Source organism: Shewanella sp. 0m-6, from assembly GCF_052977325.1.
The window spans coordinates 57,672-112,673 of the sequence record NZ_JBRIMD010000016.1; the positions used below are offsets into that span (position 1 = coordinate 57,672).

Annotated in this window: 48 protein-coding genes and 1 pseudogene (1 of these 49 cut by a window edge); 16 read left to right on the forward strand and 33 right to left on the reverse strand. The window is 43.6% G+C overall.

Annotation, left to right across the window (positions count from 1 at the left end; genetic code table 11):
* On the reverse strand, positions 1-2,762 hold the 5' portion of the coding sequence (locus ACVBJC_RS13315; RefSeq protein WP_447161253.1) for an SslE/AcfD family lipoprotein zinc metalloprotease. The gene continues 1,519 nt to the left of window position 1, outside the view; 2,762 of the gene's 4,281 nt are visible here — the first part of the coding sequence; the start codon lies at positions 2,760-2,762; its stop codon lies beyond the left edge, outside the window.
* Positions 2,763-3,343: 581 nt separating this feature from the next.
* Between ACVBJC_RS13315 and ACVBJC_RS13320 the strand changes: the two genes are divergently transcribed.
* Complete coding sequence (locus tag ACVBJC_RS13320) at positions 3,344-3,898, forward strand: cytochrome b/b6 domain-containing protein (protein WP_447161254.1); 555 nt, start codon at positions 3,344-3,346, stop codon at positions 3,896-3,898.
* Between the two features lie 91 nt (positions 3,899-3,989).
* Here the strand turns inward: ACVBJC_RS13320 and ACVBJC_RS13325 are convergent, their stop codons facing one another.
* Positions 3,990-5,249, reverse strand: a complete 1,260-nt coding sequence (locus ACVBJC_RS13325) for a valine--pyruvate transaminase (protein ID WP_447161255.1) — start codon at positions 5,247-5,249, stop codon at positions 3,990-3,992.
* A gap of 404 nt (positions 5,250-5,653) precedes the next feature.
* On the opposite strand from ACVBJC_RS13325, the gene ACVBJC_RS13330 reads away from it, so the two are divergent.
* The 3 genes from ACVBJC_RS13330 (at position 5,654) to ACVBJC_RS13340 (ending at position 11,380) form a co-directional block, all read left to right on the forward strand.
* Positions 5,654-6,799 carry an exonuclease SbcCD subunit D gene (locus tag ACVBJC_RS13330; protein WP_447161256.1) on the forward strand — a complete coding sequence of 382 codons (1,146 nt, stop codon included), beginning with the start codon at positions 5,654-5,656 and terminating at the stop codon, positions 6,797-6,799.
* Entirely contained in the window at positions 6,796-9,852 is a 3,057-nt protein-coding gene (locus tag ACVBJC_RS13335) for an AAA family ATPase (protein WP_447161257.1), read from the forward strand. Before ACVBJC_RS13330 ends, ACVBJC_RS13335 begins: the two co-directional genes overlap by 4 nt.
* A 241-nt stretch (positions 9,853-10,093) precedes the next feature.
* Entirely contained in the window at positions 10,094-11,380 is a 1,287-nt protein-coding gene (locus ACVBJC_RS13340; RefSeq protein ID WP_447161258.1) for a peptidoglycan DD-metalloendopeptidase family protein, read from the forward strand.
* Between the two features lie 342 nt (positions 11,381-11,722).
* Here ACVBJC_RS13340 and ACVBJC_RS13345 read toward each other — a convergent pair whose 3' ends face one another.
* The 8 genes from ACVBJC_RS13345 to ACVBJC_RS13380 all read right to left on the reverse strand — a co-directional run bounded on the left by ACVBJC_RS13345 (position 11,723) and on the right by ACVBJC_RS13380 (position 17,866).
* Positions 11,723-12,382 carry a YidC/Oxa1 family membrane protein insertase gene (locus ACVBJC_RS13345; RefSeq protein ID WP_447161259.1) on the reverse strand — a complete coding sequence of 220 codons (660 nt, stop codon included), beginning with the start codon at positions 12,380-12,382 and terminating at the stop codon, positions 11,723-11,725.
* Between the two features lie 30 nt (positions 12,383-12,412).
* Positions 12,413-12,850, reverse strand: coding sequence for a hypothetical protein (locus ACVBJC_RS13350; RefSeq protein WP_447161260.1), 438 nt, complete (start codon positions 12,848-12,850; stop codon positions 12,413-12,415).
* 479 nt (positions 12,851-13,329) lie between these two features.
* The gene (locus ACVBJC_RS13355) at positions 13,330-14,025 is read right to left on the reverse strand and encodes a hypothetical protein (protein ID WP_447161261.1); all 696 of its coding nucleotides are present in this window, start codon (positions 14,023-14,025) and stop codon (positions 13,330-13,332) included.
* 42 nt (positions 14,026-14,067) lie between these two features.
* Positions 14,068-14,448: a hypothetical protein gene (locus ACVBJC_RS13360; protein ID WP_447161262.1), complete on the reverse strand. Its 381-nt coding sequence runs from the start codon at positions 14,446-14,448 to the stop codon at positions 14,068-14,070.
* 1 nt (position 14,449) lies between these two features.
* Entirely contained in the window at positions 14,450-14,899 is a 450-nt protein-coding gene (locus ACVBJC_RS13365) for a hypothetical protein (protein ID WP_447161263.1), read from the reverse strand.
* A gap of 410 nt (positions 14,900-15,309) precedes the next feature.
* Complete coding sequence (locus ACVBJC_RS13370) at positions 15,310-16,617, reverse strand: hypothetical protein (protein WP_447161264.1); 1,308 nt, start codon at positions 16,615-16,617, stop codon at positions 15,310-15,312.
* Between the two features lie 172 nt (positions 16,618-16,789).
* Entirely contained in the window at positions 16,790-17,065 is a 276-nt protein-coding gene (locus ACVBJC_RS13375) for a hypothetical protein (protein ID WP_447161265.1), read from the reverse strand.
* 138 nt (positions 17,066-17,203) lie between these two features.
* Positions 17,204-17,866, reverse strand: coding sequence for a hypothetical protein (locus ACVBJC_RS13380; protein ID WP_447161266.1), 663 nt, complete (start codon positions 17,864-17,866; stop codon positions 17,204-17,206).
* Positions 17,867-18,161: 295 nt separating this feature from the next.
* On the opposite strand from ACVBJC_RS13380, the gene ACVBJC_RS13385 reads away from it, so the two are divergent.
* The gene (locus ACVBJC_RS13385) at positions 18,162-18,500 is read left to right on the forward strand and encodes a cytosolic protein (RefSeq protein ID WP_447161267.1); all 339 of its coding nucleotides are present in this window, start codon (positions 18,162-18,164) and stop codon (positions 18,498-18,500) included.
* 582 nt (positions 18,501-19,082) lie between these two features.
* On the opposite strand, the gene ACVBJC_RS13390 is transcribed toward ACVBJC_RS13385, so the two are convergent.
* The 4 genes from ACVBJC_RS13390 to ACVBJC_RS13405 all read right to left on the reverse strand — a co-directional run bounded on the left by ACVBJC_RS13390 (position 19,083) and on the right by ACVBJC_RS13405 (position 22,304).
* A complete protein-coding gene (locus tag ACVBJC_RS13390; RefSeq protein ID WP_447161268.1) occupies positions 19,083-19,484 on the reverse strand; it encodes a hypothetical protein in 402 nt (133 codons plus the stop codon).
* Positions 19,485-19,625: 141 nt separating this feature from the next.
* Positions 19,626-20,132 (reverse strand): M48 metallopeptidase family protein, encoded by a 507-nt coding sequence (locus tag ACVBJC_RS13395; RefSeq protein WP_447161269.1) that lies wholly within the window; start codon positions 20,130-20,132, stop codon positions 19,626-19,628.
* Positions 20,133-20,217: 85 nt separating this feature from the next.
* Positions 20,218-20,661, reverse strand: a complete 444-nt coding sequence (locus ACVBJC_RS13400) for a DUF3010 family protein (RefSeq protein WP_447161301.1) — start codon at positions 20,659-20,661, stop codon at positions 20,218-20,220.
* A gap of 296 nt (positions 20,662-20,957) precedes the next feature.
* Positions 20,958-22,304, reverse strand: coding sequence for a DEAD/DEAH box helicase (locus tag ACVBJC_RS13405; protein WP_447161270.1), 1,347 nt, complete (start codon positions 22,302-22,304; stop codon positions 20,958-20,960).
* A 326-nt stretch (positions 22,305-22,630) separates the two neighbouring features.
* Between ACVBJC_RS13405 and rssA the strand changes: the two genes are divergently transcribed.
* Positions 22,631-23,608: a patatin-like phospholipase RssA gene (gene rssA / locus ACVBJC_RS13410; RefSeq protein WP_447161271.1), complete on the forward strand. Its 978-nt coding sequence runs from the start codon at positions 22,631-22,633 to the stop codon at positions 23,606-23,608.
* 112 nt (positions 23,609-23,720) lie between these two features.
* Here rssA and ACVBJC_RS13415 read toward each other — a convergent pair whose 3' ends face one another.
* Positions 23,721-24,719, reverse strand: a complete 999-nt coding sequence (locus tag ACVBJC_RS13415) for an NADP-dependent oxidoreductase (protein ID WP_447161272.1) — start codon at positions 24,717-24,719, stop codon at positions 23,721-23,723.
* A 180-nt stretch (positions 24,720-24,899) separates the two neighbouring features.
* On the opposite strand from ACVBJC_RS13415, the gene ACVBJC_RS13420 reads away from it, so the two are divergent.
* The 7 genes from ACVBJC_RS13420 (at position 24,900) to ACVBJC_RS13450 (ending at position 31,515) form a co-directional block, all read left to right on the forward strand.
* Positions 24,900-25,352, forward strand: coding sequence for a MarR family winged helix-turn-helix transcriptional regulator (locus tag ACVBJC_RS13420; RefSeq protein WP_447161273.1), 453 nt, complete (start codon positions 24,900-24,902; stop codon positions 25,350-25,352).
* A gap of 81 nt (positions 25,353-25,433) precedes the next feature.
* Positions 25,434-26,120: a hypothetical protein gene (locus ACVBJC_RS13425; protein WP_447161274.1), complete on the forward strand. Its 687-nt coding sequence runs from the start codon at positions 25,434-25,436 to the stop codon at positions 26,118-26,120.
* A gap of 411 nt (positions 26,121-26,531) precedes the next feature.
* A complete protein-coding gene (nrdD, locus tag ACVBJC_RS13430; protein WP_447161275.1) occupies positions 26,532-28,649 on the forward strand; it encodes an anaerobic ribonucleoside-triphosphate reductase in 2,118 nt (705 codons plus the stop codon).
* A gap of 131 nt (positions 28,650-28,780) precedes the next feature.
* Positions 28,781-29,245, forward strand: coding sequence for an anaerobic ribonucleoside-triphosphate reductase-activating protein (gene nrdG, locus ACVBJC_RS13435; protein WP_447161276.1), 465 nt, complete (start codon positions 28,781-28,783; stop codon positions 29,243-29,245).
* A gap of 165 nt (positions 29,246-29,410) precedes the next feature.
* On the forward strand, positions 29,411-29,767 hold the full coding sequence (locus tag ACVBJC_RS13440) for a YibL family ribosome-associated protein (protein ID WP_447161277.1): 357 nt from the start codon (positions 29,411-29,413) through the stop codon (positions 29,765-29,767).
* Between the two features lie 215 nt (positions 29,768-29,982).
* Positions 29,983-30,612, forward strand: a complete 630-nt coding sequence (gene ribA, locus ACVBJC_RS13445; RefSeq protein WP_447161278.1) for a GTP cyclohydrolase II — start codon at positions 29,983-29,985, stop codon at positions 30,610-30,612.
* Positions 30,613-30,708: 96 nt separating this feature from the next.
* Complete coding sequence (locus ACVBJC_RS13450) at positions 30,709-31,515, forward strand: hypothetical protein (RefSeq protein WP_447161279.1); 807 nt, start codon at positions 30,709-30,711, stop codon at positions 31,513-31,515.
* A 167-nt stretch (positions 31,516-31,682) separates the two neighbouring features.
* Here ACVBJC_RS13450 and ACVBJC_RS13455 read toward each other — a convergent pair whose 3' ends face one another.
* The 16 genes from ACVBJC_RS13455 to ACVBJC_RS13530 form a co-directional block, all read right to left on the reverse strand.
* Positions 31,683-32,000 carry a VF530 family protein gene (locus ACVBJC_RS13455; protein ID WP_447161280.1) on the reverse strand — a complete coding sequence of 106 codons (318 nt, stop codon included), beginning with the start codon at positions 31,998-32,000 and terminating at the stop codon, positions 31,683-31,685.
* A gap of 157 nt (positions 32,001-32,157) precedes the next feature.
* Positions 32,158-32,553 (reverse strand): rhodanese-like domain-containing protein, encoded by a 396-nt coding sequence (locus ACVBJC_RS13460; protein WP_447161281.1) that lies wholly within the window; start codon positions 32,551-32,553, stop codon positions 32,158-32,160.
* 24 nt (positions 32,554-32,577) lie between these two features.
* A complete protein-coding gene (locus ACVBJC_RS13465; RefSeq protein WP_447161282.1) occupies positions 32,578-32,796 on the reverse strand; it encodes a YgaP family membrane protein in 219 nt (72 codons plus the stop codon).
* A 99-nt stretch (positions 32,797-32,895) separates the two neighbouring features.
* A complete protein-coding gene (locus ACVBJC_RS13470; protein ID WP_447161283.1) occupies positions 32,896-36,099 on the reverse strand; it encodes an efflux RND transporter permease subunit in 3,204 nt (1,067 codons plus the stop codon).
* 43 nt (positions 36,100-36,142) lie between these two features.
* Positions 36,143-37,180, reverse strand: coding sequence for an efflux RND transporter periplasmic adaptor subunit (locus ACVBJC_RS13475; RefSeq protein ID WP_447161284.1), 1,038 nt, complete (start codon positions 37,178-37,180; stop codon positions 36,143-36,145).
* A 109-nt stretch (positions 37,181-37,289) separates the two neighbouring features.
* The gene (locus ACVBJC_RS13480; protein ID WP_447161285.1) at positions 37,290-38,006 is read right to left on the reverse strand and encodes an SIMPL domain-containing protein; all 717 of its coding nucleotides are present in this window, start codon (positions 38,004-38,006) and stop codon (positions 37,290-37,292) included.
* A gap of 184 nt (positions 38,007-38,190) precedes the next feature.
* Positions 38,191-39,483, reverse strand: coding sequence for an OmpP1/FadL family transporter (locus ACVBJC_RS13485; RefSeq protein ID WP_447161286.1), 1,293 nt, complete (start codon positions 39,481-39,483; stop codon positions 38,191-38,193).
* 346 nt (positions 39,484-39,829) lie between these two features.
* The gene (gene putP, locus ACVBJC_RS13490) at positions 39,830-41,290 is read right to left on the reverse strand and encodes a sodium/proline symporter PutP (RefSeq protein WP_447161287.1); all 1,461 of its coding nucleotides are present in this window, start codon (positions 41,288-41,290) and stop codon (positions 39,830-39,832) included.
* A 140-nt stretch (positions 41,291-41,430) separates the two neighbouring features.
* Positions 41,431-42,135 (reverse strand): DUF3379 domain-containing protein, encoded by a 705-nt coding sequence (locus ACVBJC_RS13495; RefSeq protein ID WP_447161288.1) that lies wholly within the window; start codon positions 42,133-42,135, stop codon positions 41,431-41,433.
* A complete protein-coding gene (locus tag ACVBJC_RS13500; RefSeq protein WP_447161289.1) occupies positions 42,128-42,691 on the reverse strand; it encodes a sigma-70 family RNA polymerase sigma factor in 564 nt (187 codons plus the stop codon). Before ACVBJC_RS13500 ends, ACVBJC_RS13495 begins: the two co-directional genes overlap by 8 nt.
* A gap of 195 nt (positions 42,692-42,886) precedes the next feature.
* Positions 42,887-44,521 (reverse strand): BatD family protein, encoded by a 1,635-nt coding sequence (locus ACVBJC_RS13505; protein ID WP_447161290.1) that lies wholly within the window; start codon positions 44,519-44,521, stop codon positions 42,887-42,889.
* Positions 44,515-46,512, reverse strand: coding sequence for a VWA domain-containing protein (locus tag ACVBJC_RS13510; RefSeq protein WP_447161291.1), 1,998 nt, complete (start codon positions 46,510-46,512; stop codon positions 44,515-44,517). Before ACVBJC_RS13510 ends, ACVBJC_RS13505 begins: the two co-directional genes overlap by 7 nt.
* A gap of 2 nt (positions 46,513-46,514) precedes the next feature.
* Positions 46,515-47,528 carry a vWA domain-containing protein gene (locus ACVBJC_RS13515; protein WP_447161292.1) on the reverse strand — a complete coding sequence of 338 codons (1,014 nt, stop codon included), beginning with the start codon at positions 47,526-47,528 and terminating at the stop codon, positions 46,515-46,517.
* Positions 47,522-48,040 (reverse strand): DUF4381 domain-containing protein, encoded by a 519-nt coding sequence (locus ACVBJC_RS13520; RefSeq protein ID WP_447161293.1) that lies wholly within the window; start codon positions 48,038-48,040, stop codon positions 47,522-47,524. The genes ACVBJC_RS13515 and ACVBJC_RS13520 overlap by 7 nt, the downstream gene beginning before the upstream one ends.
* Positions 48,041-48,970, reverse strand: coding sequence for a DUF58 domain-containing protein (locus ACVBJC_RS13525; protein WP_447161294.1), 930 nt, complete (start codon positions 48,968-48,970; stop codon positions 48,041-48,043).
* On the reverse strand, positions 48,970-49,926 hold the full coding sequence (locus ACVBJC_RS13530) for an AAA family ATPase (protein WP_447161295.1): 957 nt from the start codon (positions 49,924-49,926) through the stop codon (positions 48,970-48,972). The genes ACVBJC_RS13525 and ACVBJC_RS13530 overlap by 1 nt, the downstream gene beginning before the upstream one ends.
* Positions 49,927-50,331: 405 nt before the next feature.
* Between ACVBJC_RS13530 and fadI the strand changes: the two genes are divergently transcribed.
* The 3 genes from fadI (at position 50,332) to ACVBJC_RS13545 (ending at position 54,341) form a co-directional block, all read left to right on the forward strand.
* Entirely contained in the window at positions 50,332-51,642 is a 1,311-nt protein-coding gene (gene fadI, locus ACVBJC_RS13535; RefSeq protein ID WP_447161296.1) for an acetyl-CoA C-acyltransferase FadI, read from the forward strand.
* A 4-nt stretch (positions 51,643-51,646) separates the two neighbouring features.
* A complete protein-coding gene (fadJ, locus tag ACVBJC_RS13540) occupies positions 51,647-53,767 on the forward strand; it encodes a fatty acid oxidation complex subunit alpha FadJ (RefSeq protein ID WP_447161297.1) in 2,121 nt (706 codons plus the stop codon).
* A 385-nt stretch (positions 53,768-54,152) separates the two neighbouring features.
* Positions 54,153-54,341, forward strand: coding sequence for a hypothetical protein (locus ACVBJC_RS13545; RefSeq protein WP_447161298.1), 189 nt, complete (start codon positions 54,153-54,155; stop codon positions 54,339-54,341).
* A 129-nt stretch (positions 54,342-54,470) separates the two neighbouring features.
* Here the strand turns inward: ACVBJC_RS13545 and ACVBJC_RS13550 are convergent, their stop codons facing one another.
* Together ACVBJC_RS13550 and ACVBJC_RS13555 are read right to left on the reverse strand one after the other, a co-directional pair.
* Complete coding sequence (locus tag ACVBJC_RS13550) at positions 54,471-54,596, reverse strand: hypothetical protein (RefSeq protein ID WP_447161299.1); 126 nt, start codon at positions 54,594-54,596, stop codon at positions 54,471-54,473.
* Between the two features lie 163 nt (positions 54,597-54,759).
* Positions 54,760-55,002 (reverse strand): annotated as a pseudogene (locus tag ACVBJC_RS13555) (hypothetical protein); the annotation flags it as partial.

Consider the following 55,002-nt stretch of genomic DNA (forward strand, 5'->3'; position numbering starts at 1 on the left):
TCAGGCTGATGCTGGTTTGAGGTGTAACAGTTTAAGAATTCAGTCGCCTTCTTAAAACCTAGCTCATCTTGCACTTCAGCGTTATAGGAGTATTGCTCGTCATTCCACAGCCAGACGGATAAGTTGTCATATGTTTGATTCAACTCATTTAATGATAGACGGGTACCTTGACTGCCTTTACTGCGGTAGTAAATTTCGTGTTGATAGAGTTTTTCAACGTTAGCCCCAAGGTTAGCGGCTTTAACCATAGTATTTACCACATCAGGGCTAATCTCATAACGGGTAAATCGTGGTCTGAAATACGTGCCTCCTGTGGTATAGCCATGCCCTTGACGGGTTTCGATACAGCCTATTTCATAGTCATAACTCGCATCAGTGCACTCTTTGACTTTTGGGAAAGCGGTTTGGATTGTCGCCACGGCAGCCAAACGTTGCTCTTCAGTTTTAACGCTGAAAAATGCGAAGTTATTGCGCTCTTCTCCATTAACATCCTGGGTTTTGTATTGAGCAATGCCGAACTGAGGTTTATCGATAGGCGATGGAAAAGTCACCGTACCGTCAGCGTTAACAACAAACTTTGACATGTCATCAAACTTTTCATAAGTGACTAGTGTGTCTTGTAAGCTCGCACGTGGGTTAGGGCTTGGGGCTTGACAGTAATAGCTTTCACCGCAGTAACCTTGCCTTGTGCGCGCAAGGTTTGCGCCACCTAAAGAGATCCCTGCAGTATCAGCTAGGCGCGCAATGGGCTCAGGATTTAATTGCTCAATCCCGTCCATGAACAATACATTTCCGCCTGCGTTGATGTACTTAATCAACGCCGTAATATCTGTCGCAGAAAGTAATGGCTTAGTGATGTCGGCAAGTACTTTTACGCTCATGCCATCACCAAATAGGCCGGTTTCATAGGCTTGTAAAATTAAGATTGGCGTAGTCTGTGGCTCAAGTCCGTCATAACTGCCTGAAGCGAGTGACTCAACATTTAATTTGTATGAATCGTCGATAAAGAAATCATACGTTTGGTTAGAGTTAATGTTCGATTTCCAAACCTTATTAATGTTTGAACCGACATTAACTGAAGTATTGCCATGTTGATATTGAGGGGCAAACCAAGTGAACATGTTTTTAAAAAATAGCGGCATGCTGCCGTTGTCTTTACCCGCCTCTTCACCACCGGCCCAATAGTTTGACGGATGACTTAAAATGTTTGGGTACATGCTGTTGCCCATAAACACGACATTACCTTGGCCAATTTCACCAGCGGTGACAACGGGCAAGTTATAGGTTGCGGTGTCTTCACCTACGATTTCAGGTCGCTTGAGGAGCACATCAGAGCTCGCATCAATAATTTTAGCGTCAGTCACATAAGGGAAGCCATCGTTACGTTGATAAGCTTGCTCTGACCCAAATGGCAGCCAGTAGTTAACATCGTTGCGAGGCATCAGTACCGGAAACGCAGTATTTGATGTGTTCATTGAACGCATAAAGCGTGCATAACCCACCTCACCATAAAAAGACGAGTTGTCATGAAAAACATGGAACTGGTCAACGTCAGTATAGAGTTGCTGCAAGGTCTTAGTCACATACTGGCTATTGCGTAAAACTGGCGTAGCAAGATGGTTTAACGCTCGCGCCTGATTTAGCTCTGCATCAATGATTTGTGCTAATCCAGTTTCAAACTGCGCGTTAAATTCGTTAGGCACGCGATACTGAGTATCCTCGATTTGCGCGCCGTTAGGTAGATTGAGTTTAATGATTTCATTAATGGCGTTAGGGTATTGTGCAAACACTTGGTGCACATGCTCACCAAAAGAAACGCTGTCACCGTTATCGGTGGCATAACGGGCTATTAATGTATCAATATTTTGTTTAACGATTTCACTATTAGACACATCAGTCAGCTGATATTCAATTTGATTACCTTTTACGGAACCGAAAGTGAAGGTATCTAAACCTAGGGTAATTGTCTCGCCCCAAAGGTAAGACATGACTCCGCTTGAGTCGGTGATCCCGCGCGATGATTTGCTGTAGTAATTGACTCCAGCAAGAGGCGTTCCCTGTTTATCAGACAGCACACTTTCTGTGAGAATGCGCCCTTCTTCACTTGGCTTGTAGCTGTAGGCATCTTCAGCGGCCGCTGACACAAAACCCGCATTGATATCTGGTTTGGCGCCTGCAGTGACTTCTGGGGTTAACGTGTTGTCGACATGTGAACTAGGCGCTTTATCAATTTCATCGGTTTCTTCTGCCGCAGGCGGGTTTAAAAACGCTTCAATTTCTGTACTATTGCCACCTGAAAAAAGGGGAGCGATATCAAAGCTGTCTAGTTCATCTAAACAGATCTCATTAGTGATAGCGGGGCAGGTACTGACTTTTGTCATGACCTTTGCGCCATCGGCAATGCTTATTGCATGAGTCCAGTCATTTTGCATGTCTAATGCCATAGCGTTATGACTGTCACGGCTCCACCCCTCTGGCAAAGGAATGTCTTTATTGAGCAGCTCTATCGAGCCATAAGCGCAACTGACATTATCACCATCTGTAAATGTGAAAATACCAGTGTCACCTAAGGGTTGACCATTACAGCTTACCTGTCCTGATAACCGTTTGCCACTGAGTAATAAGCTACCCTGATATGTCTTTTTAGCCGGGATCAGATCGCTTGGTGGAATACTCGGTACGCTTGGGTCTTTTGAGCTATCGCTGCCGAAACAGCCTGCCAATAGATTGCTGACAACAACAGCAAGTATCAGTTTTTTCATTTTATTTTCCCATAACCAAAAGCAAAGTTGCTTTCTGTAAAATCTATCCATGAATAGGTTTTACAGAAGAGGCCTTACGATGAGTATGAGTGTTACCCGAAGGTTGTTAAGCTTTAAAAGTTGAGTCATTGATTACAGGTTAAGGCGACAGGAAAATATCAAAATTAACTATTTGATTAGTTATTTGATTAGTTATTTGATTCGCTATTTAGTTAGCTCGTTGGTGGGGGAGTTGATGGATTCGTTGATTCGCCTGTTGATGAGGTATTGAAAAGTAAGGGAATATTTATTATCTCAAAAAAATAGACTGAGCTATAGTTTTTTGTGGCAATTAACTGATTTTATAGGTTAAATTAAATGGCGTATTTGTTACTGTTTGTGAGGCTAACCCATTGCTTTGGGCAGATGTTTTAAGAAATTAAGCATAAAACAATACGATATATTACTTGTATGTGAGCATCGATGGGGGAGTGGACTGACATTCAGTTAAACAAATGAGCTAAATGTCGAATTTTACGAACAGCTTGAGAATTTCATGACTAATCTATTAATAAGTATTGCTAGAGGGAGGGCTTATAGAAATGAATGTGAAATTAAGACAAGGGATTAAAGTGCTTTTTAAGTCGCTACCTTTTCTAGAGAAGTACCTGCACTTTGCTGTCATGATTGGAGTGTTATTTCAGCTGATTTCTAGTTCACTAATGCATGTACATGGTGACACCCAACTGGATAATATTGCAGATCTTGCATTTATTCATATTTATGCCGGATTGGTGTTGTTTCCCTTAAGCATTATTTTTGCCATAAAAGTTATTATGCGGCGTAAATTACTCGATCTGTATCCGTGGTTTTTTGGACGTTACGAAGGGATTAAAGAAGATATTGAGTGCTTGTTAAAGGGAAGGCTTCCAGAGCCTAAGCCTGCAGGATTAGCTGCAACCGTAGAAGGATTAGGGCTGCTCGCTTTGCTGCTTGCTTTAACAACGGGTGGAATGTGGTTTTTAGTCGTTAATATTAGTGGTCCAAGCGAATTACTTCTGTCAGTTCATAAGCTCTGTGTGACATTTATTCAGATTTATTTCTTTGCCCATGGCGCCTTTGCGTTACTGCATCTATTTAAATGGTGGCGTGAATAGTCAAATATTTAAGTTGTCATATGAAAGCCTTATATAAAGCTGTGATATGAACAGCTTTATATAAGTAGATACCATCGACTCGTTTTTTCGATCAGTTTTGAGAGGTTTCAGCGTAAGCTTTTGTTACTTCTTCGCTAATAATGGCGATGCCAGCCCGCATTTTAGCTTCATCTTGCACATAGTTCATGCGTAAGCACTGATGAGCATGCTCCCAATCTTCCTCTAATCCAAAGAAAAAATACTCGCCGGGGACAATGAGTACACCGCGCGCTTTTAGTCGGCTATACAGCTCCATGGTGGTGATAGGTAACTTATCAAACCAGAGCCAGAGGAACATAGCACCTTCAGGTTTATGAATTTTAAATCGGCTATCGGTAATCGATTGTTGCAATAAGGCGACCGCAAACTCAGACTTTTGTTGATAGAAAGGCTTGATGACGTTTTCGCTCAACTGCAGCAAATCACCAGACTCAATCATATGCTTGGCGATAGCGGGGCCAAATCCACCTGGAGCTAGGCTAATGATGGCATTAAGGTTAGACAGTGCTTGGGTTATCTCTTCATTCGCTATCACAATGCCACAGCGAACGCCCGGTAGACCAAGCTTAGATAGGCTCATACACAATATGGTGTTGCTGTTCCAAAACGGGGTCACGTCTTCGAAAATAATATTAGGGAAAGGCGTACCATAGGCGTTATCAATGATAAGCGGCACCCCGTTAGCACGCGCTAGTTCATCGAGCTTTGCTACTTCAGCATCAGTGAGTACGTTACCCGTTGGATTCGTTGGGCGAGACACGCATATCGCAGCGACAGAGTCGTCGATGGCTAGCTGCTCAAAGTCCACATGGTACTTAAACATGCGGTTTTCTAGCATCTCAATCTCGGGGCGGTAAGAAACAAAAATATCATCATCTAAGCCGGTATCGTTGTAGCCGATGTATTCAGGTGCCAGTGGTAATAAAATTTTCTTATGGCTGCCATCTGTTTGCTTACCTGCAAGCAAATTGAACAGATAGAAGAAGGCGCTTTGGCTGCCATTGGTCAGGCTGATATTCTTTGGGCTGATGTCCCAGCCGTAGGTGTCGTGCAATAACGATGCTAAGGCATTTAAGAAGGTATCTTTTCCTTGAGGGCCATCGTAGTTACCTAATGCCGCGACGAGCTCGCCATTGGCCAGCATATCGGCCGTCGCTTGGTGAAAATAATCTTGCATGGCAGGAATAGAAGCCGGATTACCACCGCCGAGCATAATTGCGCCGGGTGTGCGTAATCCCTCATTAAGATCATCCATTAACTGAGTTATGCCAGAGTATCGATTAAATTTTTCACCAAACGTTGAAAACTGCATGCTATCTAGTACCACTATTGCTTATGTATGCCTGTAGTAACAATACTCAGAATAAAACGCACTCATTTTTTTAATTTTTAGTGACTAATTTGGCATAGGTCATATTTTGCTGAGGAAATCGTAAATTATTTGTGCAATTGCTCGATTAAATTTAAACAAGAGCCCTGTGGGTTGGTGTGTTATTGATACACCGAACTTCACTATTCGCTGCGATCTAGGCCTTATCTGTTAGGTATAGGCTATTGTGCAAATGGTTCAGTTTTCTTACTATTATCAAAACGTACAGCCAAACTGAAACTGTTTAGAAAACTAAGCTGAAAACTAAGTAGAAAGCTAAACAGAAAATTAACGGAAAGTCTGCACAGACACTCTCCTATATCCTCCTCATTTTTAAACGAGAACGCATGAAATTTATCCATACTTCTGACTGGCATATCGGCAGACAACTTCATAACCAGAGTTTGCTCGATGATCAGCGCTTTGTTTTAAACCAGATTGTCGAACTCGCTAAAACCCATGATGTTGATGCTGTAGTTGTCGCGGGTGATATCTATGACAGATCTATTCCGCCAGCTGCAGCGGTTGCTTTATTGGATGAGGTCGTGAATCGTCTGGTGAATGAGCTTGAGATCCCACTGATTATGATAGCGGGTAACCATGATGGTCACGAACGCTTGGGTTTTGCTTCAAGGCAGATGAACGATAGCGGCCTGCATATTGTCGGCCCGCTAACTCAAGAAATTAGGCCCATCGAGCTTAAAGGTAAGCAGGGAAATGCCATGTTTTATGGTCTGCCTTATGCCGATCCGGCCACTGTTCGTCATGTGTTTGAGTGTGAAGTGAGTACTCATGAAGAGGCGATGGTGAAACTGCTTGAGCAGGTGCAGGAACACGATAGCCAAGGACTGCCCAAAGTCGTGATTAGTCACTGCTTTCTCGATGGTGGCAGTGAGTCTGAGTCTGAACGTCCACTGAGCATTGGCGGCGCCGATAAAGTCTCGCCAAAGCTGTTTAATGACTTTAATTACACTGCTCTGGGGCATCTACATGGGCCGCAATATAAAGGTGCTGAACATGTCAGGTATTCGGGCTCAATGCTTAAGTACTCATTCAGTGAGCAGCATCAAAACAAATCGGTCACCTTGGTTGAATTAGATTCAGATGGCAAAGCTCGCTTTGAGTTATTGCCGCTATCGGCCATGCGAGATGTGCGAATTATCGAAGGCTTATTGCAAGACTTATTAGAGCAAGGCAAAACCGATGTGAATCGTGACGATTATTTGATGGTGAGACTGAGTGATAAAACCGCCATTTTAGATGCCATGGGTAAACTCAGAAGTGTGTACCCGAATGTACTGCACTTAGAGCGTACCGGCTTAATGAGCGATAGCAGCAAGGTTGAGCTAAGCCGAGATCATATTAAGAAGGGCGAATTAGACATGTTTACCGACTTTTTTACTCAAGTGTCAGGTGAACCAATGACCGAGGCGCAAAAGCTGGCAATGACCAGTGCAATCGATGAGTTACATAAAATGGAGCGTACCTCATGAGACCTCTTACTTTAGAAATGTCAGCGTTCGGCCCCTTTGCGTCGACTCAAGTGACCGACTTTTCCGCATTAGGTTCTAACCCGTTATTTTTAATCAATGGTCCAACGGGGGCGGGCAAAACCACGCTTTTAGATGCAATCTGCTTTGCGCTATATGGCAAGACCACAGGCGATGAGCGCGAGGGCAGCCAGATGCGCTGTGACCTAGCAGCAGATAGCCTGTTGACCGAAGTCACCTTTAGTTTTGCTTTGGGCGATAAACAGTACCGCATCCGCCGTGTGCCAGAGCAGCAACGGGCTAAAAAGAGTGGCGACGGATACACGGTGCAAAAGCCAGAAGCTCAGCTGTACCGCATCGATAGCGATGGTAGTGAACATTTGCTGGTGGCGAGTAAAGTCTCAGAGGCCACCGCTGAAATAGAAAGCCTTACCGGCCTTGATGCCGATCAGTTCCGTCAGGTGATGGTGTTGCCACAAGGCAAGTTTCGCGAACTGTTAATGGCAGACTCTAAAGACAGAGAGAAGATTTTTAGCCAGCTATTTCAAACACAGATTTATCGTAAAATTGAAGACAAATTAAAGTTTCAGGCTGCAGCAATTAAAACTGAAGTGCGAGATCACCGTAACAAACGTGATGGCATGCTGCACAATATCGAACTTGAGTCCGATGACGCGCTAAATGATGAACTGCTGACACTCGAGCCACAGCTTGCTCAAGCATTAGTGCTTAAAGAGCAGAACCAGCTTGCGCTGATTAACGCCAATAAGCAGTTTGAGTCGGCTAAATTATTGGTTAATGATTTTGATGTACTGGATAAACTAAAACAAACCGCAGCCTTACTCGATGAACAAAAGCCCGCTATTGAGCAAGATAAAGTAAGGCTTGAGAGCGGCCAAAAAGCACAGCAAATCAAACCTGTGTTAGATGTGTCACTTGCCCGCGACGTCGAGGTGACACAGGCACAAGCTGCAGTCACAAAGGCACAATCTGCCAAGCTGCAAAGTGAACAGGCGCTTAGTTTAAGTCACACCCAATTTGCCGCGTTACCCGAGCTGGAGGATCAGCTGCAGCAAGCTCAGAATGAGCAGCAAAAATTAACTCAGTTGGTGCCTCAACTTCAAGGGCTAGACCATCTGCAAAAAAGCTTCAATCAAGCAAGTCTCGAGCGGGATCAAGCCAAACAGAAGGGCATTAAAGAGAAGGGCCTTTTAGATGCGCTGGAAGCACAAAAGCAGCTTGCAGAGCAACAGCTTCCCCAATTAGAGCTCGCTGCTAGCGAGCAAGTGAATGCTCAACAAGCCGTAAGTAGTCAAAGTGACTTGATTGAGCGTTACCTGCAGTGGCAACAGGCTAACATTGAGGCTGGCAACACAGCACAGGCGTTAACACTCGCCAAAGAGAAGGGCGGGCAGCTTCGCTCGCACTTTGTCGAAGCGCAAACTCAGCATCGACAGTTGCAGCTCGTTTGGCACCGCGGCCAAGCAGCAAGTTTAGCCTTGCAGTTAACCCTGGGGCAGCCGTGTCCAGTATGTGGCAGCGCCGAGCACCCACATCCTGCCCAAAGTGCAGAGCAATTGCCAACAGAGGAGGAGCTACAACAGGCTCTGCAACGTGAGGAATCGGCAAATGAGGCGCTTAATCAAGCGAGAGCTGAATATTCCGGCTTAAACACTAAGCATCAAGAGCAGTTGAAGCAGCTAGCTGAATTACAGCAAAGAATGGGTGAAAGCAGTAATCAATCACTCGAAGCGCTGCAGTTACACTTGCAGCAGTTACAGCAGCAGTTAAATCAAGCCAATAGCGCTGCTCAGCAATTAGCTCAACTGAGACAACAAATACAGGACTGGCAAACAAGGCTGAGGGAGTTACAAGCCCAACTCGATGCTGAGCGAGACCGCTTTTCTGAACTACAGAGTTCGGTTTCAGGCCTGCACGGACAGCTTGAACAAGCATCCGCTGCCATTCCTGAGCAATATCGCAGTTTAGATGCACTCAATGAGGCGATTGACCACGTTCAGTCGCAGGTGACGACGCTACAACAAAACATCAATGCAGTCCGTCAGTCTCATATTCAAGCGTTAGAGCATGATGCCGCTCAAACTGCTGCTTTAGCCGGGGCTCAAACTAATGTGGCTCAGGCAAGGGAGCAAGGTGACAAGGCGTTATCTGCGTTAAATGAGCAACTGTCGATGTCAGGCTTTAGTGATCAACAGGGGCTCATTCAGGCCTTGTTATCTCCTGGTGCACTTAAAGAGATAGCCGATACTCTCAGTACATATCAGCAAGACTGTATAGCTAATCAAACGACACTGAGCCAATTGAGTGACCGGTTATCACAGCAGATTAAACCAGAGCTTGGAGATGTTGAGACCAGTTTGGCTAGCATTCAAGCTGAGCAGCAAGCGGCGGAAGCAAACTGGCAAAACGTGCAGAGTAGGGTAACGCAACTCAAACAAACCCAAAAGCAGCTTAAAGATGCCGATGCCAAAGCTAAGAAGCTTGAAGATGAGTACGCGGTGATCGGTACCTTATCCGAAGTGGCCAATGGTCAAACGGGCAATAAAATTAGCTTACAACGTTTCGTTCTAAGCGTGCTGCTTGATGATGTGTTGCTTGAGGCGAGTCATCGTCTACAGCTGATGAGTAAAGGACGCTATCGATTGCTGCGTAAAGAGGATCGCGCCAAGGGCAATAAGGCGTCAGGACTCGAACTTGAAGTCGAAGATGCCTATACCTCAAAAGTTCGCCCTGTGGCGACCTTAAGTGGTGGTGAGAGCTTTATGGCGGCTTTGTCTATGGCACTAGGCTTGTCCGATGTTGTACAGGCTTACGCTGGTGGCATAAAACTCGATACGTTATTTATCGACGAAGGCTTTGGTAGTTTAGATCAAGACTCGCTTGATCTTGCTATTCGGACCTTGATGGATTTGCAATCATCGGGCCGCATGATAGGGGTGATCTCTCATGTGTCTGAGATGAAGGAGCAGATAGCGACGCGTATCGATATCAACAAGACTGCTATCGGCAGTGAAGTGAGCATAGTACTGCCCTAATTCACAAGTTATAGCTCTTCTAGAGCGAAGTGGCGTAATCCTGTTGTGTCGGTATGTTTATTGAACAAATACAACAGGCTTACCACGCTCAGTTTGTAACTTATCATGGTGTAGTCATCAATTTGTGCGGTTGAACAGTTTGTAAATTGAATTATTTTTGATATAACTTGGCATCAAACCTCGTTTTGAAGGGGTTTTTGGGGCAAATAGATAATCATAATAATGAAAGTTGAGGCACAGGTTGCGCGCAAGTAAATTTTCTTTTTCAAATATGTCTAAAAACCGTTTCTCGGGGCTATCTGTTTTACATCGGAAAGTCCTTTTAGGTTCGGTATTGGTGATTGGCGCTGCCACATTAATACCAAGCAATCATGAGCTATTGCCTCAGCGCATTCCGGTTCAGCTCGATATCGAGTCGATTCTTTCTCAAAACGTGGCTCTGCCTAGTAGCGAGTTGTTAGAACCAGCACCGGCATTCCAAAAAGAGATCGTTAAAGGCGATACACTAAGTGGCTTGTTTGAGCAGGGCGGCGTGGATCAACAAACCATGTACCGTGTACTAGAAGCGGACTTAAATGTATTGGCGTTAGATACGTTAATGCCTGGTAACAACATTCAGTTTTGGTTAAATGACGCCGGTGAACTGCAAAAACTAAGTCTTTATTTTAATGCCGCGAGGCAGGTGATTTTTACCCGTTTCGATGACGGTTCATTTAACGTTGACGAAATTAATATCGAAGGTATTTGGCGAGATCGCGCCATCTCAGGCCAGATCCATGGCTCATTTTATGTTTCAGCCAAAAAAATGGGACTCAATGCCGCAGAGATCCAACGTGTCGAATCCTTGCTAAAAGAGAAGCTCAACTTCGCCCGCGATCTTCGCGCTGGTGATAAGTTCTCAGTATTGATGAACGATCAGTTTATCGACGGAGAAGCGACGGGTAATAGCCATGTTTTGGGTGTGACCATCGATAGAGGCTCTAGCAGTATTAATGCCTATCAGCATACCGACGGTAACTTTTATGATGAACAAGGCCAAAGTTTAGCGCGTGCATTTCAGCGTATTCCTCTGGCTAAAAATTATCGTATAAGTTCTCGATTCAACCCTCATCGTCACCACCCAGTCACGGGCAGAAATTCACCACACAACGGGACTGATTTTGCGCTACCCATAGGGACTAAAATCGTCGCACCAGGAGATGGCATTGTATCTTTGGTTACCGATCATCGATTTGCAGGTAAATACGTGGTGATAGACCACGGCAATAAGTACCGTACCCGCTATTTACACTTATCAAAAGCACTGGTGCATAAAGGTCAGCGCGTGTCACGGGGCCAGGTTATCGCACTATCAGGGAATACTGGGCGAGTAACCGGCCCGCATTTGCATTACGAGTTTCATATCAATGGTCGTCCGGTGGACTCAATGAAAGCTAAGATCCCGATGGCAAGCAAACTGTCTTCTAAAGAGATGAGCGAATTTAGCCAGATTGTGAATATAAGAAAGATGATGATGGGTATTGCTTAAACTCAACCCGTGTCAGATTAAGCCCTGTAAAGTAAGCTTCTAAAACTAAAAGTATAAAAGCCATCTTAGGATGGCTTTTATACTTTTAAGTCTAAGCTAAAGCATTTTGGGTGAAAGCTATTCACCACGGCGAATATGGCGAAGCCATGTGCTAATAAGCGAGAGCTAGGGATAGCGAACTGGCCGTTAAACACGGATGTTATTGGGACACAGAGGCCACAAAGAAAGGCTAACGCTCAAGCCATTGGAGTCCGTTATCTCTACCTTCGTGTTCTTCGTGTAAGCGCAGCGTTTCGTGGTGTAGATATACCCATTTTTTCGTAGTCATTACTCAGTAGTCATTTAAGCTTGAGACTGAGGCACATTGCTGTGCTGTTTTTCAAAATACTTTTGCATTACCACTGATTGCAGCGCCCCAAATGCACTCGACGTCGCCCAGTATAAGCCCAAGGCTGAAGGAGCTGTAACCAAAACAGCAACACTGACCATTGCCGGGATAAGCAAAAACAAAGTATTCGCTTGTTCTGCACTGCCAGGCATCATAAGCATAGATAAATAGGTTAATGCTCCTACAAGCATTGCTAATGCGATATCTGGCTTAGCGATATTAGAAATCCATGCGAATTTACTGCTAAAAATAGCCTTTTGAAGTACCTGAAACATTCCAAATCCGAATATAGCTTGGCTGGAAACATTAGCGACAAGGGTTTTGCTAACAAATTTTATATCGTGCTTTCGATATAACGCCATTGTTTGTTTCGCCATTTCGTCTGGCTTATCTTTATAAACCGACTTTAGCTTATCTAACTCAGGCTTTATTGCTGCCATCATCTTTTTATTTTTATAGCTATTAATCATTGCAGAACAACTGAGTGGACTGAATAGTAAACGCACGACAAGCGTAAGCAGAATGATTGCAACACCTTTGCTTACGCCTACCTCCGTTGTTAGAAAGCCAATTGCCTGTACTAGCAAGTCGCTAAAATTTGTCCAAAGTTCCATGATATCCCTCTATCCCTAGTTGACTGTATTTTATACTAGAGGGTTTGGACATATTATGTCAATGGCGTTAATTAAATTATCAGGGTCATTAGTGCCTAAGCTCACCATAGTTCCATCGTTAAGCTTTAATTCGATGGCAGTTAGACCTGAAACATTGTACAACCAACCCGTTGAAATTAAACGGATACCAAATCCGTAATACCATTTAGTCTTTATTTTTCTTACCGATGCTATCTCTGAAAGCTCTAACGACTTTTGCCAAAACTTTGGACCAAAAAACCAATAGATTCTGGCCCCATCAACTTTTATCGTCAAAGATGAGAAAAGAAGGGCTGTGACACCAACAATGATAAATGCAAACCAGATTGATTCCTCTGGTTTACTATATGATGCAAATATTAATACTCCTGTTACTAACCCCATAATAGTGAGTATTGTAGACCCTAACTGTGTATTCTTATAAATCACACTGAACTCCTTTAGCTGATAACGTCCCTCTAAATAAGTGAACCAATTGCTGGTGCAGCAAATGGTATGACAGCCTTGGTAAATCTGAATTTAGCAGCTTGGTATATTTATTGTCGACCAATAATTATTGGTGCTAAAAAAGACACAAAGAAAGTTAACAGCTCGTAGTAAGCTCACATGTCACTACTTCTGTGGGGCGTTATGAAGCCCCCTTGACCGCTCTGCGCATTAACCTACTTATTTGTTGGTGAACACAAACGTTATGAATAGAGCTCTAACTCGTTAGTGGACAGAAATCATTTAGTGCTTAGGCTCTGAATTATTCGATTCACATTATCATTACTAATGACTATCTTAAGAAAGTAGAATTATGCTCACTAAAAGATGGGTGAATCGCTGTACACTCTTGAAACAGAAGCTAGCCAGATCAATGAACCACCTTGTGCGGAGCCGCATGCAGGGTGGTGTGGGGCTGGAGGCTAGATGCCTCCGGCTACCCGATTAGCTGCGCTGACTTTTTGCCTGATTAATGGATTTAATTCTGAAGATACTGTGCGTATGAGAGCAACAACTTTTTGGATGTAATCTTTTGATATTGCTATCTGCTGATATTTTAAAGATAAACCATCGACTCCATCATTTGTTATGTTCTTTAAGTCTTTGCCGCCGTTGTGGGCCCATGCGTTGCGTACCTCACGAACCTCAAGGTTGAGAGTTGCAAAAGCTGATTTGAAATTTTCACTTGTTGTTTCGGCAATGCCAATTGCTTTGAGCTCATTGAGAATATGATTTATTTTGCTATCTCTATTCGGTTTTCTTGATAGTCGAGTAGTACCATTTATCTTCTCTGCTGCATAGAGATACATATTCTCTAGTTCACACTCGAAAGCACTCCAAATAGTTATGAGCATTGCTTGACGCTGATAGAGGGGCATGATGGCAGAAAACATTTCTCTAATATCATAATCTTCTTCAGAAACACCTGCTATATGTTCAATTTCATCGGTGTCTGCAATTCCATCCGGTTCAGATGTTTGAACCCATCGTTCAATTTCTGCTTTTTCTATATGATCTTCAATGTTATTAGTAAATGATTCAATCTGCTCTTCTTGTTTTTTGTTGAAGGCATTAATGATGAAAAGTTCTTCAGATATAAATGAGGGGATAATTATCAAGGTTTACCTCGCTATTTAGGGACAGAAGCAGTTAACGTCAAGCTAAGTGGCATGCATTAGCGCGTCATTGCTTGAGCGCCTTGTTAGCTTATCAAACTCAGAATCGAGCGTGAATCTAATGTTTTTTATTATTTCTTTTTGGTTGCTCATAGCTGGAACATAGAGAACAGGAATACCAATTCGTTCAGCTTCGCGCAACTCCCACTGAACCCAGCTTGATTCCTTAATGGAGCATGATTCAATTAGCACTAGGAGGTTCGATTGTGACAACATATGCCTTACATGAGCTTGCTTATCCAATGAGTCGTTATGTAATAGATCTATGTAGAAATTACCATATGTAGAAAGGACTTCAGACGCATCTTCTAGTAACTGGCGATTAATAATTTTATCTCTAGTTGTATAGCTAACAAAAATATTCATGTTACACACCAATCCAATCCTTGGCATACGCAAGCCACCCTATTAGCCCCAGCGCAGCCAAAGCGTAATACAAAGACATTGAATGATTGAATGCTGCGCTAAACCAACTAACCTCTAACTCCGCGCAGCCATATTCAGAAATTGAGTTCCTTAAAGCTATAGCCTTAAGCTTTTTACTCATGGCATTCCTAGTCTTACGCTGAAAGTAGTAAGCAGAAAAATCTGCAATCCAAAACCCAAAGCAAATGAGGAGCGGCACAACGAAATAGGAATGGTCAATATTATTGTCTGTAAGCTTAACTAAAACTGCTAGAGAGGCTCCTATCAGGCCGACACATATTTTTTTGAACTCAAAGCAGCTTTTACTAATTTGAAGGGTAGCCTCATGAAGCTGGTTTACGGTGGTCCAGTCAAGTTCGTCTTCGCAAGATTTTTTATATTCTTCAGGCATTATAATCCATGATTTAAAATCACTCCGTTCTGTTCAGTGAATCTGACGTTATTTAGACGACAAAATACCATGTTTCGTGCTTTTATGATGCCGCTATTAATTATGTTCTGTAAACTAAATCATTAACTTAGTTCCAAAATTGAGAGCTCAGTCGACAACAACCAACGTAAGCCGACGCACACACTACTTTGGATAACTTTTGATAAGGCGAATAATGTGGACGAGCTTTTAACTCAGAATGATAATGGGACAATAACGGCTTAGTGAGATCACTCTAAGTAGTACCTAGATATAAGTGGCGACTTAACTCTAAATTTAAAGATCTAGATAAAATAAGTATGAATAAGCTAAAACTCTTAGGAAACAGAGTTTGAGTGTCTGTTATTTTTACTATTTTTTTTATTTACAGTTCAAATATCAAGACAGTCTTTCGGATTCAGCCAGTCATCAGGAAGTTTTGAAAAACGTCCATGTGAAGCTTCATCTATATCAATATCCATTTCTCCGATCTGCTTTAATTGGTGCGCTTGTTCTTCTGTAAACCAACTAAGGGATTGGAACTCACAAGCTATTCTTAAAAATAACTGTTCACTAACTCTACAGGCGCCCTTCATCAAATCATTTTTATCAAAACATAATTGAAAAGAATAAACGCCATCCATTAAAGCCACAGCGTGTACACCTAATTGTTTGAATTGTTTTTGTATTTCACCAATATCAATAATGGCTAACACGTGCAGGTTCTCTTGAATGAAGTTACATCCATTTTTCGCAGAAAATGACAAAACGAATGACTGTAAAGGTAACGACGTTTCTGTTGGGGTAAGTGTCACTAGCATAGTTGTTTCGCTCGCAACTTCTCCTAATGCTTTCATTATTTCATGGTTTTGCTCTTCAAATGCCTGACTAGTGAAACTGATGTATGACAAGCCAGTTTCAGGTTTTATTAAACAAACTCCTTTGTCCAAGGCGGTTGTAAGGCAGTAGTTAATGTTATCAAAATAATTGACCTCCTTATTTCTAAGAGAAACCCTCTTCGTATTCAACCCACCTCTAAAATTTTTAGCCTCATCAGTGGCCAAGAAACTCCCTAGGTCTTTTAACTGCTCCATCTGCCTTTGAGTTCGCGCATTTTGATTTTTGGAAGACTTAAGCTCGATTAAAAAGGGTTCTTCAGCTCCCATTAGACAGACGTCGCCGTGCCTAACAACATTCGTTAAATCGCACAACAAAGCTGGCACTCCTCTTTTGAGCCCTGACACTAAAGTCTTATATTCTATAATAAAACCTTCTTTACCAGATAAAAAGCCTGCATCTTGTTTAGGGTTGTACTCACCATCATAAAACAAGTGTTTCAAACTGTATGTTGAGTGATAAATTCCTGCGATGGCATCGCCAAATGTTCTCCATAAAAATAATAGCTGTTTGTAGTCATTAAGCCTACCTGTACAGCTTTCAAGCAGGGACTTTATTTCAAGTGCCTTTTGCTTTTTTAATTGTCTTGTAAGATTTTGCCTTTTCCCAACAGATGATTTCGCACTTTTTAGCCTTTTTTGTGCTTTTTTAATTCTACGAATTTTAGATTCTATTTTTACTATTTGACGAATTAGCTGTTTCTGCAATTTAAGAAGGCACAACAAATCATCAGGATCTGATTTGATCTTCTCAAGTAATCTTGCAGCTTGAAAAAAGACATCTTGCTCTTTTGGAAACCTCAAATTAACCTCGACTAAATAAACTAAAAATTGTTTTTAAGAGTACTCTTTATCTGTTGTTCGCTCCAGTTAGCCGCAAAATTTAACTTTATAACTCGTTTTAGGGCAAAACTTAGTTACGACAAGTACAGGGCATTAACAATGGCAGTACTGGTTGTCTCTGGTTATATGCCTATTAGGCGAGCCGCTTTTTGTCTTTTATATAAAACTTAACCGCTAACACCCAAAACGAAACCAAAGTGAATAAAGCTATTTTGTCATATTTACGAAGAAACTTATTTGAAATCACCTCATCTAGCACCTTTATAGAACCTTGAAGCTCTAAATTTGCTACCATATGCTCCCCTAATAAAGTAATAGCAAAGTGAAGAACCACACCAAGTATTAATGCCCACTGTGTTTTCTTAGATAAGGCTAAAACATAAAAGAACTCGATAAGAAAGTTAGGCATAAATATCCTTTGTACAATTGGCATATATTGCAGGACTAAGCAGACAAAAGTGGTCATATTTCAAATTCATAAATAACACTTCAGATTTGCTTGGTCTTCTTTCCATAGTCTAATTTACCTTGAGGCACCAATGTTACGCTATATTGTCAATTCACTGTTGATGCTGATTTTAGAGTGAACTAACTCTATGTGAACCTGCAATATTTTGTCCCATTCGTTCATCAACTCGCTGATTTGATAATCATGAGAGACAAAACCACTTTCGTGGTTCGCTGAATAACCAGAAACTTTCCCCGTCTTTAAGGCATGTCGATCTAGAATAAAGCTATGTTCCTTTACATCTCGTCCGCCCCTATTTGCGCCGTGAGCAGCAAAGCTATTACGAAAATCAAAGATTTTGCAATCTCTAAGTTCCTTGGGATCGAACTTTAAGTTCATCTTTCGAAGAATCACCAACAACGCTTGCTGTTGCATATAAACAGCGTTAAAGACACCATAAAAAAAAAGGTAAATTTCACCAAATGATAAGGATTCATCACGGGAAAGGAACGCTTGTATTGCTAATTGAGTGTCTTCCAATAGATATAGGCTATCAATGATAGAATTGTAGTCTGCGCTGTTATCAACAGAAATAATGGGATAAAGATCTGCATCTTGATCTACTTCTATCGCAACATCTGAGATAAGCTCACGGATAGAATATATTAGTTCATCAGTTTTCACGCTAAACTCCAATAACAATATAATACTTTCTATACGGCTAACTGCCGCTTCTAATCCTAACATAATGCCGTCTTTCATTTATGACTTCAATTTATAATCAATAGGTTAATAACTATGCTTAGAGGATAAATTGCTCTGTGAGGCAAAACTGCTAAATGGGATTAATTCGGATAACCATAGGTAGGGTAAAAGCACATTAACCGAATAGGAATGAGTCTTTACTCTAAATGATAAAGGGGCAAAAGCGTGTTTCAAGTTGGCCTAGTCAATGTCCGGAAATGGCACAGAATCCCCGCCTTTAGCAACTAAATCTCTACTACGTTCTACCCCTGATAGTGATAGAATCTCCGCATCAGAATTACCGAGAAACTTTATGTATATCCATCATGTTAACGGCATCGACTGGCTAGTGATTACAGCTTTTGAAGAACTGAAAACTTTATTTATCGAAGAAGCCGGTACGCTCCCCTTTTGCTTCTCTACCGCCAGCGAATTGAACCTGATTGATCAAGCCAAGCGCACTTATGGATATTTGCCTACACTCAGCGGCGTAATCACCGATACCGGCACATTTCAAAGCCAGGATAACGAAGAAGATTTGAACCCACAGCTTGCCTGCCTAGTTGAGGGGCGTGGTCGGGTATTTATCTATCACGGCGGCGTTGTGGCTTTTGTGGATGACGAGCAAACCTTTATTACCCAAATGGACTGAAAATGATTCAGTAAGTTGAAATCGGCGAATTGGCATCCCTAGCCGGTCATCCGCAAGCGTTTCGCCTTTTAACAGGGTGCAGGATCCTAGCTTCAATAAGAAAAGCAATGTTGCGGTTAACTGGTGAGCTGTATCCCTAGCAAGCAAAGTGGCATTTCCGTGTTAGACAACAAACCGCTATACGGCCCAAATGAAGGCACCAATTACCTGTGTAGATACAGCTGCGGGCTTCGATGACAGGGTGAGAGATAACGAAGTTATCAAGCTTTCGAACGAGAGGCTGGATGCCGAACTGGCCTTTAAACATGGATGTTGTTTGTCATCGCAGAGCGTACAGGGATTGTGCTCGCAGCGGGCCTCAGCAGTATCTGCACATAAGGTCGTTCCTTCACATCTGACCCATAGGGATATGGGAAATGTCATTATGATGTAGGGAACATCATTGACCATGCGATCACGACATTCGGACGTCCTGTCCAGCGCCCGCTGCAGGCGATTGATAACCGCTAAATTACCTGTTCAAAGGAGCTACTTAGTAACGCCAACACAAAAATGTAATCAGCCTTCATTCGAAGGGCATATCTAGGCTTGCTTACGTTGCTGGACTTTAATCGCACATAAGCAGGCTTTGCCGCGAAGTGCAGGACAACTTTTACAGGGCTGGCTCTTATGGGGGCGATACAAGTGTGCTTGAGTAACAGCTTGCTGGTGGGTATTTAGCTTGGGCAGCATGGACGCAATAAGCAATTCATCATTGGCTGGCGTGAGCTTAGTGTAAACGGCGAATTTGCTAATACTTGTTTCAATGCGCTTAAGTTTTAGCTGGTACTTGATGATTTTTAAGCGTGCTTTACAAAGCTTTGCGGCACGTTTTTTTAGCGAGATCTCGCTGTCTTTAAGCTTTGAGTAATGGCTGAGCTTTAGCTGATATTTAGCCAGTTTTCGGCGACATTTCTGCTGTTTGTTGATTAAATCATCACTCATTCTCGTCTCTCATCACGGTTCGCCAAACTATTCGAAATGTTTAAGCACTTGATTAACTAGAGTGTAATTGAATTTTGATTAAATGAAAATCATTATCGTTAACGATTTTCATTTAGTTTCACGCTATGTGGATGTGTGCCATTAAGTGTAGGGGTTTTGCTTCGCGTCGATTAAGGTGAGTAGCAATCTTAGTTCAAACTCAAGTTGGTGATAGTCGCCGTCCATATGGCAGCAAAGCTGATAAAAGGCTTTGTTATGATCTTTCTCTTTTAAATGGGCAAGCTCATGTACAACAACCATTCGCAGTAAGCCTTCTGGTACTTTTTTAAGCCGAGAAGAGATGCGAATTTCATTCTTAGCTTTTATTTTTGCCCCTTGTTTACGAGCGACGTAAGAATGTAATCCTAGGGCTTGATGACTTAGGGAGATTTTATCATCGAAGATAACTTTCGATAAGGGCTGAGATTTACGCAGATATTGGTTCTTAATCGCAATAGTATAGTCATACAGGGCTTTGTCAGTGCGTACCGAGTGGATCGCTGGATGACGTTTAAGGAGGAACTCACCGAGTTTATCTTGAGCGAGTAATTGGCCTACTTGAGCTTGGATTTCGCTTGAGTAACCTGCGAGGTAAGTTAGTTTTTGCATGCTTTACTTATATTCGAGGACGAGACTGTGGAGATAAAAAAAAGGGCGCTCTGAGTGCGCCCATTAGGATTGACTTCGATAGTGCTTATTCTTCGTCAGTCTTGTAAATCGTCATATTATGGAATGCATAAGCTGCTTCAAATGCACTCTTTTGGAAACGCTTAAGCTCAAGGCCTTCGAAATCTACCTGAGGTGGATTGCGTTTTAACTGCTCTTTGATAGCAACAGGTGACACTAATGTCACGTTGACTGGCAGTATTTGAATAAGGGCTTCTAATTTAAAGCTAGTTACGCTGCCAGCGCCTTTGCCTTTTTGCTCACGTTCGATAATGACGATTTCATCGACTTTGTAGTCTTCAATCAACTTACCAAAAGCAAAGTGAAAATCACGCATGGTTTCAGCATTTTCTGAGTTTGAAATCGCGAACGACTTTTGACGGCAATCCGGCACGTTATACGTTTCGCCTTCATAACTTAATAAACTGATGATGGCTTCGCCACCTTTTAACTCTACGCCACAAACTCTCATGATAAACCTTAAAAAAACAATATTGGGCATATTGTAGCGCTATTTATCGAAACGGTCAGCGTTTTAATGAGGTTTATGCTGCGATTAAATGACTTTTAGTCACTCTAGTAGTCTCAGAATTGCGAACAGAATGTGCTTTGCTGAAAACAGCTATTTTAAACGTGATGTTGAAGGGCGGGATTGACTATGTTGGATCAAAAAAGCCGCAGTGATAATCATCAATGCGGCTTTTTTAGCTTAAATGAATTGCGAACGGTTTAGCACCATCAGAGTGCTAAACATCAAGATAAGCAAATTTAGTCTTCAGGCGTATCTTGTAGCTTAGATTTTGGTTTTCTAAGCATTGGTGCATCGCCTATGTCTACGCCAGTGGCAAAACGTCTATCGCGATTAGCTGCAGCTTTGGCTGTCGACTTTCTCTTAGCTGTGGCGGCTTTCTTTTTCGCTGTTGCAGCAGGCTTTGCTTTAGACGTTTTTACTGCCTTAGCCTTTAAGCCACTGAACTTAGCTTTAAGGCCGTCAAGCTCGCTGAAGCTAAAGGTCTTATTTAGGAAGGTTTGTACTTGAGTAAAGTTAACCCAGTCTTTAGGTCCAACAAGCGAAATAGCATCGCCTTTAGCGCCAGCACGGCCAGTACGGCCAATACGGTGAACATATTCTTCAGCAAACTTAGGCATATCAAAGTTAATCACTAATGATACGTTTAATAGATCCAGTCCACGAGATGCTACATCTGTCGTCACCAAAATTTGCTGCAAGCCACGGCTAAACTCATCCATGATTTGGTTACGCGCGTTTTGTTTTAGTTCGCCGCTTAACGATGCGGTTTTAAAACCTTCAGCCGCTAACTTTGTCGCTAAACGGTCAGTATCTTGTCTTGTGGCAGTAAAGATGATGATCTGCTTTTGCTGCTCTTCTTTTAGAATACGAGTCAAAATAGCTTCTTTATGATCTAAGTGATCACATAAGAAGATACGTTGAGTAATATCTTTGTGTTCTAAGTTACTGGCACCAATTGCGACATGCTCTGGGAACTTCAATAGCTCGTTGGCAATGTCGTTTACATCGCCGTGATCTAAGGTGGCAGAAAACATTAAGGTTTGACGGCGCTTATGGTCTGCCGCGTTGTTAATTTGCTTCAACTGCTCAGCAAAGCCCAGATCTAGCATGCGGTCAGCTTCATCTAAAATCAGCAGTTCAAGGCCGTTAAGGTGAAGATGATGTTGTTTTAGGTGGTCAGCTAAACGGCCTGGTGTTGCCACAACAAAATGTGGATCACGGGCTAAGGCTTTAGCTTGGTCATTAAAGTTCTCACCACCTAAGATTTTGGTTGCCTTGAACTGGGTATTGGCAACTAATAATCGCAGCTGGCTGTACACTTGAGTGGCAAGCTCTCGGGTCGGTAATAGAATGACCACGCGAGGATCACGTTTACTCAATGCTTTACACGAAATCAGTCTTTGCATCGCTGGCAACAAAAAGGCTAATGTTTTACCTGAGCCTGTTTTAGACGACGCCATTAAATCTTTGCCTGCAAGGGCGACAGGAATGGCTTGCTCCTGGATCTCTGTTGGGGTGTCAATGCCCATGTGCTTAAGACTTTGTAACAGACGTTGATCCAGTGCGAAATCGGTAAATTGCAAAGGTGTACTCCTTAAATGATACGACCGCACATTATAACCTACAGATTTACCAATGCGCTACGAATACCCGTCAACTTTGTTCTTCAAGTGGAGAGATTTCTGCTAAAATGCTTAGCCTTCTAGGAATAACCTTCGTCTAGTGTCGCCGATTAACCATTTTCTCAGTTGACTATACGATGGGTGTTATCTAGTACAAATTGATTAAGTACTTATCTAGCTTGACGTAAATTTTAGTGACGTCGAGTGATGTTTACAAGTTGATAGCAGGCGCTTTGGCATTGAGTTGAAGCGTCTAGTTTCAAGCTGACCTATGGAGTTATTTTAACGTGTCTACAAACAAACAATCAGTACGAATAGGTTTAGCGTTAGGTAGCGGAGCTGCAAAAGGTTGGGCGCATATTGGTGTACTTAACGGTCTAGCCAAAATGGGGATCTATCCCGATAAAATTGCAGGCTGCTCAATTGGAGCCTTAGTTGGCGCAGCTTACGCCAATGACCATTTAGAAGAGCTTGAGAGCTGGGTGCGCAGTTTTAGCAGCTGGGATGTACTTGGGCTGATGGATATCAGTTGGGGCCGTGGTGGTCTTATTGGTGGCGAGCGTGTGTTTGATGTGTTGCAGCAGCGCATTGGCGACCTGCAAATTGAAGATTTAAAAAAGCCGTTTGCTGCCGTTGCAACTGACCTTTATTCTGGTCAAGAAATTTGGTTTAGAGAAGGGGACTTAAGGCATGCCGTTCGAGCATCTTGTTCTATGCCGGGTATTTTGCCTCCTGTTAAAGTTGGCGAACGTTGGTTAGTCGATGGTGCTGTTGTTAACCCCGTGCCCGTTTCGGTGAGCCGCGCGATGGGCGTAGATCTCGTTATTGCAGTCGATCTGCATGGGCTTCGCCGTGGTCGTATGCAAGTTTTACCCATTAATATGAAAAGCAATAAGCCGACAGTGGAAGAAGAGCAAGAGGCGGAGCAGCATCAAGATAAAGGCTTTACCGATCTGTTAGCTCGTGGGCGTGGTTATATCTCCGGCTTAACCGATAAGTTTTCATTAGGGAGTAAGGGCGGTGCAGCGCATAATCCTCACCCTGGTATGCTAGCAGTCATGCAGCAATCGATGGAAATTTTAGAAGGGCGTCATAAGCGAGCCCGTTTGATGGGCGATCCACCGGATATCTGTATCGTGCCAGATATGGGCAACATAGGCACCATGGAGTTCCATCGAGCGGAAGAAGCGATTGCTGCTGGTGAAGCTGCTGTCGAAAAGGTGGCCCATTTGATTGAAGCTGCTTTGGTACAGCACGGGGGCTAATAGCCTTTGGTGCTAAAGTAAAAGAAATAAAAAAGGCGCTGTTAGCGCCTTTTTTGTGACATTTTCATCAGTCTTTGTTCTCAGTTTTATTTCGCTTTATTGACCAAAGACGTTAAGCGAGTTTAACAACCATTTTTCCGCGATTTTTGCCTTCAAACAAGCCAATAAAGGCATCAGGCGCATTGTCTAAACCTTCATATATCGTTTGCTCAGCTTGCACCTTACCTTCTGCTAGCCATTTACCCATTTGCGCAGCGAAGTCGCCGTAGTGCTCCCAGTGCTCAAATACGATAAAACCTTCAATCTTTAGCTTCTTTATGATGATTTGCGCTAGGTTACTAGGTCCTGGTGTCGGCACTGTATCATTGTATTGGGCAATCATACCGCATACCGCAATTCGGCCATGATCTTTCATATGGTTAAGTGCTGCAAAGAGGTGCTCACCGCCCACATTTTCAAAATAGACGTCAATTCCTTCAGGTGCAGCCAGACCAAGAGCGGCATCTAAATCACCACAGGTTTTATAGTTAATGACAGCGTCAACACCTAAGCTTTTAAGGTACTGGGCTTTTTCATCTGAACCGACAGAGGCAACAACACGTGCGCCCATCAGTTTACCTATTTGCACCGCTACGCTGCCTACCGCGCCAGATGCAGCTGATACAAAGAGTGTTTCACCCTGTTTTAGCGCTGCAATACGATTAAGGCCCGTCCAAGCTGTCATACCAGGCATGCCTAAGACACCAAGAAAATGCGACTCACAAATAGGTGTATCAGGCAGGCGAGTTATCTCTGTGCCGTCGGTGATAAAATGGCTGCGCCAGCCAAACATGCTGTTAACTTTGCTGCCAACAGGAAAGTCAGGGTGTTGTGATTCAATGACCTCACCAATCGCTCCCCCTTCTAATGCTTTACCTAGCTCAAAAGGTGCAATATAGCTCTTTCTGTCAATCATGCGTCCACGCATATAGGGGTCGACAGACATCCAAAGATTTTTCACCAGAAATTCACCGGGCTTAATAGCAGCTAGAGTGAGTTCTGCTTGGTTAAAGTTGTCAGTTGTTGGCATGCCTTCAGGGCGAGACTTAAGTTGAATGATTTGAGATTTCATATCTTTCCTTTATTTTATTTGCGCGCAAAGTAATTGAATGCATCATAGTAAAGCTTTATACATTTTGCAAATGCTTTGCGCGCAAAATAATTGCTCGCAAATAAAAGTGGTGTAAGCTAGTTTTGACACCTGATGTGAGTTAAAATTAGTAAAATTTTGACTTGCCTAAGTGTAGTAGCAGTGACCAACAACGACTCAAACGACACGTCTAACAATTGTCTTTCTGATAACGTCTGCTTTGCGCTCTATACGGCTAACAACGCCTTAATGAGAGCTTACCGTCCGTTATTGGAGCAATATGAGCTGACATACCCACAATATTTAGTCATGCAGTCATTATGGCTACAAGACAGAGTAAGCTTGACGCTGGTATCACAATCGACCCGGCTCGATATGGGGACGTTGACCCCTATCGTTAAGCGACTTGAGACTAAAGGTTTTCTAAAGCGACTGGCTGATGAAACCGATGAGCGTAAAAAGGTGATAGCGTTAACCGATGCCGGTCATAGCCTTAAGCTTGAAGCCTTGGCGCTCAAACAAACCTTGTTAGCAAAGGTTGATATGAACCCGGAGCAAGTTGAACAACTTAGAACGTTATGTTTGTCCTTAACCCATGCGTTGACGCAAAAATGACCAGTTGATTTTCTAGTTAACAAGTCGGCACGTTAAATGCTTTAGAGATCCCTATACTCTCTTTACGCCGGCTTTTTGACGATGAATCCACTCAGCAGTATCAGCAATGCAGTTAATAGTAATGCTCAGGTATCAGACACTTATGGCGTTAATAGTGGCCAGTCAAATGTTGGCGGTGCTGGGGCTGTCGCTGCACTAGGAGCGACAGCGCCTCAAGCTGAAACGACGGAGCTGACAAAAAATGATAATACGCTGGTATTATCTGGCCGTGCAGAAAGAGCACAGAAAATCGAGGCGATGGCTAACGATTTCTTCAAAGGAGGCCAATTTACTTCGGCACAATTACCGTCCCTTATTCAACGTCTTTATCAAGATGGCATTCTCAGCGAAGGCCAGCTCAACCGATTATCTAATAGCGGTTTCGACATCCCGCCAGCAGAAGTGCAGCCTTTATCTGACTTTATTGATGAACAGCGCAGTATGTTAACCAATAGCGAACAAGACCGAGAGCTTGCCGAGCTGCTAGACAACGCGAAGTGGGTCATGGGGGCAATGGATGTATCGCAATCTCCTTTAGTTGCACAAAAGGCTAACCGGGTTTCGAGCCAAATTACTGACTTGTTACAATCTGAAAGGCCATTGACGGAAGTGCAACAGAACCAGTATCAAGGGTTGAAATCGTTGATGCAGCTCGCTGCAATGACTGGCGAACATCAGCAAGAAAATGGTCAGCTCAATAGCTACCTTGCATTAGCCAAAAGGCATTAGTATTTATCTATGTGTGATTTTACTTTTGTAGTTGAGAATACATTTTGAGCTGGATTCTTTCTGCAAGAGAAGGATCAATTGCTACTTGTCGCTCGCCCTTTTTTAAAGCTTCCAATAAGTTGCGGCACACGTAATGAATAAAGAATTTTACCTGCCTATTTTTATCCACAATTTATACCTAAATTATACTGTCACTAGCCCGCTTACATGAGTTCGTCAAGGCCATAATTTGAGATCAGTGGCTTTGTAGGCAGAACTGTTTTCTTATTGTCTTCCTCTTTTAAAATGATGATCTGGATCAAAGTACTTATCGTTATTTTATAGCTTAATGCGCCACATATTGTGATTTATTGAAAAAGTAGCACTATATATAGTGTTGCTTTGATGAGCGAGCTGAAGAGGATTTATACAATGCCAGTGGTTATTAAACGGGATGGTTACCGTACGCCTTTTGACGAAACAAGGATTAAAGACGCCGTGATAGCAGCTGCTAACTCGGCAGGTATTGAGTGCGCTGAATATGCACAACAGATTGCGGAAAATGTGAGAGAAAGTGTTTCGCAGTTAGCAGAAGTTAATATCCATGATCTGCAAGACACCGTTGAAAACTTGCTCATGGAAGGGCCGTATAAATCTTTGGCGCGCGTTTACATCGAATACCGTCACGATAGAGATATCAATCGTGAAGTTAGCAGCCGCTTGAATAAAGAGATCCGTGGTTTAGTTGAGCAAAGCAATGCGGCTTTGTTGAATGAGAACGCTAATAAAGACTCTAAAGTGATCCCAACTCAGCGCGATCTGCTTGCGGGTATCGTGGCTAAGCACTATGCAAAATGCCACATTTTGCCTAAAGATGTCGTTGCCGCACATGAGTCTGGTGAGATCCACTACCACGATTTAGATTACGCGCCATTCTTCCCGATGTTTAACTGTATGCTTATTGATTTAAGCGGCATGTTAACTCAGGGCTTTAAGATGGGTAATGCTGAAATTGAAACCCCGAAGTCAATTTCTACCGCGACTGCAGTGACCGCACAAATTATTGCGCAAGTGGCAAGCCACATCTATGGCGGTACAACGATTAACCGTATCGATGAGGTATTGGCACCCTTTGTGGCGAAGAGTTACGACAAGCACTACCAGGTAGCGCTTAATTGGGGCATTACCGACGCAAAAGCGTTTGCCACTGCGCAAACTGAAAAAGAGTGTCACGATGCATTTCAGTCATTAGAGTATGAAGTTAACACACTACATACTGCAAATGGTCAAACCCCATTTGTGACTTTTGGTTTCGGTTTAGGTACCTCTTGGGAATCACGCTTAATTCAGCAGTCTATGATGACAGTGCGTATTGCAGGTTTAGGTAAAAATCGTAAAACAGCGGTATTCCCAAAACTTGTTTTTGCTATTCGCGATGGCATTAACCATAAAACCGGCGATTGTAACTACGACATTAAGCAGTTGGCACTTAAGTGCGCTACCACGCGTATGTACCCAGATATTCTTAACTATGAACAAGTTGAGAAGGTGACAGGGTCATTTAAGACGCCGATGGGTTGCCGTAGTTTCTTAGGAACCTTTGAGCAAGATGGTGAGCTTGTGCATGAAGGCCGCAACAATTTAGGTGTTGTGAGTTTGAATTTGCCACGTATTGCGCTTGAAGCAAAAGGTGATGAAGCAGAGTTCTACCGTATTTTAGATGCGCGTTTAGCCATGTCCCGTAAGGCCTTGGACACTCGTATCTCTCGTCTTGAAGGTGTTAAAGCGCGCGTTGCCCCTATCCTATATATGGAAGGTGCGTGTGGTGTGCGTCTAAAAGCTGATGATGATGTTTCTGAGATCTTCAAAAATGGTCGTGCATCAATTTCATTAGGCTATATTGGTCTGCATGAAACTATTAATGCGCTTTATGGCACAGACGAGCATGTTTACGACAGCGAACTGCTACGTGAAAAAGCCATTGCGGTTATTAAGTACATGAAACAAGCCACCGACAGCTGGAAAGCAGAGTCAGGTTACGCATTCAGCCTGTACAGCACGCCAAGTGAGAACTTGTGTAGCCGCTTCTGCGCACTTGATACCAAGATATTTGGTGTGGTTGATGGCGTTACCGCAAAGGGTTACTACACAAACAGCTTCCATTTGGACGTTGAAAAACAAGTGAACCCTTACGATAAGATTGATTTTGAACAGCCATACCCAGAGATAGCGAACGGTGGTTTCATCTGTTATGGCGAATTCCCTAACATGCAAAATAACGTAGAAGCGTTAGAGAACGTATGGGATTACAGTTTTAGCAGAGTGCCATATTACGGTACTAACACGCCTATTGATGAGTGTTACGACTGTGGCTATACCGGTGAGTTTAGCTGTACTAGTAAAGGTTTTACGTGCCCTAAGTGTGGCAACCATGAACCAAGCCGTGTGTCTGTGACGCGCCGTGTATGTGGTTATTTAGGTAGCCCAGATGCAAGACCGTTTAACTATGGTAAGCAAGAAGAAGTTAAGCGCCGCGTTAAGCATTTATAATAAAAATACTAGGGGCTTAGCATGCAAATGGCTTAGCCTGTAGATATTGGGTTTGTGTACATAAAAGGTGCTGTGTTCAGCACCTTTTTGTTTTCTAGTTAAAGCAAAATTCTAGCTGAAACGAGTTTAATATGAATTATCATCAATACTATCAGACAGATGTAATTAATGGCCCCGGTACTCGTGCGACCCTTTTCGTGTCGGGGTGCGAGCACCAATGTCGTGGTTGTTATAACCAATCCACCTGGAACCCTTGTTCTGGTCACCTTTTTGATGAACAGATGCAACAGCGTATTATTGATGACTTAAATGATGAACGTATTAAACGCCGTGGATTATCGTTATCCGGTGGCGACCCTCTGTTTCCTGCAAACCTGACAGCAATTTTGTCGCTAGTTAAGCAGGTGAGGGAGCAATGCCCTGGTAAAGATATTTGGCTATGGACTGGCTACACTTTAGGCAGTTTAACGGCTCAGCAGCAGGAAATTGTCGACTTAGTCAATGTCGTGATTGATGGTAAGTTTGAGCAGTCACTTGCCGACCCCAGCTTAGTTTTTAAGGGCAGTAGTAACCAAGAGATCCATTATCTCAGGTAGATTGAGCATATTACTAACGTAACTTGTCAGTTGTTTAGCTATAAACCTAGGTTAAATTGGCTTATATACTGTTATAATGTGGCAATAATGACAAAACAGCGTCAGTTAACTGAGGCTGTTTTTGTTTCTAAACGTGTAAATTAGATTTGAATTTAAGGTCTGTAAATGAATTTAAAGCAGGAGCTGCAAACGCTCAACGATAAGTTAGACAAATTTCGTCGTAAGCTAGCAGCAGCTGAAAAGCGTACCGATCCGACTGTTATCATACAGTTTAAGCAAGAAATTGCAGCTATGACTAAACGGATCAGCGCTGTTAAAGCTCAGCAAACACGCGAGTTAAGCAAGCAAGGCGGCACGGTTACGGGTCTTCAGTTTAGCCGTGTATTAACTAAAGCCGAGCAGGCAGACATGGGTAAGTTGAAAAAGTCTGTTAAAGGTTTGGTTGTGGTTCACCCAATGACGGCTTTAGGTCGTGAAATGGGTATTAAGCAAGTCACAGGCTTTGCGCCAAAAGAGTTTTAAGCGCGTTTAGTTATTGATTTAGTGAGCCGCTTCAAGGTTATCTTTAAGCACTGGGCTTATGCTTGCTCAAGTTAAGTCTATGGCCGATTAGAGAATGCTTTAAGCCATAGACTGATTGAATATTTGAGCTAGCAAGAGTATCGTCTCAAGCATTTATTTTCTTTATCAGGACGTTTGCAGTCTCATGGAATGAGAGTTGTCGTTAAGGTTTTTTCATGTCGATTAAATACATCGCGTCTTCAAAATTACCCACCCCTTGGGGTGTTTTCGAAATGCATGGTTTTGAAGATAGTGAGACAGGTAAAGAGCACGTCGCGCTTACCTTTGGTACATTTTCTCCAGACGCGCCAATCCTCGGGCGTATTCATTCAGAATGTCTAACCGGTGATGCGCTATTTAGTTTGCGTTGCGATTGTGGTTTTCAGCTACAAACGGCGATGCAAAACGTGGCTGAAGAAGGCCAAGGTTTTATTCTTTATCTACGCCAAGAAGGGCGTGGTATTGGTTTACTGAATAAAATCCGTGCCTATGAACTACAAGATCAAGGTGCTAATACGGTTGAAGCGAACGAACGCTTAGGTTTTGAAGCCGATATGCGTAAATATGACATGATCATTCCTATGATGGAAAAAATTGGTGTCGCAAAAGTACGTCTAATGACCAATAACCCTCGAAAAGTGAAAGCGATGCAAAGTTTTGGCTTAGAGGTCGTTGAGCGAGTGCCACTGCAAGTGGGTAAAAACCGCTATAACGAAGGTTACCTCAAGACAAAGTCGACCGAGTTGGGTCACATGATGTCTGAGTACCACTTTACTGAAGTGGATCCTGAAGCAAAACAAGATTAATACCTTTTAGTAAAGTCTTTATTTTCTTGGCTTTACTCTGCTATACCGCTATATTCGGGCTATCGATTAGAGTTTAATTAAGTTTAAAATCAATTTATGGCCCGTTTGCGTTACCTTTCAATTCTACCTCTTTTGATTATAGTGCCTGCTCAGGCAGAGACTGATTACAGTCATTACGCATTCGCTAATTATCTAGGCAGCGGTCTTTATCGAACGTCCGGGCAAAATGCTACTGTGGCTAACATTCCTATTAGTTTTGATCTACAGCGCTCAGAGACTGAGTCCTTAGTGCTCAGAACGCCGGTTTCCATGGGTTTTTTTAACTTTACCTGGAGTGATTTACCTGATGGCGAGTTGCCATCAAGCGTGGGAACCTTGACCGTAACCCCTGGGCTGGAGTATCGGATTAAAACGTCTGAAACTCATGAATTCCAGACCTATGCCGATCTCGGTTTTGGTACTAACTTTACCAATAGTAATGATGTGGTCATCTATTCGGCTGGGATGTCGAGTCTGCTTGATTTTGAGCTGGGCAATACCCATCCACAATGGGTTAATCGGGTATTCTTTGCGGGTTATAACACCTTGCATGATGGCGCGAGTGAGTCATATTCTGCGGTGCAGTCAGGCATTGATATTGGCACTAACTACTACTTTCAAGTCAAAGGTGTTGAGGTTGAACCGCGGTTCTTTGTTGCTGGCTATTGGTACTTTGATAAATTGAAGTTTACCACCCCGTTTGAAGAAGACGTGCTGGTGGCGAATAGTTTTGAAGTTGGTGCCACTCTGGCTTTTTCTAAACCGGTAGGTTGGGATCTGATTAATATTAAACGTTTTGGCTTGAGTTATCGTAAGGGCGATGGGATAGAGGTTTGGCGCTTAATCTTTGAGTTCCCCATTTAGATAGCGGCTTATGATAAGCGCAGCGCACTCGAATGGAATGGCTAGAGTATTTAAGAGATAGAGGCTTAAGGCTATAAATTCAAATGACTTTGGCTTAGCTTGGCCTATGAATTGAAATATATCGGTTTAATCACTAAACCGATATATTGTACTGCATGTTACACAGGTTACTTGCCCCAAATCTTGGCATTCGCTTCAGGTAGTGGCTCTTGCGACTTCTTTGGCTTAGTAACAGAGATCACAGCGTCATAGTCCCTAGGTGGAGGCAAAGGTAAGTTATTCATTTTTAGATAAAGATATTCTACTTTATCTCTTGCCCATTGCGTTTTACGCAAAAACTTTAAACTCGATTTAATGCTTGGATCATGATTAAAGCAGCGGATATCAATACGGCTGCCTAACTCTTCCCAACCATAATGGTCGACAAGATCTGTTAATAAATCTTCGAGCTTTATGCCGTGAAGTGGGTTGTTTGCTTGGGTCATAGTCTTGTTGGAGCCGTCTTGTTCGTACTTACTAGAATGAACTAATTATATCAGTTTATTTGTGGTAGATCTTTAGGGATTGAATTGACAATATCCTTAAGCAATAAAAAGAGAGCCATAAGGCTCTCTTTAACGGTTATTTTCGATTTATTAGAAACTAATGCTGTTTACTCATCAGCATTTGATAACCGCCGCCATTATAGACATTGGTATAACCTTCGCTCACTAACATTTTATTAGCGATGCCACTGCGGTTACCGCTACGGCAATAGACAACGACTGAGCGATCTTTGGCGATCTGTTGTTTTGCAAATGCGCTATCGATTTGCTGATAAGGAATATTGATGGCGTTTGGTAGGTGGCCTTGAGCAAACTCTTCAGGGGTACGAACGTCCACCACTAAGGCGCCGGCTTCAATTTTTTGCCAAGTGACCTTAGGGTCTTGGTCTGCGGCCATGGTCAACGTGCTAAACATGATTAGCAGTAAGCTTAGGCCTAGCAACCATGTCATTGTTTTTGGTTGTTTTTGCTGCAAATTAAAAGCGTTACTCATCAATATACCTTTATTTATCATTATTTAATCTTGATTGGCAGTCGCTAACTCTGCTTCTGATTTGAAGCCAAACTTACGCAATATCATCGCTGCCGGACAAAATCCAGTATAGGCGCTTTGAAATAAATTAGCTCCTACAAAAACCGTGAGCCAGATAAAATTATTGTTAATCCAAACAGTTAAGGCTAAAGATACTAAAACCATAAACCCTGCAAATGCCATAATGGCGCGTTCAATAGACATAGAAACTCCTTTTTAGAACCAGCTAAGCGGTTATCGATTTTGATAAGGACATTGGCGCATTGTTAGCGCCAATATCTAACGTTGAATGACATCTTAGTACTATTTTAAGTATCGCTTTTTCATCACCGCGTAATACAGCACGGGGATCACAACCAGTGTTAATAAGGTTGAGATTAAAATTCCAAAGATAAGGCTTATCGCAAGACCATTGAATATGGGGTCATCGATAATAAACAGTGCACCTATCATGGCTGCTAATGCGGTTAGCATGATAGGTTTTGCTCTTACCGCGCCAGAGTGGATAACGGCTTGCTGAAATGGCACGCCAGCGGCGGTTTCTTGGTGAATGAAATCAACCAGTAATATCGAGTTACGTACGATAATTCCCGCCAGCGCAATCATGCCAATCATAGATGTTGCGGTAAATTGTGCACCAAGTAATGCATGCCCAGGCATGACACCGATAATAGTCAATGGAATAGGCGCCATAATAATTAATGGTACAATGTATGATTTAAATTGGGCGACCACCAAGAAATAGATGGCGATCATTCCAACGGCATAGGCAATCCCCATATCTCTGAACGTTTCGTAGGTGATCTTCCACTCACCATCCCAAAGAATCGCGACGCTATCGAGTCCATTTGGCTGGGTTACATAGTGCTGCTCAAAGCCTAAGCCTTGCTCATCGTTGATTTGGCCCACCATATCAAACATACCGTACAAAGGGCTGTCGAGTGGTCCCGCCATATCAGCGACGACCATGATCATTGGGATCATATTTTTATGGATAATGGGGCTATCAATATTACCTTTGTCGATGCGGACCAGTTCTGATAACGCGATAGCTTGATTGTTATGGCCGCGCAACGTTAAATTAAGGACTTGGTCTAAATCAACTTTGGTACCTTCTTGTAGCTGGATGTTGATTGGGACGGGGCGTTTTTGATCCGCTTTATGCAAATAGCTAATATCTTTACCACCAACAGCCGTAGCAACTAAATCAACAATGTGGCTGTAAGGTACGCCGAGTAAACTCGCTTTTGTTCTGTCGATGATGACTTGCCATTTAGCGGCGGATTCAGGCAGATAAATATCGATATCGACCACATCTTTGGTCTGTTTAAATACGCCGAGCAGCTCGTTTGCAGCTTGCTCACGTATCGCTTCACTAGGACCATAAACTTCTGCAAGAATAGGCGACCATACCGGTGGGCCTGGTGGCACTTCAACCACTTTAATATTGGCGTTATATTTAGCGCCAATGGCTTGCAGTGGCTCTCGCACTGATAAGGCAATACTGTGGCTATCGCGGTCGCGGTGTTTCTTATCGACCAAATTCACTTGGATATCACCTAGCTCTTGGGTTTGACGTAGGAAGTAGTGACGCACAAGTCCGTTAAAGTTCATGGGGGCACTTGTACCTGCATAGAGCTGATAGCTTGCCACCTCTTCAACTTGATTGAGGTAGCGGCCGAGTTCCTTCAAGGCTTTTTGGGTTTGTTCAACGGGCGTGCCTTCTGGCAGGTCGACCATGACTTGAAACTCTGACTTATTGTCAAACGGTAGCATTTTTAACACCACGAGTTTGCCAATGGGGAGCGCAATAGCCGCCCCGATAAGCACAAATATGGCCGCGGCTAAGCCAAAACGGGCTTTGCGGGCATTGTTACCTAGCACAAATGGGCCAATAAGGCGGTTAAACAGGGTAAACATCGCACCGCTGTTTTCACTTGGCTGTGGCATATTGGGGTCGGTATGCTTGTGTTTAAGCAGTTTTTTACTGAGCCAAGGAGTGATCATAAATGCGACGGCAAGAGAGATCAGCATGCCCATACTGGCATTGATGGGAATAGGGCTCATATAGGGCCCCATTAATCCAGATACAAAGGCCATTGGCAGTAGCGCTGCAATAACGGTAAATGTGGCCAAGATGGTGGGGCCTCCGACCTCATCAACGGCAACAGGGATAAGCTCTGCAAAAGAACGTTTACCCATTGCCATATGCCGATGAATATTTTCAACCACCACGATAGCGTCATCGACTAAAATCCCGATAGAGAAAATCAACGCGAATAGCGATATGCGATTGAGGGTAAACCCCCAGGCCCAAGAAGCAAACAAGGTCAGTGCTAGCGTGATGATAATGGCAATGCCGACGACCATCGCTTCTCTGACGCCCATGGTTATCAACACTAGGATGACGACAGCAGCTGTGGCAAAAAGTAGCTTTAAAATGAGGGTATTGGCTTTGTCGCCTGCGGTTTCACCATAATTGCGCGATACGCTGATCTCTACGCCATCAGGGATCAGGACATTTTCAACTTGATTGACGCGATCTAAAATTGCGTTGGCAACATCGACCGCATTTTTGCCTGGCTGTTTACCTATGGCGATGGTCACCGCGGGGTAAATATCTTGCTTATCGCCATGCCAGGCACTTTTTAGCGGAATGTTTGATTTAAGGGTGATATCCGCCAGATCGGCAAGATAAACAGGAGCCGCTTGACCGCCGCTATCTTGTTTAACCGCAACGACTAGCTGTTTTACATCTTCAATATTTTGTAGGAATTGGCCTGCCTGTACCTTAATTTCTTGGTTTCCTTGTACGAGAGAGGCGGGCATCGAAATGTGGTTGTTGCTACTGAGACTTTGGTTTATTTCATCAAAAGAAACACCGTAATAGTTCATCTTCAGCGGGTCAATTCTGACGTTTAGTGTCAGCTGATGCTCGCCTACCGAGTTAATCTCTCTGGTACCTGCAATACGTTTAATTTCAGTTTCTAAGCCGTTGGCAATATGAGTGAGTTGCTCAGCAGAGACTTGAGGCTGTTTGGACCATAGGGTGAGGCTGACAATGGGCACATCATCAATTCCACGAGGCTTAATTTGTGGCTCGCCGACACCCGCCTTTAGGGGGAATTTGTCGAGGTTAGAGTGGAGTTGATTGTACAATTTCACAATGGCGTCATTACGCTCAATTCCGACTTCAAATACCACAATAAACAGTGCGCCGTCTGGCTGTGAAAACGAATAGAGGGTATCGATACCTTTAATTTCTGAGATCACCTGTTCGATTGGCAAAGTAACCAGGCTCTCGACTTCGCGTGGTGTTGCGCCGGGGAAAGGCACAAACACATCGGCAAAGGTCACATCGATTTGGGGTTCTTCCTCTTTGGGCGTGACTAAGACTGCAAAAAGTCCAAACAATAAGCCCAACAGAGCTAATAATGGCGTGATAGCACTGGATTGAAAAGCGCTAGCAATGCGTCCAGAAATACCTAATTTAGTTTGAGTTTGCATGACAGGTCTTCCTTAAAGCTCTTCGGCTAGATTCGATTAGGTTTTATGGTTTATGACTTTGCTTAAGCATTAGTAGTGCCTGATAGGCATCTTTTGCGACAATATCGCCATCGGATAAGCCCGCAAGGATCTCAACCATTGCGTTATCGGTCTGGCCCAACCTCACTTGATTGAGTACCCAGGTGTCATTTTGCTGAATATAAACGGCACTGAGCTCATTCATAGTCAGTAATGCCGATTGAGGAATGAAAATAGCCTGTCGACTGCCACTGATAAACTGCGCTTTGATAAGGCTTCCTGGGAATGCGCCCTGAGTGTTTTGAGGCAGTGGTATACGCACTTTGTAGCTGCGACTTTGAGGGTCAACAAAACTGAACAGAGTCGGGGTATCTACGTCGAACTGTTGGCCGTTATCTAAGGTTAACTTGAACACGGGCTGCTGTTTTAGTGCTTCGATATAACGTTGAGGAACTTGGGTGACGGCGCGCATTTGGTTGACTGAGTAGCCAGAGTAGAGTGGCTGTCCAGGACTGACGGTTTCACCTTGCTCTACATGTCTTTGGGTTACAACGCCTGAAAAAGGTGCGCTAACAATCGTGTATTTTAACGACTCTGTTGCTTGAGTTATTTGTGCTTTAGCCGCGCTAACCGCCTGTTTGGTTGATTTGGCATTGGCCTCTGCTTCATCCATTTCCCCTTTTGAAATGGCGCCTTTGGGGAATAGCTGTTGATAGCGTTCAAGCTGCAGTTGAGCTTCTGTGTTAAGTGCATTGGCTTTGGCGTAATCAGCTTCGGCAGCAGCAAGTTGTGCACCTTGCTCTTTATTGGTGATCTCGAGTAAAGCCGCGCCTTCAGGTACGAAATCATTAATATCATAGTTAAGATTGATAATTCGACCAGAAGTTTGGGCTGAGACGGTCGCGGATTGAGTTGGCTCCACAATTGCGTCAAGAGATACCCAATTAGCATAGCTCTTTGCTGCCACCGTTATAGACTCGAGCTGCTTACTTTCAGCTGCTGCAGGGATGCTGATGAAGGGGATAGAGCCTAATAAGAGATAACCCAATAGTGTTTTTTTCATAATTATTATACGTCAAAATCAATCCATGCAATAATTCTAATGGAAGAGGTGGCTAACTGCAATAACTATTCATTAGAAAAATGCGATGGATGTTTTTCAGCTTGCTAACTTAATCGTTAAGGTAGTAGGTCAATGTTGACACGATACGGATTTTTTTGATGTAGGGAGTATTGCTGTCTCTGTCGTTAATACTAAATTGTCCTTGCGTCGCTTTTTTAATTTTACCTAGCTTGGAATTAGAGTCCTTGGCAAATTTTTCTGCGACTTGGCGTGCATTTTGAGTGGCAGATTGAATCATTTCTGGTTTGACTCTGTTTAGCTCTGTAAACAAAAACTGCGCTTTACTATTGTAGTCTTGATCGGAAATGGCAATGCCGTCTTTAACTAGGCTCAACATATTAGTGCGGGTTTTAAGCAGTAAATCGACTTTGTCAGTATATAAAGAAATAGATATTTTAGCGGCGTAACGGTATTTAACATTTGGATCGACATAACCTTGGGCTTGTCTGTCTTCAATTGCAGGTAGCGCAACGGTTATTTCACTGTCACTAAAGCCTTGCTGCTGTAAGAATTCGACGACCTTGTTCGTTTTGCTCTGCACTGTCTGGTAAAGGTCATTGAGATTGTTATCGACCTCACTGAATCGAATTGGCCAAATAGCAATGTTTGCTCGCACCTCTTTTTCGGCTAAGCCTTTTACGGTGACCGTTCGATCCATCGCTTTCATCTTAATCAGTTTATCGCCAACGGTACTCGCTGACATTATCAGGCCAAAGCAGAGTAAACCACCAAGAATAAGGGCGGGTAGGGCGTTGTGCTTAGACATAAAGTACTCAGAGTGATTGCCAGTACTGTTAAGTTAGCAGGGAATAGCTGGTTAAGACAATGAATAAGTTTTCATCAGTATATGGGATTCATCAGAACTCAGGGCGATAGACTAAAGGCAATAAAAAAGCCGCATTAATATGCGGCTTTTAAAACACAAGCAGTTTTACTGTTAAGTGTTTAGCTTAGAACTTGTAGTTGTACTGGATAGAGTAGTACGTTGCGTTTGATGTAGTTGTCGCATGTACAGTACTTAAATCATCGCCTAGAGCTGGGTTTAGGTTACCTACTAAGCCTAATACAGAGCTTTGTTCTGTAAGGTTGGTTTCTTCACCGCGAACAAATGCAATACCAAAGTCTAAACTGGTGTTTTTAGAGAGGTTGTAAGTCGCGCCCATTGTGTACCACTGACGGTCTGAATCTGGAATAGAGATTGAGCTGACTTCACCGACTACGCCTTGGTCAAACATGTAACCAGCACGCAGTGTCCATGTGTCAGTTAGAGTATATGTACCACCAACACTGAATAACCAAGAGTCATCCCAAGCATATTTTTTTAGTTGAGCTTCAGAAGGATCGGTAACAGTGATTTCGTGGAAATCTCCCCAAGTGGTCATCTGCGCTGTGTAATGCAATGCAAACTTTTCTGTTAGCTGATGGAAACCTGCAACTTGGAAAATATCTGGAAGCGGAATGTTGATCTCTTCGTAGTGCGTGCCAGCGAATATCACAGTACCGTCGGCGCTGAACTCTGGGCTGAAGCGGTAGCTCATACCAAAACGGTTGTCTGCATTGATTTCATATACAGCGCCGACAATACCACCAAAAGCGATACCTTCTGCATCTACATCAACGAGCTCTAAATGTTGTGGTCCTTCAGGTGTTGGCATTGCACCACCACGCGTTAACGTGCCAGAGCCATAGATCACATCAAGACCTGCTCCCACACTCAAGTTATCGTTGATGCGGTATGATGCGCTTAGATTGAAGTTGATAGTTGTCACTTCAGTCTTACCAAGCAGATCAATAGGAGCGGGTATTGCACCTGCAACGATGTTGTTTGACAAATCGGTAGTATCGGTACCTGTACCGAAGTTACTGAACATAGCAACACCGTAAGCGAATTTATCGTTTACTGGGCTAACATAGTAAAAGTTCGGAATTATTTTCGCTTCGGCACCATCATCTATGCTGCCGTAATGGAGTTCACCTAGGTTTGAGTTAACAAATACATCTTGAACTTCAACTTGTACGTCAGCATAAGTTAAGCCCATTGAAAGTTGTTTCTCATCAAACAATGCCATAGCTGCTGGGTTACGTGAAAGTACTGATGCGTTATCGGCTATCACTGCGTCACCGGCGAATGCACGGCCAACACCTGTTGCCGATTGGGCGTTAATTTGGAAGCCCGCAGCCATTGTTTGAGTGCTTACTAGAGCTACTGATACAGCAATAAGAGTCTTGTTGAAATTCTTCATTATTATCATCTCTATTATATTTTGGTCTTGCTTATTGGGGGCTAATTCATGATTAGCGGCAAGATCCACTTATTAGACCAGTGCATAGTAGGGAGATGTGAGCAAGCTAACAACTCCGACCAGAATCGTTTTATTGTTGATTATTAGTTAATTGTTGCGCGTTTTTATGGCGGTTAAATTAACAGCGCAATTGAAACTGGCTATAGAAAGTATAGCTAGCATAGGCTTGGGCATATGAGTTGGTTTGATTGTGCGTTAATGGAATGTAACGGGTGGGGTGTTTAGGAGGTTGTTGATAAAAATAAAAAAAGCGTACAAGTGTACGCTTTTTATCTGCTTTAGTTCGCTATTGCTGCGATAGCTTAGCTTCGAAGCTATCGAACTGCTGTTTAATAGCCTCTGAAGGGCTTTGCATTTTACTGACGAGTACACCTGCAAGTGTGGCTAAAATAAATCCAGGTAGAATTTCATAGATGTCGAAAATGCTGCCAGTGAGTTGCTTCCAAATCACAACGGTAAGCGCGCCAACAATGATGGTAGCGATAGCGCCATTGCGGCTATAGTTACGCCAAAATAGTGAAAGTAATACAACAGGACCAAATGCGGCTCCAAAACCGGCCCATGCATAGCTCACAAGACCAAGCACGCTACTATCTGGATTAAGGGCAACAATACCTGCAATAACAGCAATGGCCAATACGCCAATACGACCGACTAACATAAGCTCTTTGCTTTGCGCTTGAGGACGTAACCATTTTTTATAGAAATCTTCAGTGACAACACTAGAGCACACTAGAAGCTGCGAGTCGATAGTACTCATAATCGCCGACAAGATAGCGGCAATAAGTAAACCACCAATCCATGGGTTAAAGGCGGCGTGCGCGAGGTGAATGAATACCGTTTCAGGATTTGATAATGGCTCGGCCGCAAAGTAAAGACTACCTGCAATACCAGTTGCTAAAGCACCTAATAATGCTAGTAGCATCCAGCTCATTGCGATGCGGCGTGATACAGGAATATCATCAGGCGACGCGATAGCCATAAAGCGCGAAAGAATATGTGGTTGACCAAAATAGCCAAGTCCCCATGCTATTAGCGATATAAAGCCAATAAAAGTGGTATTTTCATTAAACAAAGACAACATAGCGGGATCGATGTTCTCTAGACCAACTTGTGTTTCAGGAAGGCTAAAAATGGCCACCGGAACGATTAGGAGCGCAACCAGCATTAAGCAGCCCTGGGCAAAGTCAGTCCAGCTAACGGCTAAAAATCCACCAATGAAGGTATAGCTTACGATAATGGTAGAGCCGATCAGCAGCGCTAAGGTGTAATCGAGCCCAAATACTTTTTCAAATAAAATGGCGCCGCCAACCATGCCTGATGAAGCATAGAAGGTAAAGAATACTAAGATAGTAATAGCTGAAACCAGCTTTAATGTGCCTTGCTTATCTTCGAAACGTTTTTCAAAAAAGTCAGGTAGCGTGAGGGCGTTATCAGTAAATTGCGTATAAACACGCAAACGTCTCGCGACAAATAGCCAATTGAGCCAAGCACCAAAAACTAAACCGATGCCAATCCAGGCTTCCCCTAATCCGCCTAGATAGACCGCGCCAGGTAAGCCAAGAAGTAGCCAGCCAGACATATCGGATGCACCCACACTGAGTGCAGTTACAGCAGGGCCCATACCGCGGCCACCTAAAATATAATCGTCTACAGAATCTGTTGCTCTATAAGCCCATAAACCTATGCCCATCATCAAAGCGAGATAGGCGATAAAAGTAATTAAAACGGGTAATTCAATTGTCATGTGTGGTTCACGCTTCTTTTCTTTTCTATTTATGTGGGCGCTATGCTAGCAGATTTATGAGCTAAGGCTCAATAAAGGAGGGATATGTGATGAAGATCTAACCAATGATGCACTTTGAGCATCATTGGTTGTGAAGAGATTTAGATGAAAGTTTGCTTAATTTCGTTTTTAACGTAATTAAGATCTTGGCTTTGTTCACCGACGAGTAACATGTATGCGTTGTCTGTCGCAAAGCCCATTCCTTTGTATTTGTTATCAGCAAAGGCTTCTTCAAGCACCATGCGATCTTCTAGCGGTACGATAAACAGGGTCACTTTACCTTGTTCACCTTGCATGACTAAATGAAGGCTTTGTACACCTTGAAAGTCACAGTAAGTGCTGTAAAAGACTTTACCCGGTTGCTGGGTAAACCTCATATCGTTTTGCCCGCCAAGAGAAGCAAGTTGAAAGTTTACATCTTGAAACTGTACATTTTGATCAATACGCAGGGCTTTATCTTCATGATGCACATGGGCTAAGGCGTGTTGACTAAGATCTACGGGCCCCATTCTCATTAACGTAAACGTCATGCCCGCTAAAAATGCGACCGAAGCCACCAGTGCAAAGGCAAAACCGGTTTTGCGGCGCTGTGAGTGATGATGTTGTAGCTGTTGTCTTAACAGTAACTTTGCCGCTAGATCATCGGGAACATCGATGCTTAATGCTCGCTCGATTTTATTGTCTAACCCTTTTAGATCGTTTAAAAAGGCCTCCCTTTCTACTGACTCCATCGCAGCATCGAGAAAGTCAGGATCTTGGTTATTGGGTTCACTGTAGGCCTGGCGACGAAACGTAAGCTCATCCATTGGATTGACCCCTGTGTTTTGGTTGTTCAAGTACATCTTTCAGCTGATTTCTCGCTCTAAATAAACGTGTCATAACGGTATTTCTATTCAAGTCGAGGATTTTTGCGATCTCTTCACCACTAAAGCCACCAATAACTTGTAGTAATAGTGGTTCTCGATATTCAAGTTCTAACTTAGAAATTTGTCGCTGTATTAAATGTTGTTCTACATGTTCTTCGGTACTGCCCGAAAAAGTATCTTCAATAAATTCTTGTTCTATATCGGAGTAATTAAACTGCTTACGCTCAAAACGGCGAGCGTTTTCTCGACGTAAAATAGTGATCAACCAAGCTTTAGCGGCTTTCTCATCTTTTAAAGAGTCAAGAGATCGCCAAGCACGGAGAAACGTTTCTTGGGTGATATCTTCTGCGATATGTTTATCGCCGCATAGCCAGTAGGCGAAACGGTAAATATCGGCATGAAGTGCCCTGACAAGGCTATCGTATCGTCGTTGTTTACTAACCATGTCTGAAGAGACCGTGGACTTCGACTTTTTGTTTCGCCAACTCTCAAACATTTTTATTTTTTCTAACTGGATCAATAAAACACAGCTTAACCTCGTTCAAGTTGGAATACCAATGGTTAAGTTTAGCGGTGTAAATGGTTATGTGTAACGGTGTAAAAGCAAGCTATGAGGACATAGCATTAGGGCTAAAAACAATAAGACGCTTATATATAAGCGTCTTTTTAAGGAGTCAGTTACCCAATCGATTTAACTGGGGTTGAGCTTGACTAACGCCGATGATTTAGCTTGAGTATTCGGTGCTGCTTTTCTGACAACGGATAACAGCTGGGCAAAATCGATATTGTTAGTGAGTTTGCTCGGGCTGTATGCAGCTCGCTGCATTTGTTCAATCGCGTTAGCTATCACAGAGTCAGTCATCGAAATTTGACTTAGAGACATTGGCTGTCGATATAACTCAGTGTAATAGCGAGTAAGGCCGTTTAGGACTTGAGTGGCATCTTTTGCGCGGCAGGCTGCTTGCAGAGCAGATAAGGTATTGCTTGGTTTCGCGATGATTGGCTTAGCGTCTGTGTCGGCATGTTCGCTCCGATTTTTACGGGCGTTAAGCCACAGTGCAAGTGTTATAAGCCAAAGGGTACCTAAGGCTAGAGATAACCAAGGCCAAAACCCACTACTGCTATTATTGGTCGGCGTTTGTATCACTTGCTGCTCAATAGGCGCCATAGCAGTATCACCTTTTACGACAATCGTGCGGGCAGGCAAGGTGGCAAACTGCTGTTTGTTGAGGTGTGGATTCCACCATGGCACTGTAATTTCAGGCAGGGTGTAAGTACCTGGACTTGTCGCTACAATCGCAGTGGTCTGAGTGAGTTGAGACACCATTTGGTTGTCGCGAAGGAACGTATTGCGCTGCGCTTTTTCTGGGTAGGTTTTCAGTGCCTTCGGGGTTAGCATGACAATGTCTGGTAAACTCGTTTCATCGGTATTTGATGCGAGCAAGGTGATGGTGCGAGTAATTGGCTCACCAACATTATATTCAGTTGCAGTCTCAGGCCAATCCTCTTTTAATACCACGAGATCAGAGACCAACCATTCACCATGATAATCCGCTGGCATAGGGTTGATCAGCACCGTCATTTTAGGTGCTTGAGTTTGTGTTGGTCGGCTTTCATTAAATGAGAACATGGCACCGCTCTGTCTTGATTGGACTAGCACGTCACCCGAGAAACTGGCGCCTGTAATGGTCAGCTCACCAGGTTGGTCGGCAATAATGGCATAATTGCGTTCAATCACCCGATAACGACGACCATTAACAATTTCAGTGCTGTCTTTATCTTCTCCAAGCTGCTTTATTTGTGCACCTTCAAGATCAGGGGCATTTAGCACGCCACGTTGTAGCTCTAGCGCTAAATAGAGCTTCACCTTATACGTTAGCATTTGGCCTACATAGGCCTCATCGCTAGAGATATTTGCTCGCATAAAGATATCTTGCATCTGTTGGGGCTGAGAGCCTGTTTTCAATACAGATAAAGAGATGGGGTTAGAGCTAATACCCTCGATATTAAATGCAGGAATGACTAGGTTTCCGCTGTTTTTAGGTGAAAGCAGTACCTGCCAACGCGTTTCGTTACTGGCATCAAAGTTCATGATTTTTTTACTGCGGCTGATACTGGTTCGGCCAACAATAAAGTCTTTCAGCAGTGATGAGGTATCGAGTTTGCCACTGTTGAGATCGTCATCAGCAGTTACAGTCAGTACCAAGGTCTCTCCTTCCATCACCGGATTACGGTCAACAGAGGCTTGCAGTTGGGTTATCGCGCTCGCTGGAAAAGCGGTTGTAATGGCGATGATCGCTAAAAGAAAAATATGCCGTATTACCACTGTTCGATTTCCTTAGAATTGATGCCTTGTTGGCGACGTTTCTGGTATTCAAGTTGCATTTTATTACGCAGTAAGACTTGGGGATCATCAGCGATTGCACGAAGAGCTCGTTCCATTTCTGGTGGTAAAGGCTCATCCGTTACGATTGTGCTTGCAACTGCTTGCTCCGATCCTGCTTCTGGCTGGCCAGCGTCTTGATTGGCCTGTGCCTCTGCTTTTGCTGATTGATCTTGTTGCTCTTGCGCTTTATCTGCCTCAGCGTTTTGTGTTATTGAGTCTGCCTCAGCCTCAGCCTCAGCCTGCATCTCAGCATCGTTATCAGCCTTAGTTTGATTCGAGGTTTGTTGTTCAGACGCTTGCTGATCTTGTTCTTGTTGAGAAGGTGAACTTTGCTCACCTTTATCCTCAGACTGCTGTGACTGTTGCTCTTGAGATTGGCTGTCTTGTGGTTGATTATCACTAGATTGCTCATCTTTGGATTGCTCATCTTTGGATTGCTCATCTTTGGATTGCTCATCTTTGGATTGCTCATCTTTGGATTGCTCACTGTCTGATTGGCCATCTTGTGACTTGTCTTGTTGAGATGGGTCTTGTTGCGACTGGTCATCTTTTGGTTGCTGCTCAGGCTGATCACTATTTTGTTGTTCTTGTTGCTGTTGGAGCTTTTTAGCTAACGCTAAGTTACTCTGCGCTGCATCAAACTGCGGTTTCTTATCTAAGGCTGACTGGTAGCGCTGCTGCGCTTGCTCGTATTGGCCCAGTTGCATTAAGACATTGCCTTGATTATATAAACCATTGGCTGAGCTATCTTGCTCAAATGCGCTGAGTGCTTGCTCGTATTCGCCCGCCTTATAAAGCGCACTCGCTTGCCATTGTGGGTCGACAAATTGCGCTGCAGCAGTTTGATAGTCATCAGCTTGGTAAGCCTGCATGGCTTGCTGATCTTGGGTTTGCCACAGGTCGTCCCATGCACTGGCATAGGCTTGCTCACTGGGCTGGATAAGCAGAAGCAGGGCAAAGGTGGCAATCATACCGTTTCTAAAACTCAGTAGGGCAGGTAATAGCAGTAGTAGCGCAAAATAGGGCCCTAAGTCCTGCCATGTTTCGCCTTCAAGATCACTGGCTTTGGTGTCTTGTGTCGTGGCGAGCCATTGCTTTATTTGAGTGATCCCCGAACCGTCAGCTCGGCTTGGCACTAGTATGCCGTTAGCGTCGGTCGCTAACTCTTTTAGCAGGGCATAATCTGTTTTAGCGACAACAATTTGATTGGCGTTATCACGTAATAGCTGACCATCGGGTAGCTTTATCGGTGAGCCCTGTTGGCTACCAAACGCAATAATCGCTAGCCGATATGGACTGCCTTTTAGTACCGACTCGGCGCGCTTAAATTGAGTACTAGTGATCCCGTCAGTAAATAAAATAATATCACCTCGAACATGCCCACCCTGACTTAATAAAGATTGCGCCTGAGTGATAGCTGCTTCAAGGTTTGACCCCTTAATTGGCATAATGCTAGGGGTTAGTGTGGGTAAAAGGTTAAGCAGGGTCGCTTTATCTCGCGTTAGTGGGCTAATGGTAAATGCGTCACCTGCATAGGCAATTAAACCTGTTTCACCGTCAGGCAATTCATCGATAAGATCCGTTGCTCTAAACTTTGCTTGAGTTAAGCGGTTAGGAGCTAGGTCATTAGCATACATCGACAGTGACATATCCATAACGATAACTCGCCCTTGAGCTGACTCAAATACCGGCAGTGCTTTTTTCTCAAAGGCGGGGCCGGATAATGCAAATACTGCGATAAGCCATGCGATAGCCAAATAAGTAATGTTATTGTGTTTTTTCTTAATCGAACCACCAACCAGTACTTTAGCCAGATGTGGTGCAATATAATGGTTCCAGCTAGAGCTTGCGGTTTTACTTCTATATAAAAACAGCAGTAGCAAGCCTAATGGGATCAGCGCAAGGAACCATTCAGGACGTAAAAAATGCATGGTTAACGTCCTCCTTTGATTGGGTTAGACTTGGTTCTAATCGATTTTGTTCGAAACAATGAGACCTGACTCAGTGATATGAAAATCGAGGTTAACAGCGCCAGACATAGCGGCCAGTAAAATAGTTCTGCTTGTGGTCGATAACTTAATTGATCTCGAGTCACGGGTTCAAGGGTATCTATCACTTGATAGATCTGCTCAAGCTCTTGGGTATTGCGTGCTCTAAAATATTGGCCACCGGTTGTTTTAGCAATTTTCTGTAATTGAGATTCGTCTAAATCCATTGATGGATTGACCCTCTCTTTACCAAATAGGGTTCGGCGCTCCATGACATCTGCACCCACTCCTATGGTGTAAATAGTGATCCCTCTTTTCTCGGCGATTTGCGTCGCTTGCTCGGGAGAAATTGCTCCAGCGTTGTTTGAGCCATCAGTCAGTAAGATTAAGACGCGATTACTCTGCAGGACTTTGTCAAAGCGTTTCACCCCAAGTGCGATGGCTTCGCCTATAGCGGTTTGCTTACCGACTAAGCCGATTTGCGCTTCTTTTAAGTATTGCGCAACGGTGCGTCTATCTTGGGTTAACGGAGATTGCAAATATGCATGGTCAGCAAACAGGATAAGCCCTATTCGGTCGCCTTTTCTACGCTCAATAAAGTCACTGATCACATGTTGAATAAGGGTAAAACGGTCAACGGCTTTACCGTCCAGCACCATATCCTCTATTTGCATACTGCCAGAGAGATCGACCGATAACATTAGATCACGGCCTTTACTGGGTAGCTCAATGGCTTCACCAACCCATAAAGGGCGGGCGCAGGCTAACACGAGTAAGCACCATACAATCCAATAGCGTTTACGAGTACCCTGGCTTTTTTCGGTCGCAGCGACTTGATTAGGTAAGCTGGCACCGGGCAAAATTAAATGGCCGCCAAGCTGTTGTGTCTGCTGCTTCTTTCTAAAAATGAGCGGTAGAGGTAACAGTAGCAATAGTAATGGCCAGGCAAGCGTTAACATGGGCTTACCTCGTTGTTAATTTCATTGTGTGTTTTACCTTGCTTATTGGTAAGCGGTAAGGCGGCTTTTAACCAGTTTTGAGCATGTAACTTAAGCGCTTGCTTGTCTTTATCGCTGAGGCTTGATGGCTGAAAACGCGTCGCTAGTAATCGGCACAGTTCATCTTGAGGAGTCGTCACTTGCGCGTTAAGCCACTGATACCAATCATCACCACTGAGTTGGGCAACTTGGCTACGAGCCCAATAGCTCATGGCGGCCCGCTTTAGCAAGCTGCTAACCTCTGAGGCATATTGCTGATTGTGAATATCGAGTGTGGCCAGTTCAGCCAATGCAGCACGTTTTGCTGCACGGTGTTGACGACGCTTTATTAGCCAGACACAGGCAAGCATAACAAGCACCAAGATGCTAAACAGTGCAAGCCAATAACCGTATGCTAATGGCCAGAGGCCTATTTCGACAGGTGTTTGAATATCTTGCATCGAGGCAAGTGCGGGATTAACAGGATTGGTCATTTATCTAAGCGTCCCTAATTGCTGATTAAGGCGTTGCCCTGCATCGATAATACGGGTTTCAACATTAAGCTTTTGCATCATTTCAATAAATTGGTTTTGTAAATTTTGTTGATTAGCTAGCCATTGCTCGTAACTGTTTCTGTCAATAATGAGCTCTTTTGAACCCTCTCTCACAGGCAGCTGAAAGTGCTTAGGCAGTGACAATTGGCCTTGACGTAGTGGATCGGTGACTAAAAAGGCCCCCATATCACAGTGACGTTTTAAGTCCGATAGGGCAGCTAAGCATCCGGGCGTAAAATGACTACCGTCGGAGATTATCCAGATTAATGAACCTGGTTTGGCAAGCCGACGTAATCTTTGACAAGCTTTAGCTAAATGATCGGGCTCTGGTTCTTGCTCAGCAATATTTCTCAGTTGATTTTCATGCAGTTTTTTTATGGCAGAGATAACTTGCAATATGCCTTGTTGGCGACTTCTTGGTTTAAGCTCGATATGCTCCTCTTCGGTGGCAATTAATGCTCCTAAGCGGTCACCGTGTAATATCGCGCTCCAACCAAGTGTCGTGGCAAGGTGAGCGGCTTGAACAGATTGCAACATTAAGCTCGAGCCAAAATAGAGACTATGGCTAAGATCGAGCAATAGCAGAACAGGGCGTTCGCGCTCTTCAACAAATAACTTGGTGTGCGCTTTGCCAGTCCTTGCCGTGACACGCCAATCAATGGTGCGAACGTCATCACCGCTTTGGTAGTGACGCACCTCCGCAAACTCCATGCCTCGGCCCTTAATCAAGCTGGCGCGATGGCCTGATAGACTGGCTTTGGCTTTTGAGCGTTTTTCTGGCAAAGCTTTCGCTAGACTTTGGCAAGCAAGTAACTCTTTTTCAGTAATATTAATGCCATCGCTAAACAATGGCAGCTGTGTATTGACCATTAAGGGACCGCGACTTGAGAAAGAATATGATTGATCACATCGTCGGCACTGACGCCATCAGCTTGTGCTTGATAGCTCAATAGCAGGCGGTGGCGCAGCACGTTAGGCGCAACGGCTTGAATATCTTCGGGTGAAACAAAGTCTCGTTCGTACAGGTAGGCACGTGCTCGCGCGCAGCGCTCAATTGATAAGGTTGCACGAGGGCTCACGCCGTATTCAAGCCAGCTGGCAAGTTCCTGGCTATAAGCCTCAGGCTTGCGTGTCGCCATAATGATATCGACGATGTATTTCTCTAGTGGCTCAGCGAGATAAATTTGTAATGCGTGCTCTCTGGCGGCAAAAATATCAGCTTGAATAATGGGCTCAACGCGGGGCATTTCTTGTTTAAGCGCCTCATTACGAGACATACGCATGATCTCAAATTCAGTTTCTGCGCTTGGGTAATCTAGATTCAAATGCATTAAGAATCGGTCTAGTTGTGCCTCAGGTAACGGATAGGTACCTTCGTTTTCTAGTGGGTTTTGTGTCGCCATCACTAAAAAAAGTTCTGGCAGTTGATAGCTGTGCTTACCCACTGTGACTTGCCCTTCAGCCATTGCTTCTAATAAAGCTGACTGTACTTTGGCTGGCGCACGGTTAATCTCATCGGCCAAGATAAGGTTATGAAAAATTGGGCCCGCTTCAAATTCAAAGGTTGCCGTTTGAGCACGGTAAATATCGGTACCGGTTAAATCCGCTGGTAACAAATCCGGGGTAAATTGAATACGGTGAAAATCCCCTTCGACGCCATCACACAGTGCTTTTACTGCGCGGGTCTTGGCAAGGCCTGGTGGGCCTTCGACCAATAGGTGCCCATCGGCAATTAATGCAATTAGTAGATTCTCGGTGAGAATAGGCTGTCCTAGAATGACAGTATTTAAGTATTCGCGTAACGCGTGAAATCGACTCAAAGGCATGATGCTACTCGGTTTATTTAAAGTTAGTTAGATATAGACCAACGACATAGTAGAAAATTCCTTAAGGGTTTGGCTAGTGCCAATTTACCGTTAGGCTGATAAGTCATCATATTGGCATGACCAAAGTCCCCTTTAAGAACGTCCTTTTTTGCTACATTTAATCGTTAATGAGTAAAAACATAGACAACAGTTATTGAGTTTTTATCCATTAATATTTGTTAATTAAAAAGTTTTGGATATATTTAAGGCAAAAAAACAAACAAGTGTTTAAAACTTTTCAGTAAGAAGTTAGAATCAGATCACACTTTAAATGGTCAGACCTGTTTAATTGAAGGCAAATAGGTTTCTCAAGGATATAAGAAAGCGTGCAGCCATAGGTTAGCAAGCAGAATAAGAGGGCGAAAAATGAGTGATAGACAACAGGTGACGAATGCGCGAGGCGAGAGAATCGCGATTGTTTCGGGTTTACGTACACCATTTGCAAAACAAGCTACGGCTTTTCATGGGGTGTCTGCGTTAGATATGGGCAAGATGGTGGTTAACGAACTGCTTTCTCGTTCAGAGCTTAATCCTAAAGAGATCCAGCAGCTTGTTTATGGGCAAGTTGTGCTAATGCCAGCTGCGCCCAATATTGCTCGTGAAATTGTGCTAGGCACCGGTATGGATGTCAGTACTGATGCTTATAGTGTCACACGTGCTTGTGCGACCAGTTTTCAATCCACCGTCAACGTGGCCGAGTCGATCATGACGGGTAATATGGATATCGGTATTGCTGGTGGGGCAGACTCTTCTTCTGTAGTACCAATAGGCGTCTCAAAAAGACTGGCTCACGCTTTAGTTGATCTAAATAAAGCACGCAGTTTTGGCCAAAAACTCGCTATTTTTCGCCGCTTAGGCCTCAAAGATTTACTGCCAGTGCCACCGGCAGTTGCTGAGTATTCGACTGGCTTGTCTATGGGGCAAACTGCGGAGCAAATGGCAAAGACTTACAATATCAGCCGCGCCGACCAAGATGCATTAGCTCACCGTTCACATACACTTGCAACGGAAACTTGGAATGCAGGTAAATTGGCTGAAGAAGTGATGGCAGCACATGTCCCGCCTTATAAGTCATTTATCGACCGTGATAATAATATTCGTGAGAACTCAACCCTTGAGTCTTACGCTAAGCTGCGTCCAGCTTTTGACCGTAAACACGGCTCAGTGACAGCTGCTAACAGTACACCATTAACAGACGGCGCATCAGCGGTATTGCTGATGAGTGAAGGCCGCGCTAAAGCGTTAGGTTACACACCGATTGGCTATATCAAGAGTTATGCTTTTACAGCCATCGATGTTTGGCAAGACATGCTAATGGGACCTTCATATGCAACACCACTCGCGCTTAAACGTGCGGGGATGGAACTTGAAGATTTAACCTTGATTGAGATGCATGAAGCGTTTGCGGCGCAGACGCTAGCCAATATGCAGATGTTCGGTTCGAAGAAATTTGCTGCAGAAAAACTGGGGCGCAACCGTGCGATTGGTGACATCGACATGAGTAAGTTTAACGTGCTTGGTGGCTCGTTAGCTTATGGTCATCCATTTGCCGCTACTGGCACACGTTTGGTGACGCAAGTTTGTCATGAGCTTAAACGACGTGGTGGTGGAACGGGTCTCGCAACAGCATGTGCTGCGGGTGGCTTAGGTGCAGCAATGATAGTAGAGGTGGATTAATCACATGGAAAAGACATTTAATTTAACGCGTCGCGATGACGGTATTGCCATTTTAACTATGGATGTACCAGGCGAAACCATGAATACCCTGCGCAGTGAATTCGGACCTGAAATCAGTGATGTACTCGCTGAAATCAAAGCTGATGTTAACATTAAAGGCTTGGTATTAGTCTCGGGTAAAAAGGACTCGTTTGTTGCTGGTGCCGATATTTCTATGCTTGATGCTTGTGAAACTGCAGCAGATGCAAAGCAGTTATCTCAGCAGGGCCATGTGGTATTTAATGAACTTGAAAGTTTATCGATCCCAGTTGTAGCTGCTATTAACGGCGCTTGCTTAGGTGGTGGCTTAGAGCTCGCTTTAGCTTGTCATAAGCGAGTATGTTCACTTAACCCAAAAACCATGATGGGCGTACCTGAAGTTCAATTAGGTTTACTTCCTGGCGGCGGCGGTACCCAGCGTTTACCGCGTTTGGTTGGCGTAACCACTGCGCTTGATATGATGTTAACCGGTAAGCAACTTCGCCCTAAACAAGCATTAAAAATGGGCTTGGTTGATGATGCGGTGCCTGATTCAATTTTACTGCGTACAGCTGTAGAAATGGCTTTAGCGGGCAAACGCCCTGCGAAGAAAAAGCAACAGTCATTGATGAATAAAATGCTTGAAGGGACAAGTGCTGGTCGTAACATTATTTTCGATCAAGCCGCAAAGCAAGTCGCGAAAAAGACCCAAGGTAATTATCCCGCTCCGGCAAAAATAATTGACTGTGTGCGCCAAGGCATGGCTAAGGGCATGGTCAAAGGGCTTGAAGTTGAAGCGAGTCATTTTGCCGAACTTGTGATGTCGAAAGAATCGGAAGCGCTGCGTAGTATCTTTTTTGCGACCACTGAGATGAAAAAAGAGACTGGCGCCGGTGATGTAGAGCCTAAGCAAGTCAATAAGGTCATGGTACTTGGTGGTGGACTAATGGGTGGTGGAATTGCCTCGGTGACGACAACTAAGGCTAAGATCCCTGCTCGAGTTAAAGATATCAGCGAAACAGGGCTGAGTAACGCATTGGCATATGCGTACAAACTGCTAGACAAAGGTGTTAAACGCCGCCATATGACACCTGCCGTTCGCGATAATTTGATGGCGTTGATGACAACCACGACAGAATATAAAGGCATTAAAGATGCGGATATTGTTGTCGAGGCTGTTTTTGAAGACTTAGCGCTGAAGCATCAAATGGTTAAAGATGTAGAGCGTGAGTGTGGTGAACATACTATTTTTGCTTCAAATACCTCCTCTTTGCCAATTGGCCAAATTGCTGAGGCGGCTAGCCGTCCAGAAAATGTTATTGGTCTACACTATTTCTCGCCGGTTGAGAAAATGCCGTTAGTCGAAGTGATTGCCCATGAGAAAACGTCGGCAGAAACGATTGCAACTACAGTAGCATTTGCTAAAAAGCAAGGTAAAACACCGATTGTGGTTCAAGATGGCGCAGGCTTTTATGTAAACCGTATTCTTGCGCTTTATATGAACGAAGCCGCTCAGCTGTTGTTAGAAGGACAGAGCGTTGAGCACCTCGATAAAGCATTGGTGAAGTTTGGTTTCCCCGTTGGACCAATGACGCTCTTAGATGAAGTCGGTATTGATGTTGGTGCTAAAATCTCACCGATTCTTGAAAAAGAGCTAGGTGAACGATTTAAAGCACCAGCAGCATTCGATAAGCTTTTAGCCGACGATAGAAAGGGCCGTAAGAACGGTAAAGGTTTCTATCTCTATGGTGGAAAGAAAAAAGCGAAACAAGTTGATGAAAGTGTTTATACGGTTCTAGGATTAAAGCCTGGCGTTGATACTGAAGCGACTGAGGTCGCGCAGCGCTGTGTGGTACAGATGCTAAATGAAGCGGTACGATGCTTAGAGGAGAACATTATTGCTTGCCCAAGAGATGGTGATATTGGTGCGATTTTTGGTATAGGTTTCCCACCTTTCCTCGGCGGACCTTTCCATTATATTGATACGCTAGGCGCTGCTAACTTAGTTAAGATCTTAGAAAATTACAAGTCTAGATATGGTAGTCGTTTTGAGCCCTCTGTTAAACTGAAGCAGATGGCGCAGGAGGGAACGCGCTTCTTCAGTTAGGCTGAAGCGCTACACCCCATAATAGCCTTACAAAGCGGCCACTATCTCTGTTACAAGGAGAAGTGCGCCGCTTTTATATTTTCTACTAGTCTATTTTTGGGCAATTGTTTCGAGTCGTTGCTCTCAACCTAGAGATCGTAATGTAGAGCACTATCAATTTAGTACTATCAATTTAGTACTCTTAATTTAGTACTCTTAATTTAGTACTCTTAATTTAGTACTTTCAATTTTGAGTTCTCAAGCTAGTGCCCCCAAGCAGGCCTTAACTCAAATAGCCTAAAAAACACTCTCATTCATTTAATTTAGTCTATATAATGGGCAATCGGTTGTCAGCCTTTTAAGGGCGAGCTTATTGGTTGTGGGGTGTAGATAAGTGCTATTGGCTATGGTATTGATATTAATCTGTTCGGGCTATTTCTTAGGTAACTCAGCATTTAAAGCTGGTCTTCCGGTTAGGCGTTGGGCGTTTGCTGGTGCATTATTAGGGCCCGCAGCCTATCCTCTGTTTAACTCTCATAAACAGCTTGCATACCGTAAAGCTATGGGCAAGCAGGGTACCTCAATCGCTTTGTGAGCGCTCAAATTGAGACGTTAACGTTTATTGAGATAACAAAAAAGGAGCATATGCTCCTTTTTCTGTCATTTAACTAATCAGCCCTTTCTGCTAAGAGGTACTTAGTAAAGCACATAGTAAGTTACTTAGCTAAGCTGCATAGTTCCACCAACCTTTAGCTGGGATAACTTCTAAATGGTTCAGTCCTTCCGGCAGTTGAACCTTTTTACGAGCAGGTTTTGCTAATCCAAGTGCTTTCATCAGTGAATCAAACATAATCATACTCCTCAATATTTTTATCCGCTTGCTTAGTTCCACCAACCTTTAGCTGGGATCACTTCTAAATGGCTTAAGCCCTCAGGCAACTGTACTTTTTTACGAATAGGTTTATCAAAACCAAGTGCCTTTTTGATTGAATCAAACATAGTCATATCCTCAATTAAGCCGTTGCTTGGTTGATGTACTTGATATGTGGGAAACCAGCGGTCTGTAAAGGCTTAAACTTGATGTTTGGGATACCAGCAGTTTGTACAGGCTTAAACTTGATGTTTGGGATACCAGCAGTTTGTACAGGCTTAAACTTGATGTTTGGGATACCAGCAGTCTGTACAGGCTTAAACTTGATGTTTGGGATACCAGCAGTCTGTACAGGCTTAAACTTGATGTTTGGGATACCAGCAGT

What these genes read in the sequence shown, in the direction of transcription:
- ACVBJC_RS13320 (WP_447161254.1), top strand. Translation starts at nt 3,344, where the DNA reads ATGAATGTGAAATTAAGACAAGGGATTAAAGTGCTTTTTAAGTCGCTA.
- ACVBJC_RS13325 (WP_447161255.1), bottom strand. Translation starts at nt 5,249, where the DNA reads ATGCAGTTTTCAACGTTTGGTGAAAAATTTAATCGATACTCTGGCATA.
- ACVBJC_RS13330 (WP_447161256.1), top strand. Translation starts at nt 5,654, where the DNA reads ATGAAATTTATCCATACTTCTGACTGGCATATCGGCAGACAACTTCAT.
- ACVBJC_RS13335 (WP_447161257.1), top strand. Translation starts at nt 6,796, where the DNA reads ATGAGACCTCTTACTTTAGAAATGTCAGCGTTCGGCCCCTTTGCGTCG.
- ACVBJC_RS13345 (WP_447161259.1), bottom strand. Translation starts at nt 12,382, where the DNA reads ATGGAACTTTGGACAAATTTTAGCGACTTGCTAGTACAGGCAATTGGC.
- ACVBJC_RS13360 (WP_447161262.1), bottom strand. Translation starts at nt 14,448, where the DNA reads ATGAATATTTTTGTTAGCTATACAACTAGAGATAAAATTATTAATCGC.
- ACVBJC_RS13365 (WP_447161263.1), bottom strand. Translation starts at nt 14,899, where the DNA reads ATGCCTGAAGAATATAAAAAATCTTGCGAAGACGAACTTGACTGGACC.
- ACVBJC_RS13375 (WP_447161265.1), bottom strand. Translation starts at nt 17,065, where the DNA reads ATGCCTAACTTTCTTATCGAGTTCTTTTATGTTTTAGCCTTATCTAAG.
- ACVBJC_RS13380 (WP_447161266.1), bottom strand. Translation starts at nt 17,866, where the DNA reads ATGAAAGACGGCATTATGTTAGGATTAGAAGCGGCAGTTAGCCGTATA.
- ACVBJC_RS13385 (WP_447161267.1), top strand. Translation starts at nt 18,162, where the DNA reads ATGTATATCCATCATGTTAACGGCATCGACTGGCTAGTGATTACAGCT.
- ACVBJC_RS13390 (WP_447161268.1), bottom strand. Translation starts at nt 19,484, where the DNA reads ATGAGTGATGATTTAATCAACAAACAGCAGAAATGTCGCCGAAAACTG.
- ACVBJC_RS13395 (WP_447161269.1), bottom strand. Translation starts at nt 20,132, where the DNA reads ATGCAAAAACTAACTTACCTCGCAGGTTACTCAAGCGAAATCCAAGCT.
- ACVBJC_RS13400 (WP_447161301.1), bottom strand. Translation starts at nt 20,661, where the DNA reads ATGAGAGTTTGTGGCGTAGAGTTAAAAGGTGGCGAAGCCATCATCAGT.
- ACVBJC_RS13415 (WP_447161272.1), bottom strand. Translation starts at nt 24,719, where the DNA reads ATGAAATCTCAAATCATTCAACTTAAGTCTCGCCCTGAAGGCATGCCA.
- ACVBJC_RS13425 (WP_447161274.1), top strand. Translation starts at nt 25,434, where the DNA reads ATGAATCCACTCAGCAGTATCAGCAATGCAGTTAATAGTAATGCTCAG.
- nrdD (WP_447161275.1), top strand. Translation starts at nt 26,532, where the DNA reads ATGCCAGTGGTTATTAAACGGGATGGTTACCGTACGCCTTTTGACGAA.
- nrdG (WP_447161276.1), top strand. Translation starts at nt 28,781, where the DNA reads ATGAATTATCATCAATACTATCAGACAGATGTAATTAATGGCCCCGGT.
- ACVBJC_RS13440 (WP_447161277.1), top strand. Translation starts at nt 29,411, where the DNA reads ATGAATTTAAAGCAGGAGCTGCAAACGCTCAACGATAAGTTAGACAAA.
- ribA (WP_447161278.1), top strand. Translation starts at nt 29,983, where the DNA reads ATGTCGATTAAATACATCGCGTCTTCAAAATTACCCACCCCTTGGGGT.
- ACVBJC_RS13450 (WP_447161279.1), top strand. Translation starts at nt 30,709, where the DNA reads ATGGCCCGTTTGCGTTACCTTTCAATTCTACCTCTTTTGATTATAGTG.
- ACVBJC_RS13455 (WP_447161280.1), bottom strand. Translation starts at nt 32,000, where the DNA reads ATGACCCAAGCAAACAACCCACTTCACGGCATAAAGCTCGAAGATTTA.
- ACVBJC_RS13460 (WP_447161281.1), bottom strand. Translation starts at nt 32,553, where the DNA reads ATGAGTAACGCTTTTAATTTGCAGCAAAAACAACCAAAAACAATGACA.
- ACVBJC_RS13465 (WP_447161282.1), bottom strand. Translation starts at nt 32,796, where the DNA reads ATGTCTATTGAACGCGCCATTATGGCATTTGCAGGGTTTATGGTTTTA.
- ACVBJC_RS13470 (WP_447161283.1), bottom strand. Translation starts at nt 36,099, where the DNA reads ATGCAAACTCAAACTAAATTAGGTATTTCTGGACGCATTGCTAGCGCT.
- ACVBJC_RS13475 (WP_447161284.1), bottom strand. Translation starts at nt 37,180, where the DNA reads ATGAAAAAAACACTATTGGGTTATCTCTTATTAGGCTCTATCCCCTTC.
- ACVBJC_RS13480 (WP_447161285.1), bottom strand. Translation starts at nt 38,006, where the DNA reads ATGTCTAAGCACAACGCCCTACCCGCCCTTATTCTTGGTGGTTTACTC.
- ACVBJC_RS13485 (WP_447161286.1), bottom strand. Translation starts at nt 39,483, where the DNA reads ATGAAGAATTTCAACAAGACTCTTATTGCTGTATCAGTAGCTCTAGTA.
- putP (WP_447161287.1), bottom strand. Translation starts at nt 41,290, where the DNA reads ATGACAATTGAATTACCCGTTTTAATTACTTTTATCGCCTATCTCGCT.
- ACVBJC_RS13495 (WP_447161288.1), bottom strand. Translation starts at nt 42,135, where the DNA reads ATGGATGAGCTTACGTTTCGTCGCCAGGCCTACAGTGAACCCAATAAC.
- ACVBJC_RS13500 (WP_447161289.1), bottom strand. Translation starts at nt 42,691, where the DNA reads ATGTTTGAGAGTTGGCGAAACAAAAAGTCGAAGTCCACGGTCTCTTCA.
- ACVBJC_RS13510 (WP_447161291.1), bottom strand. Translation starts at nt 46,512, where the DNA reads ATGCATTTTTTACGTCCTGAATGGTTCCTTGCGCTGATCCCATTAGGC.
- ACVBJC_RS13515 (WP_447161292.1), bottom strand. Translation starts at nt 47,528, where the DNA reads ATGTTAACGCTTGCCTGGCCATTACTATTGCTACTGTTACCTCTACCG.
- ACVBJC_RS13520 (WP_447161293.1), bottom strand. Translation starts at nt 48,040, where the DNA reads ATGACCAATCCTGTTAATCCCGCACTTGCCTCGATGCAAGATATTCAA.
- ACVBJC_RS13525 (WP_447161294.1), bottom strand. Translation starts at nt 48,970, where the DNA reads ATGGTCAATACACAGCTGCCATTGTTTAGCGATGGCATTAATATTACT.
- ACVBJC_RS13530 (WP_447161295.1), bottom strand. Translation starts at nt 49,926, where the DNA reads ATGCCTTTGAGTCGATTTCACGCGTTACGCGAATACTTAAATACTGTC.
- fadI (WP_447161296.1), top strand. Translation starts at nt 50,332, where the DNA reads ATGAGTGATAGACAACAGGTGACGAATGCGCGAGGCGAGAGAATCGCG.
- fadJ (WP_447161297.1), top strand. Translation starts at nt 51,647, where the DNA reads ATGGAAAAGACATTTAATTTAACGCGTCGCGATGACGGTATTGCCATT.
- ACVBJC_RS13545 (WP_447161298.1), top strand. Translation starts at nt 54,153, where the DNA reads ATGGTATTGATATTAATCTGTTCGGGCTATTTCTTAGGTAACTCAGCA.
- ACVBJC_RS13550 (WP_447161299.1), bottom strand. Translation starts at nt 54,596, where the DNA reads ATGTTTGATTCACTGATGAAAGCACTTGGATTAGCAAAACCTGCTCGT.